The 57,239-nt window shown below is 46.2% G+C and carries 52 protein-coding genes, 4 tRNA genes and 3 rRNA genes (2 of these 59 only partly in view); 34 read left to right on the top strand and 25 right to left on the bottom strand.

Going from position 1 to position 57,239, the window contains the following annotated elements:
- The 8 genes from atpE to glmU all read left to right on the top strand — a co-directional run.
- A protein-coding gene (atpE, locus tag OCU46_RS13845) for a F0F1 ATP synthase subunit C (RefSeq protein ID WP_017029793.1) crosses the window boundary here: on the top strand, positions 1-79 show its final stretch. Its footprint begins 179 nt before the window's first position; the window shows 79 of its 258 coding nt (coding positions 180-258); its start codon lies off the left edge, out of view; its stop codon occupies positions 77-79.
- Between the two features lie 53 nt (positions 80-132).
- Positions 133-603 (top strand): F0F1 ATP synthase subunit B, encoded by a 471-nt coding sequence (gene atpF / locus OCU46_RS13840; RefSeq protein WP_141273338.1) that lies wholly within the window; start codon positions 133-135, stop codon positions 601-603.
- A gap of 14 nt (positions 604-617) precedes the next feature.
- The gene (atpH, locus tag OCU46_RS13835; RefSeq protein ID WP_141273336.1) at positions 618-1,151 is read left to right on the top strand and encodes a F0F1 ATP synthase subunit delta; all 534 of its coding nucleotides are present in this window, start codon (positions 618-620) and stop codon (positions 1,149-1,151) included.
- Between the two features lie 13 nt (positions 1,152-1,164).
- Positions 1,165-2,706: a F0F1 ATP synthase subunit alpha gene (gene atpA / locus OCU46_RS13830; protein WP_141273334.1), complete on the top strand. Its 1,542-nt coding sequence runs from the start codon at positions 1,165-1,167 to the stop codon at positions 2,704-2,706.
- 44 nt (positions 2,707-2,750) lie between these two features.
- Positions 2,751-3,617, top strand: coding sequence for a F0F1 ATP synthase subunit gamma (atpG, locus tag OCU46_RS13825; RefSeq protein WP_141273332.1), 867 nt, complete (start codon positions 2,751-2,753; stop codon positions 3,615-3,617).
- A 34-nt stretch (positions 3,618-3,651) separates the two neighbouring features.
- On the top strand, positions 3,652-5,055 hold the full coding sequence (gene atpD / locus OCU46_RS13820) for a F0F1 ATP synthase subunit beta (RefSeq protein ID WP_102334861.1): 1,404 nt from the start codon (positions 3,652-3,654) through the stop codon (positions 5,053-5,055).
- Between the two features lie 18 nt (positions 5,056-5,073).
- Positions 5,074-5,496: a F0F1 ATP synthase subunit epsilon gene (locus OCU46_RS13815; protein ID WP_141273330.1), complete on the top strand. Its 423-nt coding sequence runs from the start codon at positions 5,074-5,076 to the stop codon at positions 5,494-5,496.
- 201 nt (positions 5,497-5,697) lie between these two features.
- Positions 5,698-7,062 (top strand): bifunctional UDP-N-acetylglucosamine diphosphorylase/glucosamine-1-phosphate N-acetyltransferase GlmU, encoded by a 1,365-nt coding sequence (gene glmU / locus OCU46_RS13810; protein ID WP_141273329.1) that lies wholly within the window; start codon positions 5,698-5,700, stop codon positions 7,060-7,062.
- 78 nt (positions 7,063-7,140) lie between these two features.
- On the opposite strand, the gene OCU46_RS13805 is transcribed toward glmU, so the two are convergent.
- On the bottom strand, positions 7,141-7,860 hold the full coding sequence (locus OCU46_RS13805; protein WP_208733578.1) for an amino acid ABC transporter permease: 720 nt from the start codon (positions 7,858-7,860) through the stop codon (positions 7,141-7,143).
- 115 nt (positions 7,861-7,975) lie between these two features.
- On the opposite strand from OCU46_RS13805, the gene OCU46_RS13800 reads away from it, so the two are divergent.
- Positions 7,976-8,752, top strand: coding sequence for a transporter substrate-binding domain-containing protein (locus tag OCU46_RS13800; RefSeq protein ID WP_141273325.1), 777 nt, complete (start codon positions 7,976-7,978; stop codon positions 8,750-8,752).
- Between the two features lie 54 nt (positions 8,753-8,806).
- Here OCU46_RS13800 and punC read toward each other — a convergent pair whose 3' ends face one another.
- The gene (gene punC, locus OCU46_RS13795; RefSeq protein WP_141273323.1) at positions 8,807-9,985 is read right to left on the bottom strand and encodes a purine nucleoside transporter PunC; all 1,179 of its coding nucleotides are present in this window, start codon (positions 9,983-9,985) and stop codon (positions 8,807-8,809) included.
- A gap of 106 nt (positions 9,986-10,091) precedes the next feature.
- Here punC and punR point away from each other — a divergent pair, with 106 nt between their 5' ends.
- Positions 10,092-10,997: a DNA-binding transcriptional activator PunR gene (punR, locus tag OCU46_RS13790; protein ID WP_141273321.1), complete on the top strand. Its 906-nt coding sequence runs from the start codon at positions 10,092-10,094 to the stop codon at positions 10,995-10,997.
- Positions 10,998-11,052: 55 nt separating this feature from the next.
- Here punR and ilvA read toward each other — a convergent pair whose 3' ends face one another.
- From ilvA to ilvG, 5 genes are read right to left on the bottom strand one after another with little or no spacing between them, the layout of a single operon-like run.
- On the bottom strand, positions 11,053-12,585 hold the full coding sequence (gene ilvA / locus OCU46_RS13785) for a threonine ammonia-lyase, biosynthetic (protein WP_141273319.1): 1,533 nt from the start codon (positions 12,583-12,585) through the stop codon (positions 11,053-11,055).
- 4 nt (positions 12,586-12,589) lie between these two features.
- Complete coding sequence (gene ilvD / locus OCU46_RS13780) at positions 12,590-14,431, bottom strand: dihydroxy-acid dehydratase (RefSeq protein ID WP_141273317.1); 1,842 nt, start codon at positions 14,429-14,431, stop codon at positions 12,590-12,592.
- Positions 14,432-14,440: 9 nt separating this feature from the next.
- Positions 14,441-15,385: a branched-chain-amino-acid transaminase gene (gene ilvE / locus OCU46_RS13775; protein WP_141273315.1), complete on the bottom strand. Its 945-nt coding sequence runs from the start codon at positions 15,383-15,385 to the stop codon at positions 14,441-14,443.
- 11 nt (positions 15,386-15,396) lie between these two features.
- Entirely contained in the window at positions 15,397-15,681 is a 285-nt protein-coding gene (ilvM, locus tag OCU46_RS13770) for an acetolactate synthase 2 small subunit (protein ID WP_141273313.1), read from the bottom strand.
- A gap of 11 nt (positions 15,682-15,692) precedes the next feature.
- Positions 15,693-17,339, bottom strand: a complete 1,647-nt coding sequence (ilvG, locus tag OCU46_RS13765; protein WP_141273311.1) for an acetolactate synthase 2 catalytic subunit — start codon at positions 17,337-17,339, stop codon at positions 15,693-15,695.
- Positions 17,340-17,737: 398 nt separating this feature from the next.
- Here ilvG and OCU46_RS13760 point away from each other — a divergent pair, with 398 nt between their 5' ends.
- Positions 17,738-19,264, top strand: coding sequence for a YifB family Mg chelatase-like AAA ATPase (locus OCU46_RS13760; protein ID WP_141273309.1), 1,527 nt, complete (start codon positions 17,738-17,740; stop codon positions 19,262-19,264).
- Between the two features lie 162 nt (positions 19,265-19,426).
- A complete protein-coding gene (locus OCU46_RS13755; RefSeq protein ID WP_141273307.1) occupies positions 19,427-20,302 on the top strand; it encodes an acyltransferase in 876 nt (291 codons plus the stop codon).
- A 30-nt stretch (positions 20,303-20,332) separates the two neighbouring features.
- On the opposite strand, the gene OCU46_RS13750 is transcribed toward OCU46_RS13755, so the two are convergent.
- From OCU46_RS13750 to OCU46_RS13735, 4 genes are all read right to left on the bottom strand, one after another.
- A complete protein-coding gene (locus OCU46_RS13750; RefSeq protein WP_141273305.1) occupies positions 20,333-20,935 on the bottom strand; it encodes a thiol:disulfide interchange protein DsbA/DsbL in 603 nt (200 codons plus the stop codon).
- A 34-nt stretch (positions 20,936-20,969) separates the two neighbouring features.
- Entirely contained in the window at positions 20,970-21,956 is a 987-nt protein-coding gene (locus OCU46_RS13745; protein ID WP_141273303.1) for a serine/threonine protein kinase, read from the bottom strand.
- 72 nt (positions 21,957-22,028) lie between these two features.
- Positions 22,029-23,447 (bottom strand): cytochrome c oxidase accessory protein CcoG, encoded by a 1,419-nt coding sequence (gene ccoG, locus OCU46_RS13740; protein ID WP_141273301.1) that lies wholly within the window; start codon positions 23,445-23,447, stop codon positions 22,029-22,031.
- A gap of 179 nt (positions 23,448-23,626) precedes the next feature.
- A complete protein-coding gene (locus OCU46_RS13735; protein ID WP_017243439.1) occupies positions 23,627-23,893 on the bottom strand; it encodes a YihD family protein in 267 nt (88 codons plus the stop codon).
- A 496-nt stretch (positions 23,894-24,389) separates the two neighbouring features.
- Here OCU46_RS13735 and OCU46_RS13730 point away from each other — a divergent pair, with 496 nt between their 5' ends.
- On the top strand, positions 24,390-25,196 hold the full coding sequence (locus OCU46_RS13730; RefSeq protein WP_141273299.1) for a sporulation protein: 807 nt from the start codon (positions 24,390-24,392) through the stop codon (positions 25,194-25,196).
- Here OCU46_RS13730 and OCU46_RS13725 read toward each other — a convergent pair.
- The 5 genes from OCU46_RS13725 to def are packed head-to-tail and all read right to left on the bottom strand — an operon-like array spanning position 25,193 to position 30,873.
- Positions 25,193-26,638, bottom strand: coding sequence for a TrkH family potassium uptake protein (locus OCU46_RS13725; protein WP_141273297.1), 1,446 nt, complete (start codon positions 26,636-26,638; stop codon positions 25,193-25,195). The genes OCU46_RS13730 and OCU46_RS13725 overlap by 4 nt on opposite strands.
- A 12-nt stretch (positions 26,639-26,650) precedes the next feature.
- Entirely contained in the window at positions 26,651-28,027 is a 1,377-nt protein-coding gene (trkA, locus tag OCU46_RS13720) for a Trk system potassium transporter TrkA (RefSeq protein ID WP_017029768.1), read from the bottom strand.
- Positions 28,028-28,054: 27 nt separating this feature from the next.
- Positions 28,055-29,344 carry a 16S rRNA (cytosine(967)-C(5))-methyltransferase RsmB gene (rsmB, locus tag OCU46_RS13715; RefSeq protein WP_141273295.1) on the bottom strand — a complete coding sequence of 430 codons (1,290 nt, stop codon included), beginning with the start codon at positions 29,342-29,344 and terminating at the stop codon, positions 28,055-28,057.
- A 55-nt stretch (positions 29,345-29,399) separates the two neighbouring features.
- The gene (gene fmt, locus OCU46_RS13710) at positions 29,400-30,347 is read right to left on the bottom strand and encodes a methionyl-tRNA formyltransferase (RefSeq protein WP_141273293.1); all 948 of its coding nucleotides are present in this window, start codon (positions 30,345-30,347) and stop codon (positions 29,400-29,402) included.
- Between the two features lie 13 nt (positions 30,348-30,360).
- The gene (def, locus tag OCU46_RS13705) at positions 30,361-30,873 is read right to left on the bottom strand and encodes a peptide deformylase (RefSeq protein WP_141273291.1); all 513 of its coding nucleotides are present in this window, start codon (positions 30,871-30,873) and stop codon (positions 30,361-30,363) included.
- A 109-nt stretch (positions 30,874-30,982) separates the two neighbouring features.
- Between def and dprA the strand changes: the two genes are divergently transcribed.
- Genes dprA through OCU46_RS13690 form a run of 3 tightly spaced genes read left to right on the top strand, consistent with a single transcriptional unit; the run spans position 30,983 to position 33,151 of the window.
- Complete coding sequence (dprA, locus tag OCU46_RS13700; protein WP_141273289.1) at positions 30,983-32,113, top strand: DNA-processing protein DprA; 1,131 nt, start codon at positions 30,983-30,985, stop codon at positions 32,111-32,113.
- A gap of 2 nt (positions 32,114-32,115) precedes the next feature.
- A complete protein-coding gene (locus OCU46_RS13695) occupies positions 32,116-32,589 on the top strand; it encodes a DUF494 family protein (RefSeq protein ID WP_102321649.1) in 474 nt (157 codons plus the stop codon).
- A gap of 7 nt (positions 32,590-32,596) precedes the next feature.
- A complete protein-coding gene (locus tag OCU46_RS13690) occupies positions 32,597-33,151 on the top strand; it encodes a DNA topoisomerase family protein (protein WP_141273287.1) in 555 nt (184 codons plus the stop codon).
- A gap of 54 nt (positions 33,152-33,205) precedes the next feature.
- Here the strand turns inward: OCU46_RS13690 and OCU46_RS13685 are convergent, their stop codons facing one another.
- Both OCU46_RS13685 and purE read right to left on the bottom strand, forming a co-directional pair.
- Positions 33,206-34,321 (bottom strand): 5-(carboxyamino)imidazole ribonucleotide synthase, encoded by a 1,116-nt coding sequence (locus tag OCU46_RS13685; RefSeq protein ID WP_141273285.1) that lies wholly within the window; start codon positions 34,319-34,321, stop codon positions 33,206-33,208.
- 4 nt (positions 34,322-34,325) lie between these two features.
- On the bottom strand, positions 34,326-34,811 hold the full coding sequence (gene purE, locus OCU46_RS13680) for a 5-(carboxyamino)imidazole ribonucleotide mutase (protein WP_021714834.1): 486 nt from the start codon (positions 34,809-34,811) through the stop codon (positions 34,326-34,328).
- 184 nt (positions 34,812-34,995) lie between these two features.
- Here purE and tsaC point away from each other — a divergent pair, with 184 nt between their 5' ends.
- The 4 genes from tsaC to OCU46_RS13660 all read left to right on the top strand — a co-directional run bounded on the left by tsaC (position 34,996) and on the right by OCU46_RS13660 (position 37,631).
- Complete coding sequence (tsaC, locus tag OCU46_RS13675; RefSeq protein ID WP_167495440.1) at positions 34,996-35,553, top strand: L-threonylcarbamoyladenylate synthase type 1 TsaC; 558 nt, start codon at positions 34,996-34,998, stop codon at positions 35,551-35,553.
- A gap of 3 nt (positions 35,554-35,556) precedes the next feature.
- Positions 35,557-36,462 (top strand): oxygen-dependent coproporphyrinogen oxidase, encoded by a 906-nt coding sequence (gene hemF, locus OCU46_RS13670; RefSeq protein ID WP_337972449.1) that lies wholly within the window; start codon positions 35,557-35,559, stop codon positions 36,460-36,462.
- 71 nt (positions 36,463-36,533) lie between these two features.
- On the top strand, positions 36,534-37,367 hold the full coding sequence (gene aroE / locus OCU46_RS13665; RefSeq protein WP_141273281.1) for a shikimate dehydrogenase: 834 nt from the start codon (positions 36,534-36,536) through the stop codon (positions 37,365-37,367).
- On the top strand, positions 37,368-37,631 hold the full coding sequence (locus OCU46_RS13660) for a DUF1488 family protein (RefSeq protein ID WP_167495439.1): 264 nt from the start codon (positions 37,368-37,370) through the stop codon (positions 37,629-37,631).
- Here OCU46_RS13660 and OCU46_RS13655 read toward each other — a convergent pair.
- Positions 37,624-38,172, bottom strand: a complete 549-nt coding sequence (locus OCU46_RS13655) for a gamma carbonic anhydrase family protein (RefSeq protein ID WP_141273279.1) — start codon at positions 38,170-38,172, stop codon at positions 37,624-37,626. The genes OCU46_RS13660 and OCU46_RS13655 overlap by 8 nt on opposite strands.
- Positions 38,173-38,696: 524 nt before the next feature.
- Between OCU46_RS13655 and OCU46_RS13650 the strand changes: the two genes are divergently transcribed.
- From OCU46_RS13650 to OCU46_RS13620, 7 genes are all read left to right on the top strand, one after another.
- Positions 38,697-40,249 (top strand): 16S ribosomal RNA (locus OCU46_RS13650).
- A 69-nt stretch (positions 40,250-40,318) separates the two neighbouring features.
- Positions 40,319-40,395: transfer RNA gene (locus tag OCU46_RS13645), tRNA-Ile, on the top strand.
- Between the two features lie 40 nt (positions 40,396-40,435).
- Positions 40,436-40,511, top strand: a tRNA-Ala gene (locus tag OCU46_RS13640).
- A gap of 337 nt (positions 40,512-40,848) precedes the next feature.
- A 23S ribosomal RNA gene (locus OCU46_RS13635) occupies positions 40,849-43,737 on the top strand.
- Between the two features lie 90 nt (positions 43,738-43,827).
- A 5S ribosomal RNA gene (gene rrf / locus OCU46_RS13630) occupies positions 43,828-43,943 on the top strand.
- Together the 16S, 23S and 5S rRNA genes with 4 tRNA genes alongside form the textbook arrangement of a ribosomal RNA operon.
- 60 nt (positions 43,944-44,003) lie before the next feature.
- Positions 44,004-44,080 (top strand) — tRNA-Asp (locus tag OCU46_RS13625).
- A 77-nt stretch (positions 44,081-44,157) separates the two neighbouring features.
- Positions 44,158-44,234 (top strand) — tRNA-Trp (locus OCU46_RS13620).
- Positions 44,235-44,941: 707 nt separating this feature from the next.
- Here the strand turns inward: OCU46_RS13620 and OCU46_RS13615 are convergent.
- From OCU46_RS13615 to hemC, 4 genes are read right to left on the bottom strand one after another with little or no spacing between them, the layout of a single operon-like run.
- Complete coding sequence (locus OCU46_RS13615) at positions 44,942-46,120, bottom strand: heme biosynthesis HemY N-terminal domain-containing protein (protein ID WP_141271661.1); 1,179 nt, start codon at positions 46,118-46,120, stop codon at positions 44,942-44,944.
- Positions 46,117-47,286 (bottom strand): uroporphyrinogen-III C-methyltransferase, encoded by a 1,170-nt coding sequence (locus tag OCU46_RS13610; RefSeq protein WP_141271662.1) that lies wholly within the window; start codon positions 47,284-47,286, stop codon positions 46,117-46,119. The genes OCU46_RS13615 and OCU46_RS13610 overlap by 4 nt, the downstream gene beginning before the upstream one ends.
- A gap of 1 nt (position 47,287) precedes the next feature.
- Positions 47,288-48,031, bottom strand: coding sequence for a uroporphyrinogen-III synthase (locus OCU46_RS13605; RefSeq protein WP_141271663.1), 744 nt, complete (start codon positions 48,029-48,031; stop codon positions 47,288-47,290).
- A 5-nt stretch (positions 48,032-48,036) separates the two neighbouring features.
- Complete coding sequence (gene hemC / locus OCU46_RS13600) at positions 48,037-48,972, bottom strand: hydroxymethylbilane synthase (protein ID WP_141271664.1); 936 nt, start codon at positions 48,970-48,972, stop codon at positions 48,037-48,039.
- Between the two features lie 332 nt (positions 48,973-49,304).
- Here hemC and OCU46_RS13595 point away from each other — a divergent pair, with 332 nt between their 5' ends.
- The gene (locus OCU46_RS13595; protein WP_141271665.1) at positions 49,305-51,827 is read left to right on the top strand and encodes a class I adenylate cyclase; all 2,523 of its coding nucleotides are present in this window, start codon (positions 49,305-49,307) and stop codon (positions 51,825-51,827) included.
- Positions 51,828-51,844: 17 nt separating this feature from the next.
- Here the strand turns inward: OCU46_RS13595 and cyaY are convergent, their stop codons facing one another.
- A complete protein-coding gene (gene cyaY / locus OCU46_RS13590; protein ID WP_141271666.1) occupies positions 51,845-52,159 on the bottom strand; it encodes an iron donor protein CyaY in 315 nt (104 codons plus the stop codon).
- A gap of 73 nt (positions 52,160-52,232) precedes the next feature.
- Here cyaY and lptM point away from each other — a divergent pair, with 73 nt between their 5' ends.
- The 6 genes from lptM to OCU46_RS13560 are packed head-to-tail and all read left to right on the top strand — an operon-like array spanning position 52,233 to position 56,817.
- Positions 52,233-52,358: an LPS translocon maturation chaperone LptM gene (gene lptM, locus OCU46_RS13585; protein WP_141271667.1), complete on the top strand. Its 126-nt coding sequence runs from the start codon at positions 52,233-52,235 to the stop codon at positions 52,356-52,358.
- Positions 52,359-52,380: 22 nt separating this feature from the next.
- Complete coding sequence (gene lysA, locus OCU46_RS13580) at positions 52,381-53,634, top strand: diaminopimelate decarboxylase (protein ID WP_141271668.1); 1,254 nt, start codon at positions 52,381-52,383, stop codon at positions 53,632-53,634.
- Positions 53,635-53,643: 9 nt separating this feature from the next.
- Positions 53,644-54,474 (top strand): diaminopimelate epimerase, encoded by an 831-nt coding sequence (gene dapF / locus OCU46_RS13575; RefSeq protein ID WP_017029289.1) that lies wholly within the window; start codon positions 53,644-53,646, stop codon positions 54,472-54,474.
- 24 nt (positions 54,475-54,498) lie between these two features.
- Positions 54,499-55,200, top strand: a complete 702-nt coding sequence (locus OCU46_RS13570) for a DUF484 family protein (RefSeq protein ID WP_141271669.1) — start codon at positions 54,499-54,501, stop codon at positions 55,198-55,200.
- Positions 55,181-56,101, top strand: coding sequence for a tyrosine recombinase XerC (gene xerC / locus OCU46_RS13565; RefSeq protein WP_167495395.1), 921 nt, complete (start codon positions 55,181-55,183; stop codon positions 56,099-56,101). The genes OCU46_RS13570 and xerC overlap by 20 nt, the downstream gene beginning before the upstream one ends.
- Positions 56,101-56,817 (top strand): HAD-IA family hydrolase, encoded by a 717-nt coding sequence (locus tag OCU46_RS13560; protein WP_141271670.1) that lies wholly within the window; start codon positions 56,101-56,103, stop codon positions 56,815-56,817. The genes xerC and OCU46_RS13560 overlap by 1 nt, the downstream gene beginning before the upstream one ends.
- Here OCU46_RS13560 and OCU46_RS13555 read toward each other — a convergent pair.
- Positions 56,810-57,239, bottom strand: the 3' portion of a protein-coding gene (locus OCU46_RS13555) for a tRNA-uridine aminocarboxypropyltransferase (RefSeq protein WP_141271671.1). It continues 146 nt past the right edge of the window; only the last 430 of its 576 coding nucleotides appear in the window; its start codon lies off the right edge, out of view; the stop codon is at positions 56,810-56,812. The genes OCU46_RS13560 and OCU46_RS13555 overlap by 8 nt on opposite strands.

Below are 57,239 nucleotides of genomic sequence, written 5' to 3'. Positions count from 1 at the left end.
TGCGATCCCAATGATCGGTATCGTAATCGCACTTCTATTCACATTCGCGAACCCATTTGTTGGTCAACTAGCAGGTTAATCAGTAGATCATTCATCTGAAACTTTGTTGATTAATTAAAAGGGGTAGCTGTTGTGGAAATGAACGCAACTCTGCTAGGTCAAGCAATCTCGTTTGCAATGTTTGTATGGTTCTGCATGAAGTATGTATGGCCACCAATCATTGAAGCGATTGAAGAACGTCAGAAAAAAATTGCTGACGGTCTCTCTGCTGCTGAACGCGCAGAGAAAAATTTGAACCTAGCACAAGCCAACGCTTCTGAACAATTGAAGGAAGCGAAGCGCACAGCAACTGAGATCATCGATTCAGCGAACAAACGTAAAGCTCAAATTCTTGATGAAGCACGCGAAGATGCACAGGCAGAACGCCAAAAAATCCTCGCTCAAGCTGAAGCAGAAGTAGAAGCTGACCGTAGCCGCGCTCGCGATGAACTGCGCAAACAAGTTGCTACTCTGGCTATTGCTGGTGCCGAGAAAATCTTGGAGCGCTCAATCGATAAAGAAGCGCAAAAAGATATTCTTGAAAACATTACTGCAAAACTTTAACAGAAGGGGCGCTTATGTCGGATTTGGTAACAATCGCACGCCCCTATGCTAAAGCAGCATTCGAATTTGCGGTGGAAAAAGACACGTTAGACCAATGGGGTCAAATGTTGGCTTTTGCCGCTGAAGTGACAAAACACCATGAAATTTCAGATTTACTGGATGGCTCATTAACAGCCAACAAACTATCTGAACTTTTCATTGCGATTTGTGGCGAACAACTTGATGAACATGGCCAAAACCTGATTAAGGTGATGGCAGGTAATGGTCGATTAAAGGCTCTACCTGATGTTCTTGCTGAGTTCTTGGCTCTTCGAAGAGAGCACGATAAGTTTATTGAAGTAGAAGTTATTTCTGCTTCAGACCTGTCGAAGCAACAGCAAGACGACATGATAAGCAAGTTAGAGCAACGCTTTGACCGCAAAGTGAAGCTGAATTGCAGTATAGATGAGACCCTACTTGGTGGGGTTATTATTCGAGCCGGAGACCTAGTCATTGATAACTCAGCGCGAGGTCGTTTGAACCGCCTGAGCGATGCATTGCAGTCTTAATGGGGATTGGAGCATGCAACTTAATTCCACGGAAATTAGCGATCTAATTAAACAACGTATCGAATCTTTCGAAGTTGTTAATGAAGCTCGCAACGAAGGTACTATCGTTTCGGTAAGCGATGGCATCATTCGTATCCACGGCCTTGCAGAAGTTATGCAAGGCGAAATGATTGAATTACCGGGTGGCCGTTACGCGCTAGCACTTAACCTCGAGCGTGACTCGGTTGGTGCGGTAGTAATGGGCCCATATGCTGACCTACAGGAAGGCATGAAAGTAACAGGTACTGGTCGTATCCTTGAAGTACCAGTAGGCCCAGAACTACTAGGTCGTGTTGTAAACACACTTGGTGAGCCTATTGATGGTAAAGGTCCGATCGAAGCGAAACTAACTTCTCCTGTAGAAGTAATCGCTCCGGGCGTTATCGACCGTAAGTCGGTAGACCAACCTGTACAAACTGGTTATAAGTCAGTTGACTCAATGATCCCTATCGGTCGTGGTCAGCGTGAACTTATCATCGGTGACCGTCAGACTGGTAAAACAGCGATGGCAATCGATGCCATCATCAACCAGAAAGATTCTGGTATTTTCTCAATTTATGTAGCAATCGGTCAGAAAGCTTCAACCATCGCAAACGTGGTTCGTAAGCTGGAAGAATCTGGTGCACTAGCAAACACTGTTGTAGTTGTTGCTTCTGCGTCTGAGTCTGCTGCACTGCAATACCTAGCGCCTTACGCTGGTTGTGCAATGGGTGAATACTTCCGCGATCGCGGCGAAGACGCTCTAATCATCTATGATGATCTGTCTAAGCAAGCGGTAGCGTACCGTCAAATCTCTCTACTACTGAAACGTCCACCGGGTCGTGAAGCATTCCCAGGTGACGTATTCTACCTTCACTCTCGTCTACTAGAGCGTGCTGCTCGCGTAAACGAAGAGTATGTAGAGCGTTTCACTAAGGGTGAAGTAAAAGGCAAGACTGGTTCTTTGACTGCTCTTCCTATTATCGAAACCCAAGCTGGTGACGTATCAGCATTCGTACCTACAAACGTAATCTCGATTACTGATGGCCAGATCTTCCTTCAAACTGAACTATTCAACGCAGGCGTACGCCCAGCTGTTGACCCAGGTATCTCGGTATCTCGTGTAGGTGGTTCAGCGCAGACTAAGATCATCAAGAAACTGTCTGGTGGTATCCGTACAGCACTAGCTGCATACCGCGAACTAGCAGCATTTGCTCAGTTCTCTTCAGACCTTGATGAAGCGACTAAGAAGCAACTTGATCACGGTGCAAAAGTGACAGAACTGATGAAACAGAAGCAATACGCTCCTATGTCAGTTTTCGACCAAGCACTAGTTATCTTTGCTGCTGAGCGCGGCTTCCTAAATGATGTAGATCTTCACAAAGTTCTAGATTTTGAAGCAGCTCTACTGTCATACGCTCATGGTCAGTACGCTGATCTAGCGGAAGAGATCAACCAAACGGGTGCTTACAGTGACGAGATTGAAGCTCAGCTTCAGAAGATCGTAACTGACTTTAAAGCAACCCAAACCTGGTAATTGGTTGGTGACTTGAAAGAGTCACCTACTAACGGAGAGTAACGATGGCCGGCGCAAAAGAAATACGTAATAAAATCGGTAGTGTTAAAAGCACACAGAAGATTACGAAAGCTATGCAAATGGTGGCCGCTTCAAAAATGCGTCGCTCGCAAGATGCGATGGGAGCGTCCCGACCATATGCAGAAACAATGCGTAAGGTGATCGGTCATTTGGCTAGCGGTAGCCTAGAGTACAAACATCCGTACCTAGAGGAACGCGAAGCCAAGCGTGTTGGTTACATCATAGTTTCTACCGACCGTGGTTTGTGTGGTGGCTTGAACATTAACTTGTTCAAAAAAGCTATCTTAGACATGCAAACTTGGAAGGAAAGTGGTGCTGAAGTTGACCTTGCCGTTATCGGCACGAAGGCGACAGCATTCTTTAACAACAGTGGCGCTAAAGTGTCTGCTCAAGTTTCTGGTCTAGGCGATGAGCCAAGCCTTGAAGACTTGATCGGTTCTGTAGGCGTAATGCTGAAGAAATATGATGAAGGTGAGTTGGATCGCCTTTTCATAGTGTTCAACAAGTTTGTAAACACTATGGTTCAAGAACCAACGATCGATCAATTACTGCCTTTACCTAAATCAGACAGCGAAGAGATGCAACGCGAGCATCAGTGGGACTACATTTACGAGCCAGAGCCAAAACCTCTGCTTGATGCACTTCTGATTCGTTATATCGAATCAAGCGTGTACCAAGGCGTGGTTGAGAACCTAGCTTGTGAACAGGCCGCTCGAATGATGGCGATGCAAGCAGCAACGGATAACGCAACTAACCTGATTGAAGATCTAGAGCTTGTTTATAACAAAGCTCGTCAGGCTGCGATTACCCAAGAGCTATCAGAAATTTGTTCTGGTGCCGCTGCGGTTTAGTTTTAGGACAACGAATTAGTTTAGAGGATTAACAATGGCTACAGGTAAGATCGTAGAGATCATCGGTGCAGTAGTCGACGTAGAGTTCCCACAAGGCGAAGTACCACGTGTATACGACGCACTAAACGTAGTTGACGCTCCAGAACGTCTAGTTCTTGAAGTTCAGCAACAGTTAGGCGGTGGCGTAGTTCGTACTATCGTAATGGGTAGCTCAGACGGTTTACGTCGTGGACTAGATGTTACAAATTCTGGTGCTCCAATTACAGTTCCAGTAGGTACTAAAACTCTTGGTCGTATCATGAACGTTCTTGGTGACGCGATTGATGAATGTGGTGATATCGGTGCTGAAGAGCATTACGAAATTCACCGACCAGCACCTAGCTACGAAGATCAGTCGAACGCGACAGAACTTCTAGAAACAGGTGTAAAAGTAATCGACTTGGTTTGCCCATTCGCTAAGGGTGGTAAAATCGGTCTATTCGGTGGTGCAGGTGTAGGTAAGACCGTTAACATGATGGAACTTATCAACAACATCGCACTTCAGCACTCAGGCCTATCTGTATTTGCGGGTGTAGGTGAGCGTACTCGTGAGGGTAACGACTTCTACTACGAAATGCAGGAAGCAGGTGTTGTAAACATCGAGAAACCTGAAGAATCTAAAGTAGCAATGGTTTACGGTCAGATGAACGAGCCACCGGGTAACCGTCTGCGCGTTGCACTGACAGGTCTAACCATGGCGGAGCGTTTCCGTGATGAAGGCCGTGACGTACTGTTCTTCGTAGATAACATCTACCGTTATACCCTTGCGGGTACAGAGGTATCGGCACTTCTAGGTCGTATGCCATCTGCGGTAGGTTACCAGCCAACTCTTGCAGAAGAGATGGGTGTACTACAGGAGCGTATCACGTCAACGAAGACTGGTTCTATCACATCTGTACAGGCGGTATACGTACCTGCGGATGACTTGACTGACCCGTCTCCGGCAACAACGTTTGCTCACTTGGATGCAACGGTTGTACTTAGCCGCAACATCGCAGCTATGGGTCTATACCCTGCGATTGACCCACTGGATTCAACATCTCGTATGCTTGATCCATTGGTTGTTGGTCAAGAGCACTACGACGTGGCTTCAGGCGTTCAAACTACGCTACAGCGCTATAAAGAGCTAAAAGATATCATCGCAATCCTAGGTATGGATGAGCTTTCTGAAGAAGATAAGCAAGTGGTATCTCGTGCACGTAAGATTGAGAAGTTCCTTACTCAGCCTTACCACGTAGCGGAAGTATTTACTGGTGACCCAGGCGTTTACGTACCTCTTAAAGAGACACTACGTGGATTTAAAGGCCTACTAGCTGGTGACTACGATGACATTCCAGAGCAAGCATTCATGTACTGCGGTAGCATTGATCAAGCTCTAGAGAACGCTAAGAAGCTATAAGTCTGATTAGGAGGCAATATGGCAGCAATAACCTTTCACCTTGACGTGGTAAGCGCAGAGAAAAAACTCTTTTCTGGGCGCGTAGAAACGTTCCAGGTGTCCGGTAGCGAAGGTGAGCTTGGTATTTTCCATGGCCACACCCCGCTGTTGACCGCTATTACTCCTGGTATGGTTCGCATCGTTAAGCAACACGGCCACGAAGAGTTCATTTATGTCTCTGGTGGTATCGTTGAAGTTCAGCCAGGTACAGCTACTGTACTGGCTGATACAGCAATCCGTGGTGAAGATATCGATGCTTCCAAAGCAGAAGAAGCCAAACGCAAAGCTGAGGAGAGTATTCATAATCAGCACGGCGACATGGACTTTGCTCAGGCAGCCAGTGAATTGGCTAAAGCGATTGCTCAAGTACGAGTTGCAGAACTTACGAGAAAGCGTCGCTAATAACATTAGCCATAGCGTAACGATAAAGGTGACCCTAGGGTCACCTTTTTGTTTAAGTGCTTAAACATTATTCATCGGTTAATATATAGCTCAGTGGCTTCTGGATGCTGCGCGAGAAGCGCGTGTCATCCTGAGGTCACTTATTTATATAATAATGGGTCAAACCAATAAAAATTCACGATCAGTTTCAAGGAAAAAGTGATGAACAATTTCAGTGCCGTCATTCTGGCAGCGGGTAAAGGTACTCGCATGTACTCAAAGAAGCCAAAAGTACTGCATACACTGGCAGGCAAACCAATGGCTAAACATGTTATCGATACATGTGTTGGTTTAGGCGCAAACAATATTCATTTGGTTTTTGGCCATGGCAGTGACCAGATGAAGGCAGCGCTTGCTAACGAACCAGTCAACTGGGTTGAGCAAAAAGAGCAATTGGGTACAGGTCACGCTGTTGATCAAGCATCACCACATTTTTCTGATGATGAGAAAGTAATGGTGTTGTACGGCGATGTTCCTCTTATCACTAGTGAAACTGTAGAAGCACTTCTTGATGGGCAACCAGAAGGCGGTGTAGGCCTGTTAACCGTAGTTCTAGATAATCCTATGGGTTACGGCCGCATCGTTCGTGAGAATGGCTCTGTGGTTGCTATTGTTGAACAAAAAGATGCAACAGAAGAGCAGAAAGCCATCTGTGAGATTAACACGGGTGTTCTTGTGGCTGATGGCAAAGACCTGAAGCGCTGGTTGTCGAACCTAAGCAACGACAATGCTCAGGGTGAATACTACCTAACAGACATCATTGCTGCTGCGCACAATGATGGCAAACAGATTCAAGCGGTTCATCCTGCGAGTGCTATTGAGGTTGAGGGTGTCAATGATCGCCGCCAACTAGCACGCCTTGAGCGCGCGTTCCAACAAATGCAAGCGGACAAACTGTTAGAGCAAGGCGTTATGCTTCGTGATCCTAACCGTTTTGACCTACGTGGTACGCTGCAATGTGGTATGGATGTAGAGATCGATGCCAACGTGATTATCGAAGGCAGCGTGACTATTGGCGACAATGTCGTGATCGGTGCAGGTTGTGTACTAAAAGACTGTGAAATCGATGACAACACGGTAATTCGTCCTTACTCTGTAATTGAAGGCGCAACCGTGGGTGAAGAGTGTACTGTTGGTCCATTCACACGTCTTCGTCCAGGTGCTGAGATGCGCAATGACTCGCACGTAGGCAACTTCGTAGAAGTGAAAAATGCACGTATTGGTGAAGGCTCTAAGGCTAACCATCTGACTTACCTTGGTGATGCAGAGATTGGCCAGCGCACCAACATTGGCGCGGGTACTATTACTTGTAATTACGATGGTGCAAACAAATTCAAAACCATTATTGGTGATGACGTGTTTGTTGGTTCTGACAGCCAATTGATTGCTCCAGTGGCTATTGCTGATGGTGCAACCGTGGGTGCTGGCTCGACAGTCACTAAAGATGTGGGTGAGAATGAACTTATTATCTCTCGCGCTAAAGAGCGTCGCATTGCAAACTGGCAGCGCCCAACTAAGAAGAAATAATACGCCTATTTCTTTTTGCTGAATAAAGAAAACCCCGCTCATAGCGGGGTTTATTGTTTTTAGGGAGATTGATAATTCTTAGTGACTAGGGATAGCGTAGCGCTTTTCTAGCCAGCGGACACCTTGTGAGACTGCCAGAATCAAGATCAAATACTCCAGTACTAGGAAAGTATAGATCTCCAAAGGTAAGTACTCATTAACCACCAACTCATTGGCTCGCCTAGTAAGGTCACTCAAACCAATAACACTCACCAATGATGACATCTTCAATATGTAAACAAACTGATTGCCTAATGGCGGCAGAATTTGACGTAATGCTTGAGGGAAGATAACCAGTCGCATGGTCTTCCAATAACTAAGACCTAATGCATGAGCGGCTTCATGTTGACCACGGTGAATAGCTTGAATACCGCCTCTAAATACCTCTGCCATAAAGGCACTTTCCGCTATTGAAAGAGCAATAACACCAGCCCAATAGTGATCAAGAGAAATATCCATCAGAGTGGGAAGACCGTAGTAAACCCATAGCAATAATACTAATACCGGAATGGAGCGAATTGACTCCACATAGACTCGATTAATGCCCCTTACGTAAGGGCTTTTAGAGAGCGCTGGCATGGCTACAACAAAGCCAATTAACATGGCAAAAAACATGCTGATTAAAGAAATGCTGATAGTGGCACTAAAGCCATCGGTCAGAAACTTGAGATTCGTCATTCCCTGTTCGGTGGAGGGGTCGAGTACATACCATCCCCACTCATAATCTGAACAACCTGTGAGCATCAAACAACAGAGCATCACAGTCAGAGTATTAAATTTCAAAATATGCCCATCCTTAAGCACACAATTGTGTATAACCTGTTATGGTAACAATAACATCAAACAAACGTTACTGCTTTTAAAAGGATTTATGATGAAGAAGTTACTTTTGGCGTTGGGCCTTTCTATTCTGTCACTTTCACCAGCAATGGCTGAAACCAGCCGACTACAAGAGATATTAAACAAGGGAGTGCTAAGGGTTGGCACTACTGGTGATTGGAACCCAATGACCATGAAAAACCCTGCGGACAACAGCTACCGTGGCTTTGATATTGATGTGACGACGGAGCTGGCCAAAGATTTGGGTGTGAAGGTTGAGTATGTCGCCACTGACTGGAAGACACTGGTTAACGGTATAACAGCTAATAAGTACGACATTACCGGCAGTGCATCGCTAAATATGTCTCGCGCTAAGGTGGCAGGTTATAGCCAGCCTTATTTCTATTTGGCATTCGTACCTGTCGTTCCAAAAAAAGACCTAGATAAGTACTCTGATTGGGCCGATTTCAATCAGCCAGACATCAAGGTTGCCGCTACGCTGGGTACAGTGCAAGAGAAGATGGTGAAAGAGTTCTTCCCAGACGCGCAACATATCGTTATTGAAGCGCCAGCTCGTGATTTCCAAGAATTATTGGCTCGACGAGCGAATGTATCCGTGACCTCAAATGTCGAGGCTGCCACGCTGGTGGAGAAGTTTAAACAACTGGCGGTAGTTCCGGTTGAAGAACCAAAGAACCCAACACCAATCTCAATGCTATTACCACAAAACGACCAAGTATGGATTAACTACGTTAACCATTGGGTTGAGTTAAAAACGACTCAAGGATTTTTTGATAAAACGGCTAAGAAGTGGGGCTTGACCAGTTTGTAGTGAGCTAGTTTCTAATAAGAGAAAGGGAGCGATGAATCGCTCCCTTTTTTGATCTTACTGAGCTGTTGCTTCGATCATATCCGTTCTTTTACGCGTTAGCAGAATGCCACCAGCCAGACCGACTAGACAGATGATCATAGTCCAACCTGTGGCCACAAGGGCTTGTTGAGCGAACAACGCCACCAGCATACTTGCCATGCTACTGACACAGATCTGAATGCTATTTTGCAGTCCAGCAGCGGTTGCAGGGCTGTTTTGCGCACTCGAAAGAGCACGGTTAACCACGATAGGATAAAGCGCACCGTTAGCCACGGCTACAAAGCAAAATGGCAAAAGAACCGGCCAGATAGAGGTTAATGTACTTTGGCTAGCAATAAATACAGCGACAACTGCCAGCGTAAATAGCATTAGAAGTAGTGGCAATACTTTGCCATCACCATAGCGCTCTACAGACTTCTTGCCTACATAGCCACCGACCATAAAGGCGATCGTTTGTGGGATAAAGCTCATACCGATATCTTTTGCCGAGTAACCCAGTTGAGACATGATCTCTGGCATTCCGGTTAAATAGGCAAAGAACACCGCAGAGGTCATTGAGAATATGATCACATTGCCGATAAAAGTGCGGTTCTTGGCAAGAGAGAGCAGATCAGACTTAAGAGAAACGCTCTTAACTGGTTTGGCTTCTTTTGGCTGTCTCGCTGTGATGAACAGCAATATTGCGCCAATCATGGCTAACGCAACGAAGATACTTTCCCAACCTAGAGTCGTATTTAGTAACACTCCTAACTGAGGAGCGAGTGCAGGCGACAAAGCGACAAGAGGCATAATGGATGCGAAGATTCGTTGACGGTCATCGGCGCTGTAGCGCTGAATCACCATGGCTTGCCAAATAACGGTCGGGGCACACACACCAATCGCTTGAATAAACCTAAATACCAATAGCTGAGAAACCGTAAAGCTTAAGCTGATACCAATAGACGCAACGGTAAAGATCGCCAGACCTAGCGCTAGAGTGCTTCGCAGACCAAATCGATCAGAAAGGATACCCCATGCCAATTGGCCAACCGCCAGACCAACCAAAAAAATGCTTAAAGACAAAGCGATAGGCTCAGGGCCCGTGGCAAAGTCGGCTTGCAGAGTTTGGAATGCAGGCAGGTACATATCGGTGGCGATAAAGCCAAGCATAGAGAGTAGGGCCAAGTAACCCATTTGTAATTTGCTGACGGACATTGGAAACCATTTCAGAGAATTTATTTGTTGTCGGGCATTCTAAATTGGCTTAATCAACAAATTAAGCGCTAAAATATGTAGTTATCTATCAAAAAATTTGAAAGCTATGTTATCTCAGAAGAACTTTGAATTATTAGACGTGGTTGCTCGTCTTGGTAGCTTTTCCGCTGCGGCTGAATATTTGCATAAGGTGCCATCTGCAGTGAGCTATTCGGTGAGGCAAATAGAGCTTGAGCTTGATGTGTTGCTGTTTCGACGTTTGCCTCGAAGGGTTGAGCTTACGCCTGCAGGGGAGATCTTCCTTGAACAAGTGCGTTCTATGCTACGTCAAATTGAAGAAGCTAAGGCTCAAGCCAAGCGCACCGCTCAAGGTTGGCAACAAACCTTGAAGATCACTCTCGATAACATAGTGAAACTGGATAATCTGCAGCACCTAATTGATGATTTCTATAAGCAGTTTGATTTTGCTGAACTGCAGATCAACATGGAGGTATTCAATGGCTCCTGGGAGGCCATAGCCCAAGAGCGGGCGGATATTGTGTTAGGTGCTACCTCTGCCATTCCAGTCAGCGGAGATTTCGGTATCAAGGATATGGGGAAAATGAATTGGGTATTTGTGTGTTCTCCATTACATCCACTGACCAAGAAGTCCAGCCTGAAGGTTGAAGATGTGGCGGCATACCCTAGTGTGAGTCTGGATGATACCTCTAGAGTCCTTCCAAAGCGGCATCAGACGCTGTTTACTAATCAAAGGCGACTTCTTACACCTAACTGGCATACCGCTATACGATGCATTAAAGAGGGCGTTGGTGTTGGATTTATGCCAGAGCACATCGCTAAGGCCTTGGTGAGCAATAAGGAGCTTGTCACACTTAGCATCGATTTTCAGGCTCCGCCGAGTGAGTGCTGTATGGTGTGGCGAAAAGACAGCAGCAATAAACTGATCGAGTGGATGCTTAATTATCTCGGTGATGAGAATAAGCTGCATCAAGACTGGATTATGAGCGAATAAAAAAGCAGCCCGTAGGCTGCTTTGGCAATAGGATGACGTAGAAGTCAGCTAAGCGTTAGCTAAGAAAAAAGCGGTAGGATGGATTATCCGACTCATCTTTATATCCATAGCCCAGCTCTTCTAAGTGACTAGAGAAGCGTTCAATATCATCTTCTGTCAGCTCAAATCCACACAGTACGCGACCGTAATCGGCACCATGGTTACGATAATTAAATAGGCTGATGTTCCAGTGAGTACCGAGCGTGCTTAAGAACTTAACTAAAGCACCTGGGTATTCTGGGAACTCAAAGCTGTATAAGCGCTCTTGCAGTGGTTTCTTCGGTTTACCACCGACCATATAACGCACGTGCAGCTTCGCCATCTCATCGTCGGATAAATCAACCACAGGGTATCCACCCTGTTGCAGATCCGCGATGATGCTATCGAGTTCAGCTTGTCCTTCAAGTAAGCGAACACCGACAAAAATATTCGCTTGCTCGTCATCGTTGTAGCGGTAGTTAAACTCTGTTACCGCACGACCACCGATCAGGTTGCAGAATTCAAAGAATGCGCCCTGACGTTCTGGGATAGTTACCGCAAGTAGACCCTCACGTTTTTCACCCAATTCACAGCGCTCTGAAACATAACGCAAGCCATGGAAGTTGGTGTTTGCACCAGACAATACCGTGGCAAGTTTCTTGTTTTTCAGATCATTTTTCTCTGCGAATTTCTTCAACCCAGCCAGTGCTAATGCACCAGAAGGCTCAGCAATAGCGCGAGTATCCTCGAAGATGTCTTTAACTGCTGCGCAGATTTCATCGCTAGATACTGTAATGTGCCCATCGATATTCTCGTTGCATAGACGGAAGGTTTCGCTACCGATCTGTTTAACAGCAACACCATCAGCGAACATGCTGACTTGATCTAGGGTAACCGGTTGTCCTGCATCCAAAGCCGCCTTTAAGCAGGCAGAATCTTCAGGCTCAACCGCAATAACCTGGATGTTAGGCATGAGTTGCTTAACCAATACCGATACACCAGCAGCTAAACCGCCGCCGCCAACAGGGACAAAGATATAATCCAAGTGACCATTTTGCTGGATCATCTCCATACCAATCGTACCTTGCCCGGCAATCACGAGTGGGTGATCAAACGGAGGCACAAAGGTATAGCCGTGCAGCTCAGCAAGACGCTCGGCCTCAGCCTTAGCTTCATCAAAGTTACTGCCATGCAGTACAACAGTGCCACCGAAAGCGCGAACCGCGTCTACTTTGATATCTGGCGTTGTTTTTGGCATTACGATGGTGGTATTGATGCCAAGTTTAGTACCAGAGTACGCCATGCCTTGAGCATGGTTTCCAGCAGATGCCGCGATGACGCCTGCGCGTTTTTGCTCTTCCGTTAGGCTAGCCACCATATTGTAGGCGCCACGCAATTTGAAAGAGTGAACCGGCTGGCGGTCTTCTCGTTTTATCTGAATGTCATTGTGTAATCGCTCCGATAAACGAGGCATGTCTTGCAACTGGGTAACCGTAGCTACCTCATAAATCGGTGCACGCAGAACTTGGCGCAGATAATCTGCGCCAGACAGTGGGGTAGTAAGACTCATAGTCTTACTCCTCAAACTTAGACTTATCTCTTACCGCGCCTTTATCTGCACTGGTTGCCATGCTTGCGTAGGCTTTAAGAGCAAACGAAACAGAGCGTTCACGAGACACAGGTTTCCAACCCAACTTGTCTTGGGTCTCACGGCGATCAGCAAGTTCAGATTCAGATACAAGTAGCTCGATGGTGCGGTTAGGGATATCGATAGCGATTTGGTCGCCCGATTGTACTAGACCGATAATGCCACCAGCAGCTGCCTCTGGAGAAGCGTGACCGATAGATAGACCGGCTGTACCGCCAGAGAAGCGACCATCAGTTAGTAATGCACACTCTTTGCCAAGGCCCATAGACTTCAGGTAAGTCGTTGGGTACAGCATTTCTTGCATGCCTGGACCGCCTTTAGGACCTTCGTAGCGAATAACCACTACATCACCAGATTTCACCTTGCCACCTAAGATACCGTCAACGGCGTCTTCTTGGCTTTCAAACACAACAGCAGGGCCAGTGAATTTCAGAATGCTTTCATCTACGCCTGCGGTTTTAACGATACAGCCATCCAGGGCAATGTTGCCCTTAAGAACCGCTAAACCACCGTCTTGGCTATAGGCATTTTCTTTGCTGCGGATACAGCCTGCTTCTCGGTCGTCATCTAGAGACTCCCAGCGACAGTCTTGAGAGAAAGCCTTAGTGGTGCGGATACCAGCAGGGCCTGCACGGAAGAAGGATTTTACATCCTCAGATTCCGTTTGCATGATGTCGTATTGTGCAAGCTGCTCATCCATTGAAAGATCAAGAACAGTGCGCGCTTCGTTGTTTAATAGGCCAGCACGATTCAACTCACCCAAGATGGCCATTACACCACCTGCACGGTGCACGTCTTCCATATGATATAGCGGGGTTGATGGTGCTACCTTACATAGGTTTGGTACGCGGCGAGACATCGCATCGATATCTTCCATGGTAAAGTCAACGTCACCTTCTTGAGCTGCTGCGATAAGGTGCAATACGGTGTTGGTCGAGCCACCCATAGCAATATCCAGAGCGATGGCGTTTTCAAATGCTTTCTTACTTGCGATGTTACGAGGCAATGCTGACTCGTCATCCTGCTCGTAGTAGCGCTTGGTAAGTTCTACGATGCGCTTACCTGCATTGATGAACAGGTTTTCACGGTCTGCGTGAGTAGCAAGCATAGAGCCGTTACCAGGCTGAGAAAGACCAAGTGCTTCCGTTAGGCAGTTCATCGAGTTTGCTGTGAACATGCCAGAGCAAGAACCACAGGTAGGACATGCGCTACGTTCAACTTGCTCACTTTGCTCGTCAGATACCGTTGGATCGGCACTTTGCATCATGGCATCAACAAGGTCTAGCTTGATTAGCTGGTCTGAAAGCTTGGTTTTACCCGCTTCCATTGGACCACCAGAGACAAAGATGACAGGAATGTTTAGGCGCATAGAGGCCATTAGCATCCCTGGAGTGATTTTGTCACAGTTTGAGATACACACCATAGCATCAGCACAGTGTGCATTAACCATGTACTCTACAGAGTCAGCGATGAGCTCGCGTGATGGTAGAGAGTACAGCATGCCGCCGTGACCCATAGCGATACCATCATCAACGGCGATGGTATTAAATTCTTTAGCAATACCACCTGCTTTTTCGATTTCTCCGGCAACCAGTTGGCCCATGTCTTTAAGGTGAACGTGCCCCGGTACGAACTGAGTAAATGAGTTTACGACAGCGATAATCGGCTTACCGAAATCTTCGTCTTTAACTCCAGTTGCGCGCCATAGTGCGCGTGCGCCAGCCATGTTTCGGCCGTGAGTAGTCGTTGCGCTGCGATAGATTGGCATAATTCTTCCTTATTTCTCTGCGTCAGCTGGGTAAACGTAATCTAACCAGCCCCATTTATCTTCAGTTGTGCCATTAAATAGGCCAAAGTATGTCTCTTGTAGATCTTTCGTGATTGGACCGCGCTTACCTTCGCCAACCTGAATTTGGTCAACAGAACGAACAGGAACGATCTCTGCAGCCGTACCGGTCATGAAGATCTCATCTGCTAGGTATAAGGCTTCACGAGCGATATTTGCTTCTACAATTTCATAGCCTTTATCGCGAGCCAAAACCATGATTGAATCACGAGTGATACCAGGTAGGATTGCCGCTGTTGCTGGTGGAGTGATGATAACGCCATCTTTTACCACAAAGATGTTTTCGCCAGCGCCTTCAGATAGGTAACCATCAACACTTAGTGCAATACCTTCATCGTAGCCGTGACGACGAGCTTCGCCACCAACAAGCAGTGAAGATAGGTAGTTACCGCCAGCTTTAGCCGCTGTTGGGATAGTGTTTGGTGCTGCGCGATTCCAGCTAGAGATCATAGCGTCAACGCCATTTTCTAGAGCTTCTTCGCCTAGGTATGAACCCCATGGGAAGGCTGCAATGATCAGCTCCATTTCAGAATCGACCGGTGGACAAACACCCAAGCCAACATTGCCAACAAAGCCTAATGGGCGAATGTAGGCACTTTCTAGTTTATTCACGCGAATGGTTTCGCGGGTTGCTTCCATGATTTCTTCAATCGTGTAAGGAATAGGGAAGCGATAGATTTTCGCTGAGTTCTTAAGGCGCTTTGCGTGTTCTGGATGACGGAAAACAATTGGGCCTTTAGGGGTGTTGTAACAACGAACACCTTCGAATACTGAAGTACCGTAATGCATTGCATGAGTGAGCACGTGTACGTTGGCTTCTGCCCACGGAACCATTTCACCGTTAAACCAAATAAAATCTGCTGTCTTTGTAGCCATTGCTGCTTTCCTTATGCGCTCACTTTGTGCTGTAAATTGTTGTTAGGGAGTTCGTTGTTGTCGATTTTAGTGACATCTACGCTAATCACATCCCACAGTTTTTCAATCTGATTAGTTAAAAATGTGATGGGACGTTCACTGTCGACAATGATCTCCACACTGGCGATCTTGCTCTGATGATTCTGTGTGCCCGCAACCTGGCGAACGATAAAACCGCGGTGGCGGACAACACGCAATACACGCTCCAGCAATACTGGCTTATCATCCGCTTTAATATCTAGTAAGTATCTTTCCATGGTTGCCTCTATTAGGTGTTCTCTAGCATGTCTTCATTGGATGCACCTGGTGGTACCAATGGCCATACGTTTTCTTCTTCATCAATAAGTACGTGTAGTAGGTAAGCTGTTTTGCTCTCTAGCATTTCTTTCAATGCAGGCTCTACTTCTTCTTTCTTAGTGATGGTTTTTCCTGGAATATCGAATGCTTTGGCTAGCATGATAAAGTCAGGGTTATCATCAAGAATCGTCTCGCTATGGCGACCATCAAAGAACAAGGATTGCCATTGGCGAACCATGCCCAAGCGTTGGTTATTGATTAAGACCATCTTTACCGGGATCTGGCGACGCTTCAGAGTGCCAAGTTCTTGCACGTTCATCATGAACGAGCCATCACCTGAGATAAGAATAGATTGGTCATCAGGTCTTGCTACCGCTGCGCCCATGGCCGCTGGCAAACCAAAGCCCATGGTGCCTAGACCCGCTGATGAGATAAAGTTTTGAGGGTCACGAGGCTGAATGTGCTGTGCTGCCCACATTTGGTGCTGACCCACATCGGTCGATACCATTGAGCTATCTGGCATCATGTCCGATAGTTGCTTCATCAATAGTGGAGCAAAGATTAAATCACCTGGGTGGTCATAGCGCCATTTGAAGCCACTACGCAGACTCTCACAGTGATGAACCCAAGGAGTAATGTCATTTTCTAGGTGTAATTGCGGTAAGATTTCACGCATATCCCCACGCAAGATAGAGTGAGCATGACGCAGCTTGTTGAACTCTGCTTTGTCGATATCTAAATGGATAATCTTGGCGTGTGGTGCAAATGTATCTAATTTACCCGTCACTCGGTCATCAAAGCGTGCGCCAACCACGATGAGTAGGTCGGCCTCTTGCACAATAAGGTTAGCCGCTTTAGTGCCATGCATTCCTAGCATGCCTAAATAGTGCGGATCGTGACGCTCTATAGTTCCCAACCCCTTTAGGGTACTTACTGATGGCATCGGGTTATCAGCTAGAAATTGACGAACGGTATCCGTCGCTTTAGCCAATTGAACACCACCACCTACATACAACACTGGACGACGACTCTCACGCAGTAGTGCTTGAGCTAGGCGGTAATCCTCTGGCTGAGGTACGGGCATCATTGGTTGCTGGAACGCAGGGAATTCGGTATCTGGAGCTTGCGCTAGCTGAACGTCTTTGGCGATATCAACGATAACAGGTCCTGGGCGTCCTGCTTTTGCTACCTCAAAGGCTTCAGCCAGTGTTGGAGCAAGGTCGTTAATATCAGTCACTAGATAGCTGTGTTTGGTACAAGAGAGAGACATACCGATCACATCCATTTCTTGGAATGCATCGGTACCGATGTGAGAACTGGCAACCTGTCCGGTGATCGCAACAACAGGAACAGAATCAAGGAAGGCATCAGCAAGACCCGTTACTAGGTTGGTCGCGCCTGGTCCTGAAGTCGCCATACACACTGCAACATCTTGTGTTGAGCGAGACATGCCGATAGCAGCCATTGCTGCACCTTGCTCATGTCGGCAGAGGATATGCTCAACGCCACCATCGTACAATGCGTCGTAGATTGGCATGATTGCTCCGCCAGGATAGCCAAAGATGGTCTTAATTCCTTGCTGGCGAAGTGCTTCTACTACTAATTGTGCACCCGTCATTGGCGTTCTCCCTGTAATGCGGCAAATTGCTGCCTAGTTGTGTTCTCAGTCTTACTGCACATCTTGTGCTCCATTTTCCAATCGTTGTCTCAATGAGACCTTTAAAACTAAAAAAAAGCCCCCGAACTTTTCAGTGCGAGGGCTTGTAAATCTTGCTGTGCTAATTTGCGCCTACTCGCCCTCGCGCGGTGTGAATAATCACCACGACAATCAGGTTCACCAGAGAAAGTAGTCGAAGAGTAGGTTGCATAATTCCCAAATAAAGTTGCACAGTGCTTATGCCATTAGTGGTATCACAATTTCTTGCGGCATGACAAGGAAAAACTCATTCTTTTTTCACTTACTCACAACATGTATACGGTCTAAACCCTATTAGGGGGCGTTAATTTTGGTGCTTTATGGGACTAGCAATAGTACATAGTCGAGCAAGCTTGGGAGTGTCTGCACCACCTGTCACTGTTGAGGTGCACATAGGTCCTGGCATGCCCGGCTTTCACCTAGTAGGGCTTGCAGAGACTAGTGTTAAAGAGTCCAAGGACAGAGTGCGAAGCGCAATTTTGAACTCTAAGTTTTTATTTCCGAGTCGTAAAATTACCGTTAATTTAGCACCGGCGGATCTACCCAAAGATGGCGGTCGATTTGACCTTCCTATTGCCATAGGCATCCTAGTGGCGAGTGAACAAATCCCGTTAGAAAAGCTGAGTGATACAGAGCTGTTGGGCGAGTTGGCTCTTTCAGGAGAACTGCGTCCGGTTAAAGGTGTTATCTCAGCGGCAATCGCGAGTAACGATAATCGGCGAACGCTCATCACCCCCTATCAAAATGCTAAGCAGGTACGCTTGGTTGATGAACAGAGCAACCTATCAGCTCGAAGCTTATTGCAGGTGGCAGCGTACTTAGCCTCCCAGCAGCAACTGGATTTAGAGTGTGAGCCTGAGTTGTCCACCTATTCTGAGTCTGAATTGGATATGCAGGACATCATAGGGCAGCAGCAAGGAAAGCGAGCTTTAGAAATAGCAGCTGCAGGGCAGCACAACCTGCTTTTCATTGGTCCTCCGGGTACAGGAAAAACCATGCTTGCATCGCGTTTACCTGATCTCATTCCGCCTATGAGTAAGCAAGAGGCACTGGAGGTGGCAAGTGTAGCCTCATTGGTTGGGTCCGACTTAGACAGTGCTACATGGCGAAAACGCCCTTTTCGAGCTCCTCATCACTCTAGTTCTATGGTGGCGTTAGTCGGAGGAGGATCCTTTCCTAAGCCTGGCGAGATTTCTCTAGCGCACAACGGTATTCTTTTTTTAGACGAGCTTGTTGAGTTTGAAAAGCGAGTGCTTGATGCTCTTCGTGAGCCATTAGAGGCGGGGCAGGTCGCCATTTCTCGCGCATCAGGAAAAACCAGTTTCCCCGCTAGGTTTCAGCTTATCGGAGCCTTAAATCCTAGCCCCTCAGGGTTCTATCAAGGCAGTCAGTGCCAGCATACCCCTCAGGCAATACTTAAGTATTTAGGTCGAATATCAGGCCCATTTTTAGATCGCTTTGATATGTCTGTAGAGATCCCTTTGTTGCCATTAGGTACATTGAGTGAGGGCGGGGATCGAGGTGAAACCACAGAGGATTGTCGCAAGAGGGTGAGCATCGCTAGAGAGACCATGCTTGCTCGTGCAAATAAGCCTAACGCCTTGCTAACCAATAAAGAGATAGAATGGCATTGCAGTCTTGTAAAAGAGGACGCCGAGTTTCTGGAGTTTGCGATTGCCCGTTTAGGCTTATCTATTCGAGCTTATCATCGAATTATTCGAGTGGCGCGGACCATTGCTGATTTGGAGCAGTCAGAGAGTATTCAAAAGCATCACCTCAGCGAAGCGCTAGGCTATCGCTCTATGGATCGGCTGTTGCGATCGCTACATCAACAAATAGCGGGATGAAATCAATTGCTTATGCCTGATTTACTAATGGGTTTTGCTGTTTTGGAAATGTTTGGAGATAAAAAACAAATCCGACCATAGCGCCAGTTATTTAAATCAATGGCATAGCTAGTATAATTAGCCATCACTTTAGTTCTGGTATTTGATTTTAGTTTCACGGTTATGCTCGGTTATCTCATTCTTGTCATAAATGCCTCGTTGGTCATTCTCAATACCGCTCTCAGCTCCATTGCCATCTGCATACTCGCGCTGATCCGAGCTTTAGTGCCGATCTCATCGGTAAAGCAATTCACATCACATTATGCCAATAGGGTGATGTGGCTTTGGGCCACGGTTAATGCCCTGATCTTATCTCTGTCTAACAAAGTGGATTGGCAGGTGGAAGGATTAGATGGGCTGAATTACCACGGCTGGTATTTGATGCTCAGTAATCATCGTAGCTGGACTGATATAGTGGTTCTGTGTTGCGTGTTTAAAGATCGTATTCCCATGCCTAAGTTTTTTCTTAAGCAGCAGCTCCTTTACGTGCCGTTCTTGGGTATGGCTTGCTGGGCGTTAGATATGCCCTTTATGCGTCGCTATTCTCGAGAATACTTACTTAGGCATCCAGAGAAGCGGGGTAAGGACTTAGAAACTACTCGTCGCTCGTGCGAGAAATTTCAGCATATTCCAACTACTGTGGTGAATTATGTTGAGGGAACTCGATATCGCAGTAGCAGCCACAATCAAAGCAAATACAAGCACTTATTATTACCAAAAGCGGGCGGTATCGCTTATACCTTAGCCGCTATGGGCGAGCAGTTTGATAACATTATCGATGTTACCCTTGCTTATCCTGACAATGTTGAAAACCCATTTAAGGATATGTTGATGGGAAGAATGCAGCGCATCGTGGTAAAGGTAAACGTCTTGTCCGTTGATGATAAGGTGCTGGGTGACTACTTTGGGGATAAACAATTTAAGCGTCAGTTTCAGCTTTGGCTGGGAGACTTGTGGAAAGAGAAAGACAAACAGTTAGACAAGTTATACAGGGAATAAAAAAGGGGAGCGATTCGCTCCCCTTAATGATTATTTAAGCGTTAATAGGTAATTTACCAAGTCTGTTAAGTCTTTGGTTGATTTAATACCACCCATCTCAACAAGGTACTTGTTGTTAACTACAATCGCTGGAACACCGCGTAAGCCACTGTCTTTAAAGCTCTTGTCAAAGCGACGAACCATAGAATCTACAGCAAAGCCCTTGTAAGCAGCATCGAATTTCTTCGCATCAATGCCTTCATCTAGGAAGATTTGACGAAGCTCATCTTCGTTGCGAGGTGCTGCGTTTAGATCATGAATGCGGCTGAACATCACAGGGACCATTTGGTCTTCTACCTTTAGAGCCACCATAGTCGCGTAGGCTTTGCTCATAGGTAGACCCATGTTGCCACCCATGAATGAAACATGAGACTTTTGGAACTTAGCGTTAGAAGGTAATGACGCCTTTAGAGAATTCATGATCGGCTCAAACTGATGACAGTGTGGGCAATAGAAAGAGAAGAACTCGTTTACTGTTGGAGTCGATGATGCTGGTAGATCAAGAACCTTGTAGTGTTGGCCTTCGCTAAACTGTGCTGCGTGCGCAGATAGGGTTAAAAACATGGTTGCCACCAAGGCAATCAACTTCTTCATTTGGATACTCCTTCAATAAATAATCTGTTGGTTTTTACCAACTAGGTGTAAGAGACAATGGAGGCTCTTGTAGTGCAGCCAATTGCTCTTTAATCGCCAATACCTGACCTTCCCAGTATTTTGCATCATTAAACCATGGGAATGCCACAGGGAAAGCAGGATCTTGCCATCTTTTTGCTAACCAAGACATGTAATGTATTAGACGTAGACCGCGCAAAGGTTCGATCAGTTTCAATTGATTGACATCAAAATCGCAAAATTCTTGATACCCCTCTAAAACAATATCCAACTGGAGCAGTTTCTCATGTCGGTCACCGTTCAACAGCATCCATAAATCCTGTATTGCAGGTCCATTTCTAGCATCGTCCAAATCCACAAACATAGGACCATCACGCCAAAGTATGTTTCCTGGATGGCAGTCACCATGTAAACGGATAGGCGTATAGTCTGTTTGCCACTGTTCTTCGATGGCAGAGATCAATAACTGCATGTCCTGAAAAAAAGCGGACTCAATGTGTGCTGGGATAAATTGGCTTTGTTTAAGTATATCGCGAGATTGATAGAGGTATTCCTCGAGGCCCATCGTTGGTCGGTGTTTAAATGTAGGCAATCCCTCACTAACTTTATGAATTCTGCCCAAGAATCGGCCTACCATTTCCAGTTGGTCGTAGTTATCGACTTCAAACTGACGCCCGCCAACACTTTCAAATAGGGTGAATAGATAGCCTTCATGGTGATGGAGGGTTTTTCCATCAATGATTACGGGTGGCGCAATAGGTATTTCATGGTCAAGCAGTGAAAGCGTAAAGTCGTGCTCTTCTTGAATCTGTTGCTCGCTCCAGCGTTGTGGGCGGTAAAATTTCACCACATAGCGCTTCTTTTCTTCGTCGACAAACTGATACACCCGGTTCTCATAGCTATTGAGTGCTAGGAAGCCGGATTCAGCGCGAACGCCGATACTGGCCAATGCATACCACATAAAATCAGGAGTCAGAGCGTCAAAATTGAATAAAGAGTTCATAGTAGAGGTGTCAGTGACCAATAAAAAAGAGGGTTATACCGCAGTATAACCCTCTGATTACATTAATTCTTGTTAAAGCTGTTTGATGAAGCGACTTTCAACTTCGATGGAGAAGCCGTGCTGATCCTCTAGCTCAAATTGAATCGTTGTAACAGAAGAGCTCAATTGCTCAGGATCTACACCGAGACTGATTGGCAGGTTAAATACCTCACCTGGGGAGACGTTGATAGTTTGACGTCCATACCATTCAACATCTGTCAGCCCTGAAACATCAAGATTGTAGCTCTGTGTCTGCTGAGTTTTGTTGATGATCTTTAGGGTATAGGTGTTCTCTATAAAGCCATCACTGTTGGTTCGATAGAGTTGGGTTCGATCCCTGATCACGCTGAGTCCGGCTGGTTCTACAGAAGCAACCTGCATGATGAAAAATCCGAACATCAGAATCATTACCAAACCATAGCCAATCAATTTTGGTCTCATGATCTTGGTGTGAGTGCCTTCTAGCTTGTGCTCAGTCGTGTAGCTGATTAGTCCTTTAGGATATTTCATGCGCTCCATAGTGACATCACATGCATCGATACAAGCGCCGCAGTTGATACACTCGTATTGCAAACCATCACGAATATCGATACCTGTAGGGCAGACTTGAACACATAAATTACAGTCAATACAGTCGCCTAGGCCGAGATCGCTAGGGTTTGCTTTGCGTGAACGAGGGCCTCTGTCTTCACCACGCTTTTTGTCATAGCCAACAATAAAGGTGTCTTTATCGAACATAGCGGATTGGAATCGAGCGTAGGGACACATGTGGATACAAACAATGGAGCGCATCCATCCTGCATTGGCGTAGGTACATACCGCAAAGAACAATACCCAAAAGTAAGTCCAGAACGTGGCATCGAGAGTGAAGAAATCGCGCCATAATTCATTGGTAGGAACAAAGTAGCCAACGAAGGTGAGACCCGTGAGCAGTGCAATGGTGAACCAAGCAAGATGCTTGAGCGTTTTGCGAAGTGCTAGCGCTGCAGTGAGCGGTTGCGAGTCTTGTTTTTTCCGTTTGTTTGCTGCGCCTTCTAGTTTTTCTTCAAACCATATATACATGAAGGTCCAAACGGTTTGAGGGCATAGATACCCACACCACACCCTTCCTAAAAAGGTAGTAATGAAAAACAGCCCAAACGCCGCAATCATGAATAATAGGGCCAGTAGGGTAAGGTCTTGCGGATAGAGGGTTGTGCCAAAGAAATTGAATTGCTGCTGCCCTATATCCAACAGAATAGCTTGTCGCTCTCCGTAAGGAATCCAAGGTACTAATGCGAACAGTAGTAATAAGAACCAAGCTCCATAGCGACGCAGTTTTTGAAATACGCCCTTGCTTGCTCTGACATAAATGCGATTACTTGGATTAAATCTATCCCCTTGGCTCTTATGTGCCTTAGGGTTGAATTCCTTTGCCGTGACATCTTTGATGTCGATACGATCCTTGCTCATTTTACTTTTCCAACCTAAACCTTGGGCGCAGTATATCGAACAATATGAAAATTAATTGTTACATGAGTTACAGAATAGATAGGGACTGATGAACTTTCAGGGATAGAGATGACAACGAGAGGGGTTGGGTTGAAGGAGAGGGATGGGTCAACAAAACCGTTTGCTGACCCAGCAGGCAGTTAGTCAATAATGCCACGCGCGCGAAGAAGCGCTGTTTTGAAGTCGTCTTCCTTGTCTTTGGCAAGACCTGGAATCTCTTCTTCTTGCTCACTGTTACGCATCTTTAGATGGTAGATAAGCACGTCATCAGTTAAGTCTTCTAGTTTACCTTCGTAGCTTGCTTCACTAGCAAGTTTAAGAATGAATTCAACTAGGTTTAGGTCTGGATCTTTTGCCCACTCTGGGTGCAGTAATTCAATTAATTCGTTTACGCGATGGCATTTCATGGTCTTCTCCATAGAACTCGAGATGTGCGCATAACTTAACAAAAAGGTCATAAAAAAGATAAGAAAAAAGCGCATCTGAAGGTTTCAAATGCGCTTTTTAGTACAGCGAGTAAGACTTTAAAAACAGGTTTCGCGGTATTAAATGAAACTTAGCTTTTTTGGTCCTCATCGGACTTCTGTTTTTTAGACGGAACAGGTGCAAAATAACTTCTGCGCTGTGCCACTCGACTGCTAGGTCGAGCAAACCTGACGGTTGTTGGAAACATACTTCACCAAATAGTCAGGCATATCCTTTGCCGTTATTACAGATACTCAACGAGTATCAATGAGATATCGTACCAGATAACCTTAGTCGCTGAACAATAAATGTTCTATTTTTTGATGGGAATAATTGCAGTGTTTTATTGAACTGGGATCAAAAAGAGTAGAAATGGTTTTGGTTATAGGGCGTTTTTGAGCCAGTATAAATAGAGTTGTATTGTTTAAGAGGTCAAGCATGTCATTTTTCAAAAAAACACTGGCTAGCTTAGGTATTGGCTCGGCAAAGGTTGATGCTGTTCTTCAGCAAGAAACATTAATCCCGGGTGATTCTGTTCGGGTAGTTATCCATGTTTATGGTGGTGCCACGGAGCAACATATTGATCATATCGACCTTAAGTTGTGCTGTCGTTATATCACTGAAAGAGAAGAGCGCCAGCCTCATAGTGAGGGGGCACTCAAGCGCCGCGTACCGCAAAACTATGTGCTGGATAAATGGGAGCTTCCATACTCATTTACGATTCACCCATCAGAAGAACGCACATTTGAAATTGAGCTCGCCGTTCCGTTCAATACGCCGCTAACGATTGGTGATTCTAAGGTGTGGCTGGAAACAGCTCTAGATATCGATCTTGCTATCGATCCTACTGATAAAGATATGCTGACGGTTCGCCCAGATCCGGTTATGGATAAGATTTTTTCTGAACTAGAAGAACTAGGGCTACGCATTCGTCAGGTTGAGTGCGAGGCGGCAAAAGGGTTTGAAATGCCCTTCGTACAAGAATTTGAATTTGTTCCGACGACTGGCTTATTCCACGGTACTTGGCGTGAGGTTGAAATTATTGCCTACCGGGATGAGCAACATCTGCAATTATGGTTTGAGATAGACCGCCAGAAGAAGGGCTTTGGTGGGCTTCTGTCAAACTTGCTAGGTTCCTCTGAACTTAATTGCTACCTGTCACTATCTAATGAGTTGACCAGTGAGCAGGCAGCACAGCAGGTTGTGGACTATCTAACGGATTTGTTTAGAGCCAAACAAGGCTAGCGTCTCCAAAAGGCAGGCAGAAACAGCACTAATATTGTCAATATCTCTAGGCGGCCGAGGAGCATACCAAAGCTCAGAAGCCACTTTGCTGCATCTGGTAGAGGTGCGAAATTCCCGGTTGGGCCTATCACTGAGCCCATGCCGGGCCCTACATTTGCTACGGCAGTAATGGCCCCTGATAGACTGGTGATCGCATCCAAATCCATGGCACTTAGACCTGCGGCAACCACAAGCACAGTGGCGAAGAACGTAAGGCTAAAAGCGACGATAGAGCGAATGATATCGTCGTTAACACGACGTTTGTTATAGCGCTGTACGAATACACCAGAAGGGTGAATAAGCTTCATCATCTGTATTTTTAGCAGGGTTAGGGCTATCTGGAAGCGGAAGACCTTAATACCACCTGCCGTGGAGCCAGAACAGGCGCCCATCATCAGAAGAAACGTAAACAGTACTGTGGTCAATGTGCCCCACGCAGTAAAGTCCTCCAATCCAAATCCAGTGGTTGTCAGTACTGAAACCACATTGAACATAGAGACCCTAAGGGCGTCACTGACTTCATAATGATCTCGCAGTACCAGCCATGCGGTGATAGCTAAACTGGCCACCATAAATAACTTAAAGAAACCAAGAACTTGAGCATCTTTGGTTAAGGCAGAGAGCGACTGTTTTCTGTAAGCCGCTACAAACAGCAAAAATGGCAATCCACCCAGAAACATAAACAAGGTAGAGAACCACTGCGCCTGATGAGAGAAGTGGTTCATTGATCCGTCAGAGGTTGAGTACCCGCCTGTAGAGATAGTGGTAAAGGCGTGATTGATCGCCTCAAACGGAGTCATCCCTGTTGCTACATAGCTACCAAAACAGGCCAGGGTCAGACCTAGATAAACAACCACGATATTTTTCGCGACGCTTTTTACTCGAGGTGAACTTTTATCTGACCAGTCTGAGGATTCCGTTTGGAAGAGGCGCATTCCCCCAACGTTTAGCATTGGTAAAATCGCCACACCCATCACAATAAAGCCAATACCACCAAGCCATTGTAATAATGAACGCCATAGCAGGATGCTGTGAGACATATCATCAAGGCCACTGAGCACGGTTGAACCTGTGGTGGTAATACCGGACATAGTTTCAAAGTAGGCATCAGTGAAGCTGATGTGGTTGATAAAAACAAAAGGTAAAGCAGCAAAGACAGTACTGACCACCCATACAAGGGTGGTCACTAGAAAAACATCTCTGACATTGAGTCTGAAGTGTTTAGTACGACCGAAGCTCAAGCAAATAAAGGAGGCTAAATGGGTGATAGCCACCGCTTGAGCAAATTCAACGAAACCGCTACCGGGATTAAAAATCGCTAAGATAGTAGGCGGATACATGAATAGCGCCAATTTTGATAGCACTAATCCAAGTACAAACAATATCGGGCGTACGTTTACCATAAGTCGTTAAACCTACAAGAAGAACGGACTTGGTTGGAACAAGGTTTCAACGTCAGGAACGTACTTTTTGTCGACCAAGAACATGACTACGTGGTCATCCTGCTCGATCATGGTTCTATCGTGGGCGATTAGCACTTCTTCACCACGTACAATAGCGCCAATGGTAGTGCCTGGTGGTAATTTAAGATCACCTACGGCTCTGCCTACAACCTTTGAGGTGTTTTCATCGCCATGTGCGATAGCCTCGATGGCTTCTGCTGCCCCGCGACGCAAAGAAGAGACATTAACAATATCAGCTCTACGAACATGGGTAAGCAGTGCAGAAATAGTCGCCTGCTGAGGGGAGATAGCAACGTCAATATCGCCACCCTGCACAAGGTCAACATAAGCTCCACGCTGAATCAACACCATTACCTTTCTAGCATTAAGGCTTTTTGCCAGCATGGCTGACATAATATTGGTTTCGTCTTCATTGGTTAAAGCGATGAACACGTCCATCTCTTCAATGTTTTCTTCGTACAGCAGTTCTTTATCTGCGGCATCACCACACAACACAATGGTGTTGTCTAGCTCTTCGGAGAGCATTTCTGCACGCTCAAGGCTACGCTCAATCAGTTTTACTGAGTAATTGCGCTCAAGGCGTTTTGCCAGTCCTGCACCAATGTTACCGCCACCAACGATCATGATTTTGCGGTATTGTTTTTCTAGTCGTTGCAATTCACTCATCACAGAGCGGATATCATTACTCGCTGCCACAAAGAACACCTCATCATCGGCTTCAATGATGGTGGTACCTTGAGGTCTAATGGCTCGTCCTTGGCGGAAAATAGCCGCTACGCGGGTATCGATGTGTGGCATGTGCTCGCGTAAAGCAGAAATAGCATTACCGACGAGTGGACCACCATAAAAGGCTTTAACGGCTACTAGGCTAACCTTCTCTTCGGCAAAGCTAACCACCTGCAGTGCCCCAGGATATTGAATAAGGCGTTCAATATAGCCTGTCACTAACTCTTCTGGAGCGATCAGGTGATCCACTGGGATGGCCCCTGATTTAAACAGAGAGTCTTTTTCTGCCAAGTATTCAGGTGAACGAATACGCGCAATTCTGTTGGGCGTATTGAATAAGGTAAAAGCCACTTGGCACGCAGCCATGTTGGTTTCATCGGCGTTAGTAACCGCCACCAACATGTCCGCATCTTGTGCGCCTGCCTCTCTTAGGGTGTCAGGGTGACTTGCAGCACCATTGACGACTCGCAGATCATACTTGTCCTGTAGTTCTCTCAGGCGACGACTATTGGTATCCACGATAGTGATATCATTATTTTCGCCAACCAGATTCTCTGCAAGAGTGCCGCCTACCTGACCAGCACCCAAGATTATGATTTTCATCGATTATTTCCCTATATACAGCAGGACTTAGTTTAATTTAGTTCGCTTTTGCAGAACCGCATAATAGAAGCCGTCCATATTGTGCTCTCCCGGCAAAATTTGTCGACCTGGGTTGCTCGGATCGCTGTCGATGAGTTCGGCGTCATCTGTGCGGGCTAAGAATGCCAGCACTTGCTCTTTGTTTTCAATCGGAGAGATGGAACATGTTGCGTAAACTAAGGTTCCGCCTTGTTTCAATTGTTGCCACATAGCATCCAAAATCTCACTTTGTAGTTGAGACAATGCAGGCAAATCATCGGCGCGTCTTAGCCATTTGATATCTGGGTGACGACGAATAACACCTATCGCTGAACACGGTGCGTCAAGTAGGATTCGGTCGAACTGCTCGCCTGTCCACCACTCTTCAGGGTAACGAGCATCAGCACAAAGTACTTTGGCATCAAGACCTAAGCGGTCGAGGTTTTGATAAACGCGATCAAGACGTTGTTCATCAGCGTCAATTGCCACAACTTGGCTATCTGTTGTGTTCTCTAGGATGTGAGCGGTTTTACCACCAGGAGCGGCACAGCAATCAAGAATCAATTCACCATCTTTTGGCTGTAGGTATTCCAGTGACAACTGCGCTGCCGCGTCTTGCACCGATACCCAGCCTTGATCGAATCCAGGAAGCTTGTTTACATCGCATGCTTTTAGCAGACGCAACGCATGGCGAGCTTGAGGATGAGTTTCGGCCTCAAGCTCTTCAGCTTCTAGCAGTTTTAGATATTCATCGCGAGTATGGTGTTTGCTGTTCACACGCAGCCACATAGGGGCTTTCGTGTTATTAGCTTCAACAATAGATTCCCAATCGTTCGGGTATGCCTCACGAAGTAGCTTTAGCAGCCAGCTTGGGTGTCCGTATTTACCAGCATCGTGCTTGACCGATAACCCATCGAGTCGCTGTTGGTTGCGCTGGTAGTTTCGTAGCACAGCATTGATTAAGCCTTTAAGCTTATGTCCCTTTAACGACTGACAGGCTTCAACGGTTTCAGCGACTGCGGCATGGTCTGCCGTGCGCATAAAGCTTAGTTGGTAGATACCCACTAACATCAAATGGTGGAACACACGTTGCTTACCTTTTAGAGGTTTTTCCATTAGTTCGTTAACTATGGTCTCTAATCTCGGTAGGTAGCGCAGGCAACCGTAGCAAATCTCTTGTAGAAGTGCGTGATCACGAGGTTTTAGGTTGGATTGTGCAGCAGGCAAAGCACTGGAGAGTGAGTACCCCTTGTCTACAACTTGAAACAGCACAGTGGCTGCGGCGGCGCGTACATTCATAGGTATTTCCTAACAAGAGTAAGGCTTGAGAACCTCAAGCCTTAGTAGTAGTTGTTTAAGCTAGTTGAGTTCCTACTGAGAACCAATCTGCTCGAGAGTTGAGTACGTCACCGACGGACATGGCTTTCTTTCCTGGAACCTGAATTTGTTCCAAAACTAAGCTGCCTTTTCCTGTCGCTATTTGAATACCCGTTTTATCTGCTTTGATGATGGTGCCAGCTTCTGTAGAACATGGGGCTGCATCAACACTTGCTTTCCATACCTTGATATTTTTATCGCCAATCGAGAAGTAGCTCATTGGCCAAGGGTTGAACGCGCGGATTTCACGCTCAAGTACGTTGGCATCTTTAGTCCAATCTAGCTGTGCTTCTTCTTTGCTGAGTTTCTTAGCGTAATTTGATAGCGCATCATCTTGCTTAACTGGAACAGCGGTTCCTTCTGCAATAGAGGAAAGGCACTCAACAAGCGCAACTGGGCCCAACTTAGCCAGTTTGTGATAAAGCGCAGCACTGGTATCTTCTGGTTCGATAGGCAGGGTAGCAATATGCAGCATATCGCCAGTGTCTAATCCGACATCCATCTGCATGATGGTAACGCCAGTCTCTGCATCTCCAGCCCAAATTGAGCGTTGAATTGGAGCGGCACCACGCCAGCGAGGAAGGATTGAACCATGAACATTAATACAGCCTAGTTTCGGAGTATCTAGAACTTGTTTAGGTAACAGTAGCCCGTAAGCCACGACGACCATGATGTCAGCATCAAGGTCAGCCAGTTGTTGTTTCGCCTCATCAGACTTGAAGTTTTCTGGCTGATAAACTGGAATGTTATGTTCGATAGCAAGGTTTTTAACAGGGCTTGCTGTTAGCTTTTTACCTCGGCCAGCAGGTTTATCAGGTGTTGAATAAACAGCGATAACCTCATGCTCCGAAGATAACAACGCCGACAAATGGTCGGCGGCGAAATCTGGAGTACCTGCAAATACGATCTTTAGTGCTTTGCTCAATGCAAACTCCTAGTTACTGGTTTTTCTCGTTGTAGCGCTTAATTTTCTCTAGCTTGTCTTTGATGCGCTTGCGTTTTAGCGGAGAGAGATAATCAACAAAAAGTTTACCCGCTAAGTGGTCAAGTTCATGCTGCACACAGATTGCTAGCAGATCATCAGCTTCGAACGTGAACTCTTCACCTTCTCGGTTCAAAGCCTTAACCGAGATTTCAGCTGCACGAGGAACTAGCGCGCGAGCACCTGGCACAGATAGACAACCTTCTTCGATTCCGTCTTCGCCACGCTTCTCTGTGATTTCTGGGTTAATAAGAATCAAAGGCTCGTCACGAGTCTCAGAAAGGTCAATCACGACGATTTGTTTATGTACGTCAACTTGTGTAGAAGCCAGGCCAATGCCTTCTTCTGCGTACATAGTCTCAATCATGTCATCGATGTGAGTTTGTAATTCTGGCGTAAAGTCCACAACCGGCTTAGCGACGGTGCGTAGACGATCATCTGGGAAGGTTAGTACGTTTAATAAAGACATAATCACTCAAAAAAGTTGAACTGCGCCGAAAGAATCTCAGCCATTTGTGACAATTTTAGTCATTTTGGTCTTCAAATAACAGCACCAATCCACTTCGATGAGATTCTCTATGACAGAACAACAGATCACAGCATGGCTTACGCTCTGTATGACGCCCCGTTTAAGTGGAGTTAGGCTACAGAAAATCCTTGAATATCTCTCTCCGCAAGAGCTGACATCTCTGTCAAAAAAAGAGCTACTTTCTCTTAAATTTACAGAATCACAGGTACGGTTTTTAACGGCCAAATCAAATCAAAGTGTCGATAAGTGCTTAGAGTGGGAGAATAAAGACGGTAACCACTTACTCATTGCAGAAGACAAAGAACAGTATCCCCAGTTGCTAAAGGAAATCCCTGGTTTTCCTCCGATACTGTTTGTACAAGGGGAGGTGGAAGCTCTGCGCTCGACTCAAGTTGGTGTCGTTGGTAGCCGAAATAGTACTCAAGATGGTTTGTACATTACTCGCCAGTTTTCATCCGAATTGACTCGCTTAGGGGTGACGATCACCAGTGGCCTAGCTTTGGGGGTAGATGGCCACGCACATCAAGCTTGCTTGGAGCAGAATGGCAAAACAATTGCCGTGTTGGGAAGCGGCTTTGATTTCTTGTACCCAAAGCAGCACCAGTCGTTAGCATTCAGAATTAAAGAAAATGGCGCCCTTGTCTCTGAATTCGCTCCTTTTTACCCGCCGAGAGCGTATAACTTTCCGAGGCGAAATCGAATCATCAGTGGGTTATCTGTTGGCGTGCTGGTGGTTGAGGCGGCGCAAAAAAGTGGTTCTTTAATAACGGCTCGTTTTGCTCTAGAACAAGGGCGTGATGTGTACGCTGTTCCAGGGTCGATACTTAATCCCAATGCAGCGGGATGCAATCAATTGCTTCGTGATGGAGCGGTATTAGTGAGAGATGCACGAGATATTGTTCATGAAATTAATGGCTTAGTTAACTGGTCTTCTACAATACAACAAGAGGCGACTTTATCTTCGCCGTTGTCAGTTAACAAGCAACAAGAAAGAGGGCAAACTGAGGCAGGAGATCAGCCAATACTAAATCTGTTGGGAGAGAGACCCGTGGCCGTTGATTTTTTGGCAGAAAGGACCCATTTACCCGTAAATCAGGTTATGATGCAGTTATTAGAGCTGGAGCTTCAAGGTATAGTGGCTTCAGTGGTTGGTGGTTACATTAGATTAAGGGGGAGCTGACTATGATGGATATTCTTATGTATCTGTTTGAGACGTACATTCATAGCGAGAGTGATTTGAACGTCAATCAAGATGAGCTTGAGCAAGAGCTCCTTCGTGCTGGCTTCCGCCAAGATGAGGTGTACAAAGCGCTAAATTGGTTGGAAGACTTAGCTGCCTTGCAAAGTGAAGATTCAAGTCAAAATATAGCGACCAGTTCAGCAACATCGATTCGCATCTATTCGGATCAAGAACAGCAGAGAATTGATACTCGTTGTCGAGGCTTTATTTTGTTCTTGGAGCAAATAGGCGTATTGAGTGCAGAATTGCGTGAGATGGTGATAGACCGCGTGATGGGGCTAGAAACTAACGATTTGCAGTTGGATGACCTGAAATGGATCATTTTGATGGTGCTGTTTAACGTGCCTGGCAATGAAAATGCTTACACGACGATGGAAGAGTTACTTTACTCAACAGATCACGGCATTTTGCATTAATTCCTATATGAACAAGATCAATAACCAACTTTTCTCTTCGGAAGGGCATGCTCTAGAACAGCTATGCCCAAATTGTGGCAACCCTTTGCAAATGCGCCATGGCAAACATGGTGCATTTCTAGGTTGTACTCAATATCCAGCTTGTGACTACATTAAGCCCTTGCACCAAGCGTCGGGGCAGATACTGAAACCTCTTGGTGTGCCTTGTCCAGATTGTGGCGATGAGCTTGTATTAAGGCAAGGTCGCTACGGGATGTTTATTGGTTGCTCCAGTTATCCAGAATGTCACTATATTGGCAGTATGGATGAACCAGAAGACCACAGTGTTGAGTCTTTTTCTTGTCCTGAGTGCAATAAGGGTCATTTAATTGAGAGGAAGTCGCGATTTGGCAAGGCATTTTATGCCTGTGACCAATATCCTAAGTGCAATTTCTCTATTAACAATGAGCCTAAACAAGGGACATGCCAAGAATGCGGCTTCAAGTTGCTGGTGGTTAAGAAGAGTGGTGAGAAAAGCAGTTTGCTGTGTGCAAGTCGTAAATGCCAGTGCAAACAGCAGTAAAGTCAGTAGTAATAAAAAAGGAGGCGTTAGCCTCCTTTTTGCATCTTATTCAAACTATTTTTGGTGTAGTGCAGGGAAAGCATCGGCGTTAAGCCACTGAGCAATAGATTGTAGTTGTTGCTCTAAGTCTGCTTGGTCACTACCACACACATTGATGTGCCCCATCTTACGACCTGGGCGCTTCTCTTTACCATACCAATGAATATGAGCTTGGCTCATGCTTAGCAATTCTTCAGCAAGAGTATCTTCACCAAGAATGTTTATCATTGCAGTAGGGCGAAGTGCTTTGGTGCTACCTAGAGGAAGGCCACACACCGCGCGCATATGGTTTTCAAACTGGCAGGTTTCAGCGCCTTGCTGTGTCCAGTGACCAGAGTTGTGAACGCGTGGAGCGATCTCGTTGACCATCAATTTACCTTGAACGTCAAAAAACTCTAATGCCAATACGCCAACATAGTCGAGGCATTCAGCCACGGCAGTAAACATCTGCTTTGCTTGAGCTTGAAGCTCAGGTTCGTCGATCGCAGTAGAAAGGCTTAATACACCATCGGTGTGCACATTCTCAGCAAGCGGGTATACCGCAATCTCACCATGCTTATTTCTAGCACCGATCAAAGACACTTCGCGATCAAACCCGACGAACTCTTCTGCAATAATCGCCTGCGCTTCGGAAGAAGCGATGCACTCCTCCATTTCAGCCCACACAGTTTCTACTGCTGCTTGTTCTTTTAAGCGCCACTGACCTTTTCCATCGTATCCACCCAATGTGCTCTTAAGCACCATAGGTAAACCAACGTAGTCGATAGCGTTTTCAAAGTCTTGGCGGGTGCGAATAAGCGAATACTTAGCATTGGCAACGTCAGCCTTATCAAGCAGTGCTTTTTCGATACGGCGGTCGCCACCCGTTTTTATCGCTTCTGCACTTGGCAGCAACTTGTCACTGGCCTGACAAGCATCAAGTACTGGGTGTGGAACATGCTCAAACTCCGCCGTGATGACATCAGCTTGCTCGATAGCGGCTTGTAACCCACTACCTAACTTAGTTTGAGTGATAGGCTCAACAATAGATTCGCTATTTACATCAAAAGCGATGGTTCTGATGTTCAACGGAGCGGCAGCTAGCGCCATCATGCGAGCTAACTGTCCGGCACCTAAAACTAAAACTTGCACGGTATTAATCCTCCGCTGGATTCGGATTAGCAAGTACAGTATCGGTTTGTTCTTTGCGGAAAGCTTCTACTTTTTCCATTACTTCAGGAACATGAGTACCAATGATTTGTGCCGCTAGAATACCTGAGTTTGCTGCACCGGCTTCACCGATAGCAAGTGTGCCTACCGCAATGCCTTTTGGCATTTGCACAATAGATAGCAAAGAATCCATGCCTTTTAGGGCACGAGATTGAACAGGAACACCAAGAACAGGAAGGCTAGTAAATGCTGCACACATGCCAGGAAGGTGAGCTGCGCCGCCTGCACCGGCAATAATTACCTTAATGCCGCGATCTTTTGCGCTATTTGCATAGTCCGCTAGTAGTTGTGGAGTACGGTGAGCTGAAACAACTTTAGTTTCGTAGCTAACACCGAATTGGTCGAGCATCTCAGCGGCTAACTTCATCGTTGGCCAATCTGACTTAGAACCCATGATAATACCGACTTGCATGTAACGACTCCTAATTTAACTAGTTGAGCTTTGAATACCAATTTTGCGCGCATTATACGGTTATTTTTTGAATAGGAAAACGTTTGCGTCGCTTTGTTTTGTCGATTTACAGGAAATGCTTACCAGCTAGGAATAGAATTTGTAAACTAAGTAGAAAGATAGTGTAAAAAAGGACACTCAAGGAATGATGGTAATTGATCAAGCGGTTGATGCCCTGAGACAAGGGAAGGTAATTGCATACCCAACTGAGGCAGTGTTTGGAGTCGGGTGCGATCCAGATGATGAAGAAGCGCTAAATGCGCTTATCCAGCTGAAACAAAGAGACCCAAGTAAAGGCTTAATCCTGATTGCTGCAAGCTTTGATCAGCTGTTGCCTTATGTTGATGTAAGTACGTTATCTACGGAGCAGTTAGATACGGTATTTAAAAGCTGGCCAGGTCCGGTAACTTGGGTGATGCCCATCAGCAAAAAAGTTCATGAGTTAGTTCATGGGCAGTTTGATAGCGTAGCAGTAAGAGTCACGGACCATGGAATAGTGCAGCAGCTTTGCTTAGAGTTTGGCAAGCCGATTACTTCCACAAGTGCCAACCTATCCGGTTTGCCTCCTTGTCTTACTGCCGATGAGGTTGAAAGCCAGTTAGGGTCTGAGGATGTGTTCATCATGCAAGGCGCAGTGGGCAATCGAAATAAACCCTCTGAAATTAAAGACGCACGATCTCTTCAAGTATTAAGACAAGGATAAACAATGGCACAGGTCGATAAGGAAGCGGTAAAGCGCTTTCTACTGCAGCTACAAGATAATATTTGTGCAGAACTGGAAACTGCGGATGGAGAGGCCACGTTTGTAGAGGATGCATGGACTCGAGAACAAGGTGGTGGTGGTCGTACGCGTGTTCTAAAAGGTGGTGCGGTCATTGAACAAGGCGGGGTAAATTTCTCTCATGTCTTTGGTGATAAGATGCCAGGCTCTGCCACAGCGCACCGACCAGAGCTAGCTGGGCGCAAGTTCGAAGCCATGGGTGTTTCACTGGTTATTCATCCTAATAACCCATTTATTCCGACTTCCCATGCCAATGTACGCTTCTTTATTGCAGATAAAGAGGGAAGCGAACCAATTTGGTGGTTTGGTGGCGGGTTTGATTTGACCCCTTTTTATCCATTTGAAGATGACTGCCAGCACTGGCACGACACAGCGAAGCAGTTGTGTGCACCATTTGGTGCAGATGTTTATGCTGAGCACAAGAAGTGGTGTGATGATTACTTCTTCTTGCCTCACCGCAATGAAACGCGTGGTGTCGGTGGGTTGTTCTTTGACGATCTTAATCAATGGGGCTTTGAAAAAAGCTTTGCTTACATGCGTGCTGTCGGCGAAGGCTTCACGAAAGGCTACTTGCCTATTATAGAGAAGCGAAAAGATACGCCATTTACAGATCAGCAACGCCAGTTCCAACTGTATCGACGTGGCCGCTATGTAGAGTTCAACCTTGTCTACGACAGAGGCACCCTGTTCGGTTTGCAAAGTAAGGGAAGAACGGAATCTATTTTGATGTCTATGCCACCATTAGCACGATGGGAGTATAACTATCAGGTAGAAGAAGGCTCGCATGAAGCTCTGTTGTATAAAGAGTACTTGTCGCCAAGAGAGTGGTAGTACTTTTTCTTCGTCGTTATCAGTGATAGGTTCATAGGCAGTCGTTTTAATCAGTAGCATCAGGTAGGAAGATGAATCAGTCAATTGATCAGTATGTCGTTTTTGGGAACCCAATAAAGCAGAGTAAATCTCCCTTTATTCATACATTGTTCGCGAGACAGACTAACCAAAGCATCCACTATGTATCGCAATATGCCGAGATTGGAGAATTTACTCAGGCTGCTAAAACCTTTTTTGCCGAAGGTGGCAAGGGTTGCAATGTGACGGCTCCTTTTAAGCATGATGCTTACGAACTCGCAGATCGACTAACTGAGCGAGCGAAACTAGCTGGTGCAGTGAATACACTGAAGAAGCTAGATGATGGTCAAATTATTGGAGATAACACGGATGGTGAAGGTCTTGTGCAAGACCTGCTTCAATATCAAGTGATGCTGAAAGACGCTCGTATTCTGATTGTTGGTGCAGGTGGGGCAGTAAGGGGGGTGCTTAAGCAACTTCTTGAACAAAAGCCCGCACAATTAGTCATAGCAAATAGAACCTACAGCAGAGCGCAGTCGCTGGTGGAGCAATTTAAGGAATACGGTCCTATCGAAGCGTTACCCATTGAAGAGGTTGAAGGAAGCTTTGATGTCGTAATTAACTCAACGTCTGCAGGGCTAACCAAAGAATTACCTGAGATTTCCGCAACGATATTTTCACCCCAAACAGTAAGCTATGACATGGTTTATGGCTCGGGTACCACTGTGTTCAATCAGTGGGCGAAAGAGAATGGTGTAGCGAAGGCTTATGACGGTTTGGGGATGTTAGTTGGACAAGCTGCTGAGAGCTTCATGTTGTGGAGAGGCATTCGCCCTGGTGCGAAACAAGTGCTCCGTGAACTTCGTAAAAACCTAGAGGGCTCGTAATTGAATCAATCAATAATCTTTACTGATCAGCTAAGCTGGGATGAGAATAGAAAAGTAGTAGTGTTTATGGGCCAGCAATCAGGAAATCTCATTGAGTGTTTAGTCTCTGCTGGCTACTTACAGAATCTATCTCAACTGCAAATCGATGATGAAGCGATGGCCTTAAAGGTGTTCTCAGAATATCGCTTTGATCTTGAAGACCTTGCGGAAGAGCTGATTGAAGCGGAAGAGTTCAATCAGCTCGGACAAATAGAAATTAATTAATGTTGTGCACTTCGTTTAGATAATCATTTTTGTTCTGTACGTAGTTATCCGCAGATTTAGAAAGAAAGGCTGCTTCTTGTTCCGTTAAGGGTCTTACCTGTTTTACAGGTCGCCCTACATAGAGGTAGCCACTTTCCAATCTCTTATTCGGTGGTACTAGACTACCTGCGCCAATAAATACATCGCTTTCTACTATTGCGCCATCGAGAATGGTCGTGCTCATACCGACTAAGACCCTATCTTTAATAGTGCACCCGTGTAGCATCACTAAATGCCCTACAGTCACTTCATCACCAATGATGAGAGGGTATCCCTCAGGGGTACTCGCGTTTTTGTGAGTAACATGCAGTACAGAACCATCTTGAATGTTGGTACGCTGACCAATATGTATATGGTTTACATCTCCTCTAGCGGCGACTTGTGGCCAAATACTAGAATCTGCCCCAATCCTAACGTCGCCAACAACAACTGCAGAATCATCGATATAAACACCAGACTCTATAGAAGGCTGTATTCCTTTATAGCTACGTAAAGAACTCATAGTTAAACCCCATCAAAACTGTATATATATTGTTATCAAACTATCAAAAAAAGACCCTTCTGGCCAATAGATGAACAGACGGTACAAAAAGCTGAAAATCTTTAGAAAAAACGCTTGCCAATGTGATGAGCATCTCTATAATGCGCCCCACTGACACGGCAACAGCGACAACGCTTTGCAGTGATTCAGTAGGCAAATTAGCCGAACCATTTGAGTTTAACTTCTCTTCGAAAATAAATTCAAAAAAGTGTTTGACACTGAGGTTCAAAACGCTAGAATGGCCGTCCACTTGAGAGGCAAGCCTCGAAAGTAAGCTCTTTAACAATTTAGACCTATCAATCTGTGTGGGCACTCGTTGATGATAATCGAAAAGATTTATCAATGAACTGAGTGACCAATACAATGATTTTTAATCATTGGCACAGTCAATTCATTATCGTTCTGTTGGAACGATAATAGCTTTAAAATTACATAGTAGTTTTGAAGTCAGTATTCATTGAGCCGGTCGCAAGACCAAAAAACTTTAATTGAAGAGTTTGATCATGGCTCAGATTGAACGCTGGCGGCAGGCCTAACACATGCAAGTCGAGCGGAAACGACAACATTGACCCTTCGGGTGATTTGTTGGGCGTCGAGCGGCGGACGGGTGAGTAATGCCTGGGAAATTGCCCTGATGTGGGGGATAACCATTGGAAACGATGGCTAATACCGCATAACGTCTACGGACCAAAGAGGGGGACCTTCGGGCCTCTCGCTTCAGGATATGCCCAGGTGGGATTAGCTAGTTGGTGAGGTAATGGCTCACCAAGGCGACGATCCCTAGCTGGTCTGAGAGGATGATCAGCCACACTGGAACTGAGACACGGTCCAGACTCCTACGGGAGGCAGCAGTGGGGAATATTGCACAATGGGCGCAAGCCTGATGCAGCCATGCCGCGTGTATGAAGAAGGCCTTCGGGTTGTAAAGTACTTTCAGTCGTGAGGAAGGCGTTGAAGTTAATAGCTTCATCGTTTGACGTTAGCGACAGAAGAAGCACCGGCTAACTCCGTGCCAGCAGCCGCGGTAATACGGAGGGTGCGAGCGTTAATCGGAATTACTGGGCGTAAAGCGCATGCAGGTGGTTTGTTAAGTCAGATGTGAAAGCCCGGGGCTCAACCTCGGAACCGCATTTGAAACTGGCAGGCTAGAGTACTGTAGAGGGGGGTAGAATTTCAGGTGTAGCGGTGAAATGCGTAGAGATCTGAAGGAATACCAGTGGCGAAGGCGGCCCCCTGGACAGATACTGACACTCAGATGCGAAAGCGTGGGGAGCAAACAGGATTAGATACCCTGGTAGTCCACGCCGTAAACGATGTCTACTTGGAGGTTGTGGCCTTGAGCCGTGGCTTTCGGAGCTAACGCGTTAAGTAGACCGCCTGGGGAGTACGGTCGCAAGATTAAAACTCAAATGAATTGACGGGGGCCCGCACAAGCGGTGGAGCATGTGGTTTAATTCGATGCAACGCGAAGAACCTTACCTACTCTTGACATCCAGAGAACTCGCTAGAGATAGCTTGGTGCCTTCGGGAACTCTGAGACAGGTGCTGCATGGCTGTCGTCAGCTCGTGTTGTGAAATGTTGGGTTAAGTCCCGCAACGAGCGCAACCCTTATCCTTGTTTGCCAGCACGTAATGGTGGGAACTCCAGGGAGACTGCCGGTGATAAACCGGAGGAAGGTGGGGACGACGTCAAGTCATCATGGCCCTTACGAGTAGGGCTACACACGTGCTACAATGGCGCATACAGAGGGCAGCCAACCAGCGATGGTGAGCGAATCCCAAAAAGTGCGTCGTAGTCCGGATTGGAGTCTGCAACTCGACTCCATGAAGTCGGAATCGCTAGTAATCGTGAATCAGAATGTCACGGTGAATACGTTCCCGGGCCTTGTACACACCGCCCGTCACACCATGGGAGTGGGCTGCAAAAGAAGTGGGTAGTTTAACCTTCGGGAGGACGCTCACCACTTTGTGGTTCATGACTGGGGTGAAGTCGTAACAAGGTAGCCCTAGGGGAACCTGGGGCTGGATCACCTCCTTATACGATGATTACTCACGATGAGTGTCCACACAGATTGATATGGTTTGAAAAAGTTAAGAGTTTAATGTTGGGTCTGTAGCTCAGCTGGTTAGAGCGCTCGCCTGATAAGCGGGAGGTCGGTGGTTCAAGTCCACTCAGACCCACCAATTTCTTTCCCAAAAGATATTGGATGAAACATTAAGTTTTGGGGCTATAGCTCAGCTGGGAGAGCGCCTGCCTTGCACGCAGGAGGTCTGCGGTTCGATCCCGCATAGCTCCACCATCTTTAAGCGTATTTGCTTAAGTACTCTTAAAAATGGTTTCGAAAGCTATTTATTAGCAAAGAATCATGCTCTTTAACAATTTGGAAAGCTGACGATAAATAATGTGATTTCATTATTTATCAAATTTAAAAGTTCTCAAATCCTAATGATTTAATCATTAGGTACCAACACACATTCAAGTGTTCTTGGGAATGTATTCTTGCCAGAATGCATTCAAATTTGAGTCCGGCAAAATCGAATGTTATCTCGCTCATAATAAAGAGATAACGCACCTTGGAAACGTCATACTGCAGCGTAGCAACTGCATTGCGTAAGCAAGACCCTTTGGGGTTGTATGGTTAAGTGACTAAGCGTACACGGTGGATGCCTTGGCAGTCAGAGGCGATGAAAGACGTAATAACTTGCGATAAGCCCAGATTAGGTAGTAATAACCATTTGAGTCTGGGATTTCTGAATGGGGAAACCCACGTGCATAAGCACGTATCGTTATGTGAATACATAGCATAACGAGGCAAACCCGGGGAACTGAAACATCTAAGTACCCGGAGGAAGAGAAATCAACCGAGATTCCGAAAGTAGCGGCGAGCGAAATTGGATTAGCCCTTAAGCTTTTAATGCGTCAGGTGAAGAGTCTGGAAAGTCTCGCAGTATAGGGTGATAGCCCCGTAACCGACAACGCATTTTAAGTGAAAACGAGTAAGGCGGGACACGTGATATCCTGTTTGAACATGGGGGGACCATCCTCCAAGGCTAAATACTACTGACTGACCGATAGTGAACCAGTACCGTGAGGGAAAGGCGAAAAGAACCCCTGTGAGGGGAGTGAAATAGAACCTGAAACCGTGTACGTACAAGCAGTAGGAGCGCCTCGAAGCGTGACTGCGTACCTTTTGTATAATGGGTCAGCGACTTATATTCAGTGGCAAGGTTAACCGTTTAGGGGAGCCGTAGGGAAACCGAGTCTTAACTGGGCGTTCAGTCTCTGGATATAGACCCGAAACCAGGTGATCTAGCCATGGGCAGGTTGAAGGTTGAGTAACATCAACTGGAGGACCGAACCGACTAATGTTGAAAAATTAGCGGATGACTTGTGGCTAGGGGTGAAAGGCCAATCAAACCTGGAGATAGCTGGTTCTCCCCGAAAGCTATTTAGGTAGCGCCTCGGACGAATACCAATGGGGGTAGAGCACTGTTAAGGCTAGGGGGTCATCCCGACTTACCAACCCTTTGCAAACTCCGAATACCATTGAGTACTATCCGGGAGACACACGGCGGGTGCTAACGTCCGTCGTGGAGAGGGAAACAACCCAGACCGCCAGCTAAGGTCCCAAAGTATAGCTAAGTGGGAAACGATGTGGGAAGGCTCAGACAGCCAGGATGTTGGCTTAGAAGCAGCCATCATTTAAAGAAAGCGTAATAGCTCACTGGTCGAGTCGGCCTGCGCGGAAGATGTAACGGGGCTAAGCTATACACCGAAGCTGCGGCTGCATACTTTGTATGCGGGGTAGGGGAGCGTTCTGTAAGCGGTTGAAGGTGGTCTGTAAGGGCTGCTGGACGTATCAGAAGTGCGAATGCTGACATGAGTAACGATAAAGGGGGTGAAAAACCCCCTCGCCGGAAGACCAAGGGTTCCTGTCCAACGTTAATCGGGGCAGGGTAAGTCGACCCCTAAGGCGAGGCCGAAAGGCGTAGTCGATGGGAAACGGGTTAATATTCCCGTACTTCTTATAATTGCGATGGGGGGACGGAGAAGGCTAGGTGGGCCTGGCGATGGTTGTCCAGGTTCAAGTATGTAGGCGGAAGGTTTAGGTAAATCCGGACTTTCTTAACGCTGAGATACGATGTCGAGCTGCTACGTGCAGTGAAGTCATTGATGCCATGCTTCCAGGAAAAGCCTCTAAGCTTCAGATTATAAGAAATCGTACCCCAAACCGACACAGGTGGTCGGGTAGAGAATACCAAGGCGCTTGAGAGAACTCGGGTGAAGGAACTAGGCAAAATGGTACCGTAACTTCGGGAGAAGGTACGCTCTTGGCGGTGAAGTCCCTTGCGGATGGAGCTACTAGGAGTCGCAGATACCAGGTGGCTGCAACTGTTTATTAAAAACACAGCACTGTGCAAAATCGTAAGATGACGTATACGGTGTGACGCCTGCCCGGTGCCGGAAGGTTAATTGATGGGGTTAGACTTCGGTCGAAGCTCTTGATCGAAGCCCCGGTAAACGGCGGCCGTAACTATAACGGTCCTAAGGTAGCGAAATTCCTTGTCGGGTAAGTTCCGACCTGCACGAATGGCGTAATGATGGCCACGCTGTCTCCACCCGAGACTCAGTGAAATTGAAATCGCTGTGAAGATGCAGTGTACCCGCGGCTAGACGGAAAGACCCCGTGAACCTTTACTACAGCTTGGCACTGAACATTGAGCCTACATGTGTAGGATAGGTGGGAGGCTTTGAAGACGGTACGCCAGTATCGTTGGAGCCATCCTTGAAATACCACCCTTGTATGTTTGATGTTCTAACTTAGCCCCCTTATCGGGGGTGAGGACAGTGCCTGGTGGGTAGTTTGACTGGGGCGGTCTCCTCCCAAAGAGTAACGGAGGAGCACGAAGGTGGGCTAAACACGGTTGGACATCGTGTGGTTAGTGCAATGGCATAAGCCCGCTTGACTGCGAGAATGACAATTCGAGCAGGTGCGAAAGCAGGTCATAGTGATCCGGTGGTTCTGAATGGAAGGGCCATCGCTCAACGGATAAAAGGTACTCCGGGGATAACAGGCTGATACCGCCCAAGAGTTCATATCGACGGCGGTGTTTGGCACCTCGATGTCGGCTCATCACATCCTGGGGCTGAAGTCGGTCCCAAGGGTATGGCTGTTCGCCATTTAAAGTGGTACGCGAGCTGGGTTTAGAACGTCGTGAGACAGTTCGGTCCCTATCTGCCGTGGGCGTTGGAAGATTGAAGGGGGCTGCTCCTAGTACGAGAGGACCGGAGTGGACGAACCTCTGGTGTTCGGGTTGTCATGCCAATGGCATTGCCCGGTAGCTAAGTTCGGAATCGATAACCGCTGAAAGCATCTAAGCGGGAAGCGAGCCCTGAGATGAGTCTTCCCTGGCACTTTAAGTGTCCTAAAGGGTTGTTCGAGACTAGAACGTTGATAGGCAGGGTGTGTAAGTGCTGCGAGGCATTGAGCTAACCTGTACTAATTGCCCGTGAGGCTTAACCATACAACACCCAAGGGGTTTTGTGGACTCAAAGTAGAACTTTGAATGTGTGACATAACTTTTAAATAACAGTTTTCCGAATTTTAAAATTTGCTTGGCGACCATAGCATTGTGGACCCACCTGATTCCATGCCGAACTCAGAAGTGAAACACAATAGCGCCGATGGTAGTGTGGGGCTTCCCCATGTGAGAGTAGGACATCGCCAGGCTTTAAATTAGATTGTATTGAAGCATTTAAGTAAGACTTCAAGACAATAAAAATTAGGTGCGGAGTGGTAGTTCAGTTGGTTAGAATACCGGCCTGTCACGCCGGGGGTCGCGGGTTCGAGTCCCGTCCACTCCGCCACTTATTTTAGAGAACCTCGCTTTGCGAGGTTTTTCTGAATCTGAAGTTTGAAAAAAATCAGACTTCGATCACAATTTAGGGGTGTAGCTCCAATTGGCAGAGCAGCGGATTCCAAATCCGCGTGTTGGGAGTTCGAATCTCTCCACCCCTGCCATATTAAAGGCCTTAGTCGAAAGACTGAGGCCTTTTTTTGTATCTTCAGCCTCGGCAAAAGCTGCATTGGGAACTGGATCGCCAGTTCGTTTGGTAGCAAGTACCATCGAATCTCCGAAATGCCGGTCAGCCCACCTCACTGCTGCCATATAAAAGGCCTTAGACTAGGCGTCCCCGTCGAAAGACTGAGGCCTTTTTTTTGTATCTTCAGGCTCTGCAAAAGCTGCATTGGTAGCTGGATCGCCAGCTCGCTTGGTGGCAAATACCATCGAATCTCCGGAATGCCGGCCAGTCCACCCCCCCCCACTGTTGCCATAAAAAGGCCTTAGACTAGGCGTCCCCAACGAAAATATCTGCAGCTTGTGCAAAGCTACGTTGAGAGCTGGTTCTCCAGTTTTCCTAGGGCAGTTCCTTAGAATCACAATAAGGTCGGCTGACATAGCCACATTGACGATCCACCCTGCATCTGTGTTCTATAAAATCCTTCTTTGTTCTGTGCAATACAGGAAAGTAGAAGAGACTAATTAACATCGAAAAAGCTCCGACGGTGTACTTGCTTTGCGGGTGGATAATCTCTTTCATCGTAGCTGATAGCTGATAGCTGATAGCTGATAGCTGATAGCTGATAGCTGATAGCTGAAGATCCCAAACGTAAAAAAGCCGCTGATAAACAGCGGCTTCAAACAAACATCAACGAACTGACGAAACTTACTTACTCAGCAACAGCAGTGCCTTTTGCGAGACTTCATTAGCGGCATTGGTGTAGTTCTGTTTGTGGAGTGCATTGGCAAGTTGACCATAATCAATGGCGTTAGGTCGGATCTTTAAAGCCGACTCAAAATAAGCCTGTGCATCAGTCCAGTTACCTTCATGCATTAGTATCTGACCAATAACACTTTGTAGGTCGCCACTGTCCTTAAACTTCTTCTCTAGAGCTTTAAGGTGACTCAAAACAGGATACCAATCAGTGATATGTAGGGTTGGGAATACATTCAGTAGTTCGGCTTTTGGTGACTTCTGGGTCGCTTCTTTAAGCACAGTAATCGCCGTTGAGTCTGCTCCGCGATTGATTAACTCACTGGCAAACGTCACGATGACCTTACTTTCAGACTTCATGCTTTTCGGTAAGTGATCCCAATAGCGAACGATACCATCAACACCCTGTTGATTAGATAACTCAGAGATGCGCCCTGCATGTGCTTGTACTGAAAGCTTGTGATATTCGTTTTTATCTACTCCCTTGGCTTTCTTCAATATTGGAAGTAAATCCAATAAAGGCTGCCAGCAATCGAGTTGGATATAACAGGTTTTTAGTAGGTTTAGCAGGCGAGGGTTATCTGGGTAATCATGTTTAAGGCTTGATAGCACATCAAAGGCATTGGCAAAGTCACCTTCAGCCATCGCTTGCTTAGCCTTTGTTAGGCCAATGGCAAGATCTGACCCCTGCTGTTTTGAGGCCAATTCAAAGTATTTATCTCGCTTGTCGTCTTTACCTAGCTCGTGAGCGGCTTCAGCAGCGACTAGATAACACAGTAATGGCATATCGTGCGAGTTAGACCAGCGAGTTACCTTTTTCTCTGCACTTTGCCAATCACCTTCGATCAATTTGATAATGCCTTCGTTAGTCAGCCTACGAGCTTTCTTTAGTTTACGGTTGCCAAACCAGTTCCAGGTAGCGCTAGAAGCTCGTATTGAACGCTTGATTAAGAACTCAGCAAAGAACAGAGCGATCAGAGCACCGATAACAAAGATGACTAGTGTAGTGACACTCATCTCAATGGTGTATTCAGCCAAAGAGATCAGTACATAGCCTTGTTGGCCAGAGAATTGGGTTCCCACAAAAAGGCCAATACCTAGCGCGATGAAAACAAACAGTATACGAATCATTTGTTTTCCTCCGTGACAATAGTAGTAACCTCTCTACGTAAACGTTCGCGGATGATATCTGCGATGAGCTGATTGGTTTCTAGCTTTGCAGGATACTCTAGGTCTACTTTAACCTTTGATAATTTATCTAATGCACTCTCAAATTCATTAACGGATTGTGCATCTTGATCTAAGTAGGTCTGGCTCCACTCAAGCGCAACAAGCAGACTCTTGCGGTAGATTTCTTCTTGTTCGGAGTAAGTTGCCTTAATCGCGGTTTCTAGCTTCGCTTTGATGTTTTCTCTCAAATAGAAATGCTGTTGAGGAGACAGAAGTGGCACAGCACTACCATCGCGAACCCTAAAGGTGATGAAGTGTTCAGCGAAGTTCTCGAGAGAGGTAGATAGGTTGGTTTTCCAGTCCTGTATATCCTTAGATACCTGCTTTTTCGTTTCTTCCGCTGCTTCCGGCAAGATAGCATTGGCTAAAGGTAATTTGTCGACTTGTTCTTGAAGAGCAATCAGTTGTAGAGCAACACCATCTTTGTCTAACAGTGGCAAGCTACGTAGCTCAGTAATATCATTGGCCATTGCTTGGCGCAGTGGTACTAGGCTTGGGTCATTAAGTGTTGCTATGCGTTGATCAGCGGCTTCCATTAGTTTGGTTGCCGTAACAAGATCGTGCTCTAAAAACAGCTTTCTTCCTGCGAGCTTGACTAAATAGTCTGCTTCAGCAAGTAACCAGTCGTTTGGACGGCGACCTTTGACGTCAGATATAGCCAGTTGCAGGCTCTCTATGCTTTTTTGTTGTTGTCCGATTAATACTTCTGCTCTGTTTACCGCTTCGTTGGCTGTTTGAGCCGCAGCTTGCTGTGTATCTTGAAGTTGCGCATTGATGGTCTGCTGAGCTGTTTTTAGTTGGCCTGAGACAGCAGAAAGCTGCTGCTGAAGAAGTTGGTTTTGTTGATTGAAGTAATAAAAGCCAGCGCCGGCTGTCAGCAAAGAGATAATAACCGCAGCGATAGCCAGTCTTTTCGCAGGCTTGTTCGGTTCGTTTTCTTCATTTTTCTTTGGTGTATTTACTTTCTTAGAGCTTGGTGGTGGCGCTTTCTTTGGGGTAGGCGAAGCTGGAACGGATTCACTCTTGTTAACTTTGTTGTCGTCATCGAGTTTTTTATCGTCAGTCATTTTATTTTCCTATGTAATTCGCCTGAATGCTGTCAATGATGGTCTGATTGGATGCACCCTTGATATTATGAACTTGAGTAAAGCCTAATTGTGAGGCTAATTTCGCGACTCTTTCACTGGGAACCATCAACTGTAAAGAGTGTAACCAATTTTTAGATTGGGTAGGTATTTGTTGTGCAAAGAATTTTAATTGTTCGAAGCTGGTAACAATCAGAGTGTCCACCGCTTCTGATTGCCATTGTATAACCTTGCTCTCACCATCAAAGCCTAGCCATTGGCGCTGATAACTCTCAACATAGACCACATCTGCCCCGGTTTGTTGCAAGGTTTTGTAAAGCATCTCCCGTCCACTCTCACCTCTAAGTATGCTTATCTTCTTACCTTTTAGATCATAGCAACCCAAAAGCTCTAAAAGCCCCTCGCTATCTTCCGACTTAGGTGAGCTGACGTTGAGATGAGTGCATGAATGCAAATAGGTCGCTGTTTTACTGCCAACGGCAAAATACTCTGACGATGCCGGCCAGTTCTGGTTTTGTTGGCTTAGAATCTTATTGGTGTAGTGAACTGCTGGATGGCTGACAGCAATAATTAGCTCAGAGTGAGATAGGTGATTTAGGCTGTGAAGCGGAGGTAAGGATTGCTGAAATGAAACAACGGGGCAGCAACTTGCTACCACCCCTATATTGCTCAAGGCATCACATAGTTCTTGGGCTGAAGGTTGAGGTCGAACTATAAGTACCTTCATTGGAACTAAGCCTGATTGTATACTTCGCTAAGAATTTCTTTTGCTCCAGAGGCAAGTAGCTCCTGTGCTAGCTCTTCACCCATAGCGATCGCTTGTGAGCGTTCACCTCGAATCTCAGCTCTGATAATTTCTGTACCATCTGGCTTACCCACCAAACCTCTGAGATAAAGTTGATTGTCTGGAGTAATTACGCAGTAACTACCAATCGGCACCTGACACCCACCTTCAAGGGCGAGGTTCATCGCGCGTTCTGCTGAAACGCGATCAGAGGTATCGGCATGATTTAGAGGTTTAATGAGTTCAAGAACGCGCTCGTCATCAAGTCGGCACTCTATACCCACGGCACCTTGTCCTACCGCAGGAAGAGAAGATTCTGGCTCAATATAGCTTTGAATTCGCTCTTCCATTTCTAAGCGCTTTAATCCTGCTGCGGCTAAGATAATGGCGTCGTATTGCCCGTCATCCAACTTACCTAAACGAGTGCCGACGTTGCCTCTCAATTCTTTGATGATGAGATCAGGTCTCGCCGCACTAATTTGACACTGGCGACGAAGGCTGCAGGTACCGACGATAGCACCTTGAGGTAACTCATCAACGGATTGATAGGTATTGGAAACGAACGCGTCACGAGGGTCTTCTCGTTCACAGATAACGGCTAAGCCTAACCCTTCAGGGAAATCTACAGGAACGTCCTTCATTGAATGAACAGCAATATCGGCGCGCTTCTCTAACATCGCGACTTCAAGCTCTTTAACAAACAAGCCCTTTCCGCCCACTTTAGCTAGCGGTGTATCTAGGATGATGTCGCCTTTGGTTACCATAGTCACCAGTTCAACATCTAGGTCAGGGTGAATCTCTTCTAAGCGAGATTTAACGTAGTGAGCTTGCCACAATGCAAGTGGGCTTTTGCGAGTTGCAATTCGAAGAGTTTGTTTTGACATAATAAAGGCAACAAAATGAGAGATAACTTGATTCTATCACCGCTAGATATAAATTTTCAGCGGGTAGAGATAGGCTTAATGGTACTAACTCACATAATGTTAAGTTTTATATGCATATGTGATGCTAATCACGCGATTTGGGTCATACTGTTCTCAATTGCGTGACCTTTATAATCTTTGAGTTATTCTGCCAACTTAGCCTTCACTGAGAGGTGATAATGGGTGATTTTCTTTACCTAATAACCAAAAAGTGTTAAATTGGTCACGTTTTGTGAGGTTTTAGTTTAAAATTAAAGCGTCCACATTTTTATTTCTTTGTTTGGGAAGTTGACTTGCAAGCATATACACGCACATTAATCGCTAGGCTCGATTCGCTGAATGAACAGCGTAAGCGTCGTGCACTAGATATGATGGATGCTCAAGGCAAGCAAGTATTCTCACTGATCCCGCTTTTACTTCATTATAATCACCCTGCTTTACCTGGATATATCTCTAGTAATGTCCCGCAAGGCGTCTTCGACTTTTCTGCTGATCTTGAACAGCGCCAATTTCTCGACAGTTGTGCTCGTTCAACAGGGGAAGAGATCTCTGCTCCTACCAATATCGATATTTTAGCTCTGTACACCATGGGAAGTACGTCTTCTATTGGCCAGAGTCTAACCAGTGATCTTGATATTTGGGTATGTATTTCACCTGAAATGCCAGCGCAGAAGCGAAGTGAGCTAGCGAACAAATGCCTAAAAATTACTGACTGGGCACAGCAGCAGGGGATTGAAGCTAACTTTTTCTTGATGGACGACCAGCGATTCAAGCAGTCCAACAAGAGTGAAGCGATGACAGGGGATAACTGTGGTTCTTCTCAGCATATGCTGCTTTTGGATGAGTTCTATCGTTCGGCGATGCGTATGGCAGGTCAACGCCTGTTGTGGAGCATCGTACCTCCTGAAATGGAAGAATGTTACGAGCAGTACGTATTAGAGCTATGCAGCAGTGGAGAGATTGACTGCAATGAATGGCTCGATTTTGGACAGCTCAACAAGATCCCAGCAGAAGAATATTTTGGTTCTAGCCTTTGGCAATTATTCAAAAGCATCGACTCACCTTACAAATCCGTGCTGAAAGCGATTTTGCTTGAAGCATACTCGTGGGAATACCCGCAGACTCAGCTTTTAAGTATCGACACTAAACGCAGATTCTTTGCTCACGAACCAGACCTTTACGGTATGGATGCTTACTATGTGATGCTAGAAAAAGTAACTCGATACTTACAAAGAATCGGTGACCAAGCGCGTCTCGATCTTGTACGTCGTTGTTTCTATCTGAAAACTCATGAGAAGTTATCACAGCAGCCAAAACTAGGCTCAGTCTCTTGGCGTCGCAAAGCGATGCAACAGATGACGTTGAGTTGGGGTTGGAACGAGCACGATATTTTTGAACTTGATACGCGTCGTGACTGGAAGGTCGAGCGTGTTAAGGGAGTGCATCACAACCTGCTCGATGCCCTAATGGAAAGCTACCGTAACCTGATTCAGTTTGCACGTCGCAATGACATCACTTCGGTTATTAGTCCGCAGGATATCTCTATCCTTGCGCGTAAGCTTTACGCTGCTTTTGAGGTGTTGCCGGGTAAGGTTACCCTGCTTAACCAGCAAATTTCCCCTGACTTACATGAGCCTGATTTGAGCTTTATTCAGGTGGAAGACGGGCGAAGCAACCCAGAAGGTTGGTATTTATACAAGCAACCTTTAACACCAGAACGCATTATTGGTCAGTCTCCAATTGAGCATCACTCGTCGTTAAGTAAGCTTGTAGCATGGTCATTCTTTAATGGGTTGGTCACTGAGTCTACACGCTTACACTCTGTCGTTCGTAGCGCTGATATCGACATTGATAAGCTTTATCAGATGGTGAGTGACCTAAGAAATACTTTCTCACTGCGTAAGCGTCGACCTACCATGGAGGCGCTTGCAAGCCCTTGTGAGATAAGCCAGTTGGCAATGTTCATCAACCTAGAGAATGATCCAACTGAAAAGCTGAGCTCGCGCCAAGCGAAGAAAGACTGCCGCAATGTGAACCTGTTCTCTTGTGGTACCGATGCGAAGAGCATGATTGGCAGTGTTGATTTGGTGTATCGAAATTCTTGGCATGAAGTGCGTACCCTGCACTTCCGCGGTGAAACCAGCATCCTTGATGCGCTTAAAACGATTTTAGGCAAGATGCACCAAGATGCTTTGCATCCCGAGTCTGTGGATGTATTTAGCTACAGCAAAAACTTCCGCGGTTTGATGCGCAATACCGTTTACCAACTTCTTGCTGAATGTATTGAGCTGAGGCTCAAACCTGTTGAACAAGAGAAGCGTCGTCGCTTTAAGGCTATTGGCGTGGGTAGCAAGATGTATGGTTTGTTCTTTGAGCGCCGTGGTGTTTCTGTGCAGACGCTAGAAAACTCGGTAGAGTTTTATCAAAGCATCTCAACCAACAAACTCACTGGTTCTCCATTGGATAAACTGGATAAAGAGAGAGAGTTCTCGCTTCCTGACATTATTGATAGTTTTGCGAGTGAAGGGCTAATTCAGTTCTTCTTCGAAGATACCGAAGATGGCTTTAACATCTATGTATTGGATGAAAACAACGCCGCAGAGGCTTACCACAGATACAGCCATGACAAGAACGAAGTGGTGAGTGAAGTGAATAACTTCTACACCAATGGTTTAAATCGTGTTGGTGCAAAGGCAAACTTTAATCTGCCTCAGTATTACCAAATCATTCATCAGCACGATCAAGATAGCTTCATCGTGCCGTATCGCAGTGATAGCGAACTCCACTCCACCCCATCCGCAGTGGTGGGTATCTAGTGGCTGACAGGCTGGGTTTATACCCAGTCTATCTCTTCACCCGCTTGCTTTTCACATTCCGCTTTAACCAACGCCATTAGCTCCAAGCCTGTCTTAGAGCAGATCCAAGCTCCCTCTTGCATAGAAAAATGATATCCGCCCGATTTAGAGGCTAACCAGATCTCACGCATTGGCTCTTGCTTATTGATGATGATTTGAGTGCGGTCTTCAAACTCTAATGTCATCACATTGCCCGATGTTTCAAAATCGATATCAGCTCCAGAATCTTCTATAGCTTGCTCAATATTTGTTAGTTGCTCATCAGCCAATTGGTGAAACTCACTGTCCTTCATGCATAGTTCCTATTGCTTTTCTTAATGGTGGTGCGATTATAGAGGCAAGGTCAAATATATCACCAACATCACCATGAAAAAAATTATCTCGCTATTGTGTTTGGGTTCGACACTACTATTGGCCGGTTGCGGTCAAACAGGCCCGCTGTATATGCCGAACGATGCAGGTCAAGAAGCGCCTGAACAGCCCGCGCAGTAGTTATTGAAGAAAGGAAAAAATCTTGGATTATTTTAATTATCAGGAAGATGGTCAGCTTTGGGCTGAAGGGGTTCCCCTAACCCAAGTTGCACAACAATTTGGTACTCCAACTTACGTATATTCTCGCGCTACCTTAGAGCGTCACTGGAATGCCTTCGATCAATCCGTTGGTGATTTTCCTCACTTGGTTTGTTATGCAGTCAAAGCAAACTCTAATCTAGGCGTATTGAATGCGTTGGCAAGATTAGGTTCAGGCTTTGATATTGTTTCACTAGGTGAGCTTGAGCGTGTTGTTGCCGCCGGTGGCGAACCATCGAAAGTGGTGTTCTCTGGTGTTGGTAAAACAGCTGAAGAGATCAAGCGAGCGCTTGAGCTTAATATCAAATGCTTCAATGTAGAGTCAGAGCCTGAACTGGAGCGAATTAATCAGGTAGCAGGGGAGTGTGGTAAACAAGCACCGGTTTCTCTGCGTATTAACCCTGACGTAGATGCAAAGACTCACCCATACATTTCAACGGGTCTACGTGACAACAAATTTGGTATCGCTTTTGATCAAGCACCGCGTGTGTATCAACTCGCTCAGCAGATGCCTAACCTGAATGTTGTTGGTATTGATTGCCATATAGGCTCTCAATTGACCGACCTCGACCCTTTCATCGATGCAGTTGATCGCCTTCTTGGCTTAATTGATAACCTAAAAGCACAGGGCATTAATATTAAGCACCTTGATGTTGGCGGTGGCTTAGGCGTGGTTTATCGCGATGAGATGCCTCCTCAGCCTTCGGACTATGCGAAAGCACTTCTGGCTCGTTTACATAACCATCCTAATATCGAACTGATTTTTGAACCGGGTCGAGCGATTGCTGCTAATGCTGGCGTGCTACTGACCAAGGTTGAGTTCTTGAAGCATACTGAACATAAGAACTTCGCTATTATTGATGCTGCTATGAATGATCTTATGCGTCCTGCTCTGTATCAAGCGTGGCAAGATATTGTGCCTCTAAAGCCAAGAGAAGGTGAGCCAACAACGTATGACCTCGTTGGCCCTGTATGCGAAACAGGAGACTTCTTGGGTAAAGATCGTAACCTTGTGTTAGAACAAGGCGATCTATTAGCTGTGCGTTCTGCTGGAGCTTATGGCTTTACTATGTCTTCAAACTATAACTCTCGCCCACGTGTTGCTGAGGTTATGGTGGATGGTGACAAGCTGCATCTCATTCGTCAGCGCGAGAGCGTTGAAAGCTTATGGCAACTAGAAAGCACATTACCGGAGTAATAGAACAGAATGCATTTCCATTTCTCTAAAATGCACGGACTAGGCAACGACTTTATGGTCGTTGACTGCATTACTCAAAATATATTCTTTTCGCCAGAGTTGATTCGACGTCTTGCGGATCGTCATACGGGTGTAGGCTTTGATCAATTGTTAGTGGTTGAAGCGCCGTACGATCCAGAAACGGACTTTCACTATCGCATCTTTAACTCCGATGGCTCAGAAGTGGAGCAGTGTGGCAATGGCGCACGCTGCTTTGCGCGCTTTGTGGCGATGAAAGGCTTAACGAATAAATACAGCATTCGTGTGAGTACTAAAAAAGGGAAGATGGTACTCAAGCTTACAGAGGGTGACCTAGTTCGAGTCAATATGGGCGTTCCTGAGCTTGAACCAAGCAAGATCCCATTCAAAGCCAAGCAAAAAGAGAAAACCTATATCTTAAGAGTGGGTCAACACACCCTGTTTTGTGGTTCAGTGAGTATGGGTAACCCTCATGTGGTTACCGTTGTTGATGATGTCGCAACAGCGAAGGTTGAAGAACTAGGGCCTCTACTAGAGTCTCATGAACGTTTCCCTGAGCGAGTAAACGCTGGATTCATGCAGATTGTAGATAGAAACAATATCGCTCTTAGAGTCTACGAGCGCGGTGCTGGAGAAACTCAAGCTTGCGGAAGTGGCGCCTGTGCAGCGGTTGCTGTTGGTATCTTGCAAGGCTCGTTAGATGAATCTGTAGAGGTTCAACTCACTGGTGGTAAGTTAACGGTTGAATGGGCAGGCCCTGGTGAACCGTTATATATGACGGGCAGCGCTACGCACGTATTTGATGGGCAGATTAGCTGTTAATTGTTTTCTGAATAAGGATTAGTTTTGGACTCAACGGTAAAAGCGTTTCTTACCGCAACAGATGTAGAGCAGTTTTTAATAGATAATCCTGACTTCTTTGAAGGAAGGGAATATCTCGTAGATTCGTTGAGCATTCCTCACCAACAAGAGGGTGCCGTTTCTTTATTTGAGTTGCAACTGAGGCGTCAGCGTCAGCAGATGCAGACTATTGAGTCTGAGAAAAATGAACTGCTGGCTTTAGTGGGTCGAAACGACCGGATTTTCCGTCATTTTATAGAGCTAGAACGACGCTCATTAATGGCGAACTCTGGCGAGAAAGTGATCAGCGCGATAGAGCACAAAGCTCGAGAGATGGACCTTAAGGTCGTAGTGGGTGTCGTTGGACACGTTAGCTCTCAACTGAATATCAGCAAAGAGAATTGGTCTCGATTTAAGGCCAAAAACATTGCAGATAGAGGTGCTTATCTAGGGCGATTGAAGCGCAGTGATCGTGAACTGATTTTTTCAAAAGGAACTCCTGTATCTGAACTCGGTTCTTATGCGGTTGTTTCATTCGGACATCCTTACTTAGAAGGGTTTCTATGCTTCTGTAGTGAAGATGGCGGACGCTTTCAGCCGAGCCAAGATACTCTATACTTGAGTCATCTCGCTATGGTTATAGCACACCAACTTTATCATCTTGAGTGGCAGAAGGTTCAAACGCTACATGCCCAATCAAACACCTAAAGCCTTTCAGGCCTGGATCGATTCGTTCATTGCTTATCTTCACAATGAGAGAGGAATGAGCGAACACACACAAAGTAACTATCAACGACAGCTATCCATCATTGCAGAGCAGCTAGTGAGCTTTGGCGTCGAGGGATGGCAGCAATTAGATATCGCTTGGGTAAGGCAAATTGCCGCCAAGGGCGCACGGGAAGGGTTAAAACCCAACAGTTTAGCGACAAGACTCTCCTGTTTGCGCAGCTTTTTAGATTACTTAGTGCTTAAAGGTGAGCTGACGGCGAACCCAGCTAAGGGTGTTAGCACACCAAGAAACCACAAACGCCTCCCCAAGAACCTCGATGTTGATGAAACCGGGCAGTTATTGGATATCGATATGGATGATCCGCTGGCGATTCGAGATAGAGCCATTATGGAACTGATGTACGGTACCGGAATGCGTTTATCTGAGCTGATTCAACTCAATATTCGAGACGTTCAAGGCGAGCGCGGTGAGATTCGCGTTATAGGTAAGGGCGATAAAGAACGTATCGTTCCCTTTAGCGGAGAGGCAAAGCGTTGGATTCAGTTGTGGCTAAAGGAGCGTCCTGCTTTACTTAAAGCAGAGGATGAAGCCTTGTTTATCTCTAAGCGAGGCACGCGTATTTCACACCGAAATGTGCAAAAGCGTTTGTCTGAATGGGGCATTAAGCAAGGGGTATCGAGCCATGTAACCCCGCACAAACTTAGACACTCCTTTGCCACTCATATTTTAGAATCGAGCGGAAACCTGCGAGCAGTGCAGGAGATGTTAGGTCATGAGAGCCTATCCACTACGCAAGTGTATACTCACTTGGATTTTCAACATTTAGCTCAAGCCTATGACAAGGCTCACCCTAGAGCGAAAAAGAAGTCGGAGTCTTAATGCGTTTTTTTCGAAGCCTAGATCCAGTTCATGCAATGACCTTCGACCTTGATGACACATTGTATGACAATCACCCTGTGATTAGACGTCTAGAACGAGACCTGCGCAGTTGGCTAATCGAGGCTTTTCCTCGTTTGCAGCAATTTACTGAAGACCATTGGCGTGCCTTAAAGCGCGAAGCGCTGCAAAGCAATGAACGTTGTCGCAATGATGTGACCTTTGCTAGGGAAACTCAGCTTGGCTATGCCTTTACTCGTATCGGTATTATTGGTGACGCTCAGCAACAAGCGATTCAAGACACCATGCATCAAGTGACGTTATTGCGGAACCGTGTGCAGATCCCTGAAGAAACACACAGCACCCTAAAAGCTATCGTAGCGAAACTTCCTTTGGTTGCTATCACTAATGGCAATGTCGATCTCGAGCGTATAGGCCTGCAAGGTTATTTTGCACATACACTAAAGGCCGGTCCTGATGGTGATGCTAAGCCCAGCACCGATATGTTTCTGCGAGCGACTAAGTTATTGGATACTCCAGCGTCGTCGATTTTGCATGTTGGTGATCACCTTGTAAGTGATGTACTGGGGGCTAAGGCGGCAGGGTTTCAAGCGGCTTGGTTCAATGACACATCAAAAGGCATCGAATCTCAGGTTAAGACCAAGGTGATGCCTGACGTAGAAATCAATCGAATCGAGCAGTTACTCCACTTTATTTAAGCGCGTGTCCACTGCGATCCGCTTGGAAAACTTGAAGATACAGCTGTAAGAAGTGGTTCAATTCCCCTGCTTGCTCGTTTAACCCCTCAAGTCTCATTAGCTCAGCCCCAACCTCACAGGTGCATAGGTTTCCATCGCTTTGATTTCTTCTCAAGCTGTAGTTTGAATGGCTAGAAGGTAGAAGATGGCATTGAGGGAGTGCTTGCAACCATGGGCTTTGTCGCCACATCTTCTTCGCTTCCTGCCAGGTCGCATCTAATACTATGTACAGCCTTGGCTCTTTATCTACTGTGTTCTGCTCGATGGAAAGACTATGTTCACTTGGAAACAGCAACATAGGCTTTGGGTGCTTTTCTATAAGTGCCAATAAATCTGCTGGTGGCTCTTTTCGGCTCCATTCAAATTGTTTAACCCCAGGTAAG

Source organism: Vibrio comitans (assembly GCA_024346835.1).
GTDB lineage: Bacteria > Pseudomonadota > Gammaproteobacteria > Enterobacterales > Vibrionaceae > Vibrio > Vibrio comitans.
Note: the sequence above shows the minus strand (reverse complement) of the source record. Positions and strands in the feature narration are given on the sequence as shown.

What these genes read in the sequence shown, in the direction of transcription:
- atpH (WP_141273336.1), top strand. Translation starts at nt 618, where the DNA reads ATGTCGGATTTGGTAACAATCGCACGCCCCTATGCTAAAGCAGCATTC.
- atpA (WP_141273334.1), top strand. Translation starts at nt 1,165, where the DNA reads ATGCAACTTAATTCCACGGAAATTAGCGATCTAATTAAACAACGTATC.
- atpG (WP_141273332.1), top strand. Translation starts at nt 2,751, where the DNA reads ATGGCCGGCGCAAAAGAAATACGTAATAAAATCGGTAGTGTTAAAAGC.
- atpD (WP_102334861.1), top strand. Translation starts at nt 3,652, where the DNA reads ATGGCTACAGGTAAGATCGTAGAGATCATCGGTGCAGTAGTCGACGTA.
- OCU46_RS13815 (WP_141273330.1), top strand. Translation starts at nt 5,074, where the DNA reads ATGGCAGCAATAACCTTTCACCTTGACGTGGTAAGCGCAGAGAAAAAA.
- glmU (WP_141273329.1), top strand. Translation starts at nt 5,698, where the DNA reads ATGAACAATTTCAGTGCCGTCATTCTGGCAGCGGGTAAAGGTACTCGC.
- OCU46_RS13805 (WP_208733578.1), bottom strand. Translation starts at nt 7,860, where the DNA reads ATGCTCTGTTGTTTGATGCTCACAGGTTGTTCAGATTATGAGTGGGGA.
- OCU46_RS13800 (WP_141273325.1), top strand. Translation starts at nt 7,976, where the DNA reads ATGAAGAAGTTACTTTTGGCGTTGGGCCTTTCTATTCTGTCACTTTCA.
- punC (WP_141273323.1), bottom strand. Translation starts at nt 9,985, where the DNA reads ATGTCCGTCAGCAAATTACAAATGGGTTACTTGGCCCTACTCTCTATG.
- punR (WP_141273321.1), top strand. Translation starts at nt 10,092, where the DNA reads ATGTTATCTCAGAAGAACTTTGAATTATTAGACGTGGTTGCTCGTCTT.
- ilvA (WP_141273319.1), bottom strand. Translation starts at nt 12,585, where the DNA reads ATGAGTCTTACTACCCCACTGTCTGGCGCAGATTATCTGCGCCAAGTT.
- ilvD (WP_141273317.1), bottom strand. Translation starts at nt 14,431, where the DNA reads ATGCCAATCTATCGCAGCGCAACGACTACTCACGGCCGAAACATGGCT.
- ilvE (WP_141273315.1), bottom strand. Translation starts at nt 15,385, where the DNA reads ATGGCTACAAAGACAGCAGATTTTATTTGGTTTAACGGTGAAATGGTT.
- ilvM (WP_141273313.1), bottom strand. Translation starts at nt 15,681, where the DNA reads ATGGAAAGATACTTACTAGATATTAAAGCGGATGATAAGCCAGTATTG.
- ilvG (WP_141273311.1), bottom strand. Translation starts at nt 17,339, where the DNA reads ATGACGGGTGCACAATTAGTAGTAGAAGCACTTCGCCAGCAAGGAATT.
- OCU46_RS13760 (WP_141273309.1), top strand. Translation starts at nt 17,738, where the DNA reads ATGGGACTAGCAATAGTACATAGTCGAGCAAGCTTGGGAGTGTCTGCA.
- OCU46_RS13755 (WP_141273307.1), top strand. Translation starts at nt 19,427, where the DNA reads ATGCTCGGTTATCTCATTCTTGTCATAAATGCCTCGTTGGTCATTCTC.
- OCU46_RS13750 (WP_141273305.1), bottom strand. Translation starts at nt 20,935, where the DNA reads ATGAAGAAGTTGATTGCCTTGGTGGCAACCATGTTTTTAACCCTATCT.
- OCU46_RS13745 (WP_141273303.1), bottom strand. Translation starts at nt 21,956, where the DNA reads ATGAACTCTTTATTCAATTTTGACGCTCTGACTCCTGATTTTATGTGG.
- ccoG (WP_141273301.1), bottom strand. Translation starts at nt 23,447, where the DNA reads ATGAGCAAGGATCGTATCGACATCAAAGATGTCACGGCAAAGGAATTC.
- OCU46_RS13735 (WP_017243439.1), bottom strand. Translation starts at nt 23,893, where the DNA reads ATGAAATGCCATCGCGTAAACGAATTAATTGAATTACTGCACCCAGAG.
- OCU46_RS13730 (WP_141273299.1), top strand. Translation starts at nt 24,390, where the DNA reads ATGTCATTTTTCAAAAAAACACTGGCTAGCTTAGGTATTGGCTCGGCA.
- OCU46_RS13725 (WP_141273297.1), bottom strand. Translation starts at nt 26,638, where the DNA reads ATGGTAAACGTACGCCCGATATTGTTTGTACTTGGATTAGTGCTATCA.
- trkA (WP_017029768.1), bottom strand. Translation starts at nt 28,027, where the DNA reads ATGAAAATCATAATCTTGGGTGCTGGTCAGGTAGGCGGCACTCTTGCA.
- rsmB (WP_141273295.1), bottom strand. Translation starts at nt 29,344, where the DNA reads ATGAATGTACGCGCCGCCGCAGCCACTGTGCTGTTTCAAGTTGTAGAC.
- def (WP_141273291.1), bottom strand. Translation starts at nt 30,873, where the DNA reads ATGTCTTTATTAAACGTACTAACCTTCCCAGATGATCGTCTACGCACC.
- dprA (WP_141273289.1), top strand. Translation starts at nt 30,983, where the DNA reads ATGACAGAACAACAGATCACAGCATGGCTTACGCTCTGTATGACGCCC.
- OCU46_RS13695 (WP_102321649.1), top strand. Translation starts at nt 32,116, where the DNA reads ATGATGGATATTCTTATGTATCTGTTTGAGACGTACATTCATAGCGAG.
- OCU46_RS13690 (WP_141273287.1), top strand. Translation starts at nt 32,597, where the DNA reads ATGAACAAGATCAATAACCAACTTTTCTCTTCGGAAGGGCATGCTCTA.
- purE (WP_021714834.1), bottom strand. Translation starts at nt 34,811, where the DNA reads ATGCAAGTCGGTATTATCATGGGTTCTAAGTCAGATTGGCCAACGATG.
- tsaC (WP_167495440.1), top strand. Translation starts at nt 34,996, where the DNA reads ATGATGGTAATTGATCAAGCGGTTGATGCCCTGAGACAAGGGAAGGTA.
- hemF (WP_337972449.1), top strand. Translation starts at nt 35,557, where the DNA reads ATGGCACAGGTCGATAAGGAAGCGGTAAAGCGCTTTCTACTGCAGCTA.
- aroE (WP_141273281.1), top strand. Translation starts at nt 36,534, where the DNA reads ATGAATCAGTCAATTGATCAGTATGTCGTTTTTGGGAACCCAATAAAG.
- OCU46_RS13655 (WP_141273279.1), bottom strand. Translation starts at nt 38,172, where the DNA reads ATGAGTTCTTTACGTAGCTATAAAGGAATACAGCCTTCTATAGAGTCT.
- OCU46_RS13615 (WP_141271661.1), bottom strand. Translation starts at nt 46,120, where the DNA reads ATGATTCGTATACTGTTTGTTTTCATCGCGCTAGGTATTGGCCTTTTT.
- OCU46_RS13610 (WP_141271662.1), bottom strand. Translation starts at nt 47,286, where the DNA reads ATGACTGACGATAAAAAACTCGATGACGACAACAAAGTTAACAAGAGT.
- OCU46_RS13605 (WP_141271663.1), bottom strand. Translation starts at nt 48,031, where the DNA reads ATGAAGGTACTTATAGTTCGACCTCAACCTTCAGCCCAAGAACTATGT.
- hemC (WP_141271664.1), bottom strand. Translation starts at nt 48,972, where the DNA reads ATGTCAAAACAAACTCTTCGAATTGCAACTCGCAAAAGCCCACTTGCA.
- cyaY (WP_141271666.1), bottom strand. Translation starts at nt 52,159, where the DNA reads ATGAAGGACAGTGAGTTTCACCAATTGGCTGATGAGCAACTAACAAAT.
- lptM (WP_141271667.1), top strand. Translation starts at nt 52,233, where the DNA reads ATGAAAAAAATTATCTCGCTATTGTGTTTGGGTTCGACACTACTATTG.
- dapF (WP_017029289.1), top strand. Translation starts at nt 53,644, where the DNA reads ATGCATTTCCATTTCTCTAAAATGCACGGACTAGGCAACGACTTTATG.
- xerC (WP_167495395.1), top strand. Translation starts at nt 55,181, where the DNA reads ATGCCCAATCAAACACCTAAAGCCTTTCAGGCCTGGATCGATTCGTTC.
- OCU46_RS13560 (WP_141271670.1), top strand. Translation starts at nt 56,101, where the DNA reads ATGCGTTTTTTTCGAAGCCTAGATCCAGTTCATGCAATGACCTTCGAC.